The sequence below is a fragment of the Enterococcus sp. C74 genome (assembly GCF_040887125.1).
GTDB lineage: Bacteria > Bacillota > Bacilli > Lactobacillales > Enterococcaceae > Enterococcus_B > Enterococcus_B hirae.
On the sequence record NZ_JBFOFA010000001.1, the window covers coordinates 519,043 to 576,713 of the forward strand.

Annotated in this window: 47 protein-coding genes and 1 pseudogene (1 of these 48 running past the window's edge); 39 read left to right on the forward strand and 9 right to left on the reverse strand. The window is 36.5% G+C overall.

Annotated features, from left to right (window positions below; genetic code table 11):
- The 11 genes from AB3H93_RS02560 to AB3H93_RS02610 all read left to right on the forward strand — a co-directional run.
- On the forward strand, positions 1–454 hold the final stretch of the coding sequence (locus AB3H93_RS02560; RefSeq protein ID WP_368020071.1) for a glycosyltransferase family 2 protein. It extends 587 nt beyond the left edge of the window; only the last 454 of its 1,041 coding nucleotides appear in the window; the start codon falls outside the window, past its left edge; its stop codon occupies positions 452–454.
- 252 nt (positions 455–706) lie between these two features.
- Entirely contained in the window at positions 707–1,552 is an 846-nt protein-coding gene (locus AB3H93_RS02565; RefSeq protein ID WP_010719733.1) for a phosphorylcholine transferase LicD, read from the forward strand.
- Positions 1,553–1,564: 12 nt separating this feature from the next.
- Positions 1,565–4,282 carry a DUF5776 domain-containing protein gene (locus AB3H93_RS02570; protein WP_368020072.1) on the forward strand — a complete coding sequence of 906 codons (2,718 nt, stop codon included), beginning with the start codon at positions 1,565–1,567 and terminating at the stop codon, positions 4,280–4,282.
- A 234-nt stretch (positions 4,283–4,516) separates the two neighbouring features.
- Positions 4,517–5,218 (forward strand): 2-C-methyl-D-erythritol 4-phosphate cytidylyltransferase, encoded by a 702-nt coding sequence (locus AB3H93_RS02575; protein WP_010719731.1) that lies wholly within the window; start codon positions 4,517–4,519, stop codon positions 5,216–5,218.
- 9 nt (positions 5,219–5,227) lie between these two features.
- Positions 5,228–6,289 (forward strand): NAD-dependent epimerase/dehydratase family protein, encoded by a 1,062-nt coding sequence (locus AB3H93_RS02580; protein ID WP_368020073.1) that lies wholly within the window; start codon positions 5,228–5,230, stop codon positions 6,287–6,289.
- Entirely contained in the window at positions 6,282–7,256 is a 975-nt protein-coding gene (locus tag AB3H93_RS02585) for a glycosyltransferase family 2 protein (protein WP_010719729.1), read from the forward strand. The genes AB3H93_RS02580 and AB3H93_RS02585 overlap by 8 nt, the downstream gene beginning before the upstream one ends.
- Positions 7,257–7,296: 40 nt before the next feature.
- A complete protein-coding gene (locus AB3H93_RS02590) occupies positions 7,297–8,733 on the forward strand; it encodes an O-antigen ligase (RefSeq protein ID WP_010738170.1) in 1,437 nt (478 codons plus the stop codon).
- A 138-nt stretch (positions 8,734–8,871) separates the two neighbouring features.
- Complete coding sequence (locus AB3H93_RS02595; RefSeq protein WP_034698873.1) at positions 8,872–9,696, forward strand: phosphorylcholine transferase LicD; 825 nt, start codon at positions 8,872–8,874, stop codon at positions 9,694–9,696.
- A gap of 80 nt (positions 9,697–9,776) precedes the next feature.
- Positions 9,777–10,748, forward strand: a complete 972-nt coding sequence (locus AB3H93_RS02600; RefSeq protein ID WP_010738168.1) for a glycosyltransferase — start codon at positions 9,777–9,779, stop codon at positions 10,746–10,748.
- Between the two features lie 9 nt (positions 10,749–10,757).
- Complete coding sequence (locus tag AB3H93_RS02605; protein WP_010719725.1) at positions 10,758–12,182, forward strand: lipopolysaccharide biosynthesis protein; 1,425 nt, start codon at positions 10,758–10,760, stop codon at positions 12,180–12,182.
- A 323-nt stretch (positions 12,183–12,505) separates the two neighbouring features.
- A complete protein-coding gene (locus tag AB3H93_RS02610; protein ID WP_126344425.1) occupies positions 12,506–13,450 on the forward strand; it encodes an NAD-dependent epimerase/dehydratase family protein in 945 nt (314 codons plus the stop codon).
- A 219-nt stretch (positions 13,451–13,669) separates the two neighbouring features.
- Here AB3H93_RS02610 and AB3H93_RS02615 read toward each other — a convergent pair whose 3' ends face one another.
- On the reverse strand, positions 13,670–14,842 hold the full coding sequence (locus AB3H93_RS02615; RefSeq protein ID WP_368020074.1) for a serine hydrolase domain-containing protein: 1,173 nt from the start codon (positions 14,840–14,842) through the stop codon (positions 13,670–13,672).
- Positions 14,843–15,035: 193 nt separating this feature from the next.
- On the opposite strand from AB3H93_RS02615, the gene mltG reads away from it, so the two are divergent.
- The 8 genes from mltG (at position 15,036) to AB3H93_RS02655 (ending at position 21,634) form a co-directional block, all read left to right on the forward strand.
- Entirely contained in the window at positions 15,036–16,214 is a 1,179-nt protein-coding gene (mltG, locus tag AB3H93_RS02620; protein ID WP_368020075.1) for an endolytic transglycosylase MltG, read from the forward strand.
- A gap of 142 nt (positions 16,215–16,356) precedes the next feature.
- A complete protein-coding gene (gene greA, locus AB3H93_RS02625; protein ID WP_010719721.1) occupies positions 16,357–16,836 on the forward strand; it encodes a transcription elongation factor GreA in 480 nt (159 codons plus the stop codon).
- A 230-nt stretch (positions 16,837–17,066) separates the two neighbouring features.
- A complete protein-coding gene (gene liaF, locus AB3H93_RS02630; RefSeq protein ID WP_010719720.1) occupies positions 17,067–17,798 on the forward strand; it encodes a cell wall-active antibiotics response protein LiaF in 732 nt (243 codons plus the stop codon).
- Positions 17,795–18,862: a two-component system sensor histidine kinase LiaS gene (gene liaS, locus AB3H93_RS02635; RefSeq protein WP_368020076.1), complete on the forward strand. Its 1,068-nt coding sequence runs from the start codon at positions 17,795–17,797 to the stop codon at positions 18,860–18,862. The genes liaF and liaS overlap by 4 nt, the downstream gene beginning before the upstream one ends.
- Before the next feature lie 6 nt (positions 18,863–18,868).
- Positions 18,869–19,501, forward strand: coding sequence for a response regulator transcription factor (locus AB3H93_RS02640; RefSeq protein ID WP_010719718.1), 633 nt, complete (start codon positions 18,869–18,871; stop codon positions 19,499–19,501).
- 85 nt (positions 19,502–19,586) lie between these two features.
- Positions 19,587–20,252 carry a TrkA family potassium uptake protein gene (locus AB3H93_RS02645; RefSeq protein WP_010719717.1) on the forward strand — a complete coding sequence of 222 codons (666 nt, stop codon included), beginning with the start codon at positions 19,587–19,589 and terminating at the stop codon, positions 20,250–20,252.
- A 12-nt stretch (positions 20,253–20,264) separates the two neighbouring features.
- The gene (locus tag AB3H93_RS02650; RefSeq protein WP_010719716.1) at positions 20,265–20,558 is read left to right on the forward strand and encodes a HesB/YadR/YfhF family protein; all 294 of its coding nucleotides are present in this window, start codon (positions 20,265–20,267) and stop codon (positions 20,556–20,558) included.
- Between the two features lie 128 nt (positions 20,559–20,686).
- Entirely contained in the window at positions 20,687–21,634 is a 948-nt protein-coding gene (locus AB3H93_RS02655; protein ID WP_053766087.1) for a phosphoglycerate dehydrogenase, read from the forward strand.
- A gap of 100 nt (positions 21,635–21,734) precedes the next feature.
- Here AB3H93_RS02655 and AB3H93_RS02660 read toward each other — a convergent pair whose 3' ends face one another.
- Entirely contained in the window at positions 21,735–22,532 is a 798-nt protein-coding gene (locus AB3H93_RS02660) for a DUF1189 domain-containing protein (RefSeq protein WP_025480226.1), read from the reverse strand.
- A 240-nt stretch (positions 22,533–22,772) separates the two neighbouring features.
- Between AB3H93_RS02660 and AB3H93_RS02665 the strand changes: the two genes are divergently transcribed.
- From AB3H93_RS02665 to AB3H93_RS02675, 3 genes are all read left to right on the forward strand, one after another.
- Positions 22,773–23,237: a GtrA family protein gene (locus AB3H93_RS02665; protein WP_010719713.1), complete on the forward strand. Its 465-nt coding sequence runs from the start codon at positions 22,773–22,775 to the stop codon at positions 23,235–23,237.
- 97 nt (positions 23,238–23,334) lie between these two features.
- Positions 23,335–23,943, forward strand: coding sequence for a superoxide dismutase (locus AB3H93_RS02670; protein WP_081128616.1), 609 nt, complete (start codon positions 23,335–23,337; stop codon positions 23,941–23,943).
- A 123-nt stretch (positions 23,944–24,066) separates the two neighbouring features.
- Positions 24,067–24,267 carry a cold-shock protein gene (locus AB3H93_RS02675; protein WP_010719711.1) on the forward strand — a complete coding sequence of 67 codons (201 nt, stop codon included), beginning with the start codon at positions 24,067–24,069 and terminating at the stop codon, positions 24,265–24,267.
- 98 nt (positions 24,268–24,365) lie between these two features.
- Here AB3H93_RS02675 and AB3H93_RS02680 read toward each other — a convergent pair whose 3' ends face one another.
- Positions 24,366–24,668 (reverse strand): hypothetical protein, encoded by a 303-nt coding sequence (locus AB3H93_RS02680; RefSeq protein WP_368020077.1) that lies wholly within the window; start codon positions 24,666–24,668, stop codon positions 24,366–24,368.
- 30 nt (positions 24,669–24,698) lie between these two features.
- On the reverse strand, positions 24,699–25,814 hold the full coding sequence (locus AB3H93_RS02685; RefSeq protein ID WP_368020078.1) for a helix-turn-helix domain-containing protein: 1,116 nt from the start codon (positions 25,812–25,814) through the stop codon (positions 24,699–24,701).
- A 511-nt stretch (positions 25,815–26,325) separates the two neighbouring features.
- On the opposite strand from AB3H93_RS02685, the gene AB3H93_RS02690 reads away from it, so the two are divergent.
- The 5 genes and pseudogenes from AB3H93_RS02690 to AB3H93_RS02710 all read left to right on the forward strand — a co-directional run bounded on the left by AB3H93_RS02690 (position 26,326) and on the right by AB3H93_RS02710 (position 34,397).
- Positions 26,326–29,298, forward strand: a complete 2,973-nt coding sequence (locus AB3H93_RS02690; RefSeq protein ID WP_368020079.1) for an adhesive domain-containing protein — start codon at positions 26,326–26,328, stop codon at positions 29,296–29,298.
- A 91-nt stretch (positions 29,299–29,389) separates the two neighbouring features.
- Positions 29,390–31,055 (forward strand): annotated as a pseudogene (locus AB3H93_RS02695) (hypothetical protein).
- A 22-nt stretch (positions 31,056–31,077) separates the two neighbouring features.
- On the forward strand, positions 31,078–31,317 hold the full coding sequence (locus tag AB3H93_RS02700) for a hypothetical protein (protein ID WP_034698894.1): 240 nt from the start codon (positions 31,078–31,080) through the stop codon (positions 31,315–31,317).
- A gap of 31 nt (positions 31,318–31,348) precedes the next feature.
- Positions 31,349–32,833 carry a Mur ligase family protein gene (locus tag AB3H93_RS02705; RefSeq protein ID WP_342081552.1) on the forward strand — a complete coding sequence of 495 codons (1,485 nt, stop codon included), beginning with the start codon at positions 31,349–31,351 and terminating at the stop codon, positions 32,831–32,833.
- Between the two features lie 346 nt (positions 32,834–33,179).
- Positions 33,180–34,397, forward strand: coding sequence for an LCP family protein (locus AB3H93_RS02710; RefSeq protein WP_010738153.1), 1,218 nt, complete (start codon positions 33,180–33,182; stop codon positions 34,395–34,397).
- 54 nt (positions 34,398–34,451) lie between these two features.
- Here the strand turns inward: AB3H93_RS02710 and AB3H93_RS02715 are convergent, their stop codons facing one another.
- On the reverse strand, positions 34,452–34,922 hold the full coding sequence (locus tag AB3H93_RS02715) for a TspO/MBR family protein (RefSeq protein WP_010719703.1): 471 nt from the start codon (positions 34,920–34,922) through the stop codon (positions 34,452–34,454).
- A gap of 329 nt (positions 34,923–35,251) precedes the next feature.
- Between AB3H93_RS02715 and AB3H93_RS02720 the strand changes: the two genes are divergently transcribed.
- The 3 genes from AB3H93_RS02720 to AB3H93_RS02730 all read left to right on the forward strand — a co-directional run bounded on the left by AB3H93_RS02720 (position 35,252) and on the right by AB3H93_RS02730 (position 38,771).
- Complete coding sequence (locus tag AB3H93_RS02720) at positions 35,252–36,805, forward strand: carbohydrate-binding protein (RefSeq protein ID WP_368020080.1); 1,554 nt, start codon at positions 35,252–35,254, stop codon at positions 36,803–36,805.
- A gap of 77 nt (positions 36,806–36,882) precedes the next feature.
- On the forward strand, positions 36,883–37,461 hold the full coding sequence (locus tag AB3H93_RS02725; protein WP_368020081.1) for a lytic polysaccharide monooxygenase: 579 nt from the start codon (positions 36,883–36,885) through the stop codon (positions 37,459–37,461).
- Between the two features lie 629 nt (positions 37,462–38,090).
- Positions 38,091–38,771: a YcjF family protein gene (locus tag AB3H93_RS02730; protein ID WP_034698910.1), complete on the forward strand. Its 681-nt coding sequence runs from the start codon at positions 38,091–38,093 to the stop codon at positions 38,769–38,771.
- A gap of 163 nt (positions 38,772–38,934) precedes the next feature.
- Here AB3H93_RS02730 and rlmD read toward each other — a convergent pair whose 3' ends face one another.
- Positions 38,935–40,332 carry a 23S rRNA (uracil(1939)-C(5))-methyltransferase RlmD gene (gene rlmD / locus AB3H93_RS02735; protein WP_207428529.1) on the reverse strand — a complete coding sequence of 466 codons (1,398 nt, stop codon included), beginning with the start codon at positions 40,330–40,332 and terminating at the stop codon, positions 38,935–38,937.
- Positions 40,333–40,439: 107 nt separating this feature from the next.
- On the opposite strand from rlmD, the gene recX reads away from it, so the two are divergent.
- From recX to AB3H93_RS02750, 3 genes are all read left to right on the forward strand, one after another.
- A complete protein-coding gene (gene recX / locus AB3H93_RS02740; protein WP_368020082.1) occupies positions 40,440–41,237 on the forward strand; it encodes a recombination regulator RecX in 798 nt (265 codons plus the stop codon).
- A complete protein-coding gene (mutY, locus tag AB3H93_RS02745) occupies positions 41,230–42,411 on the forward strand; it encodes an A/G-specific adenine glycosylase (RefSeq protein ID WP_081128626.1) in 1,182 nt (393 codons plus the stop codon). Before recX ends, mutY begins: the two co-directional genes overlap by 8 nt.
- 93 nt (positions 42,412–42,504) lie before the next feature.
- Complete coding sequence (locus AB3H93_RS02750) at positions 42,505–43,038, forward strand: DUF402 domain-containing protein (protein ID WP_010719696.1); 534 nt, start codon at positions 42,505–42,507, stop codon at positions 43,036–43,038.
- Positions 43,039–43,166: 128 nt separating this feature from the next.
- Here AB3H93_RS02750 and AB3H93_RS02755 read toward each other — a convergent pair whose 3' ends face one another.
- Entirely contained in the window at positions 43,167–43,601 is a 435-nt protein-coding gene (locus AB3H93_RS02755) for a GNAT family N-acetyltransferase (RefSeq protein ID WP_010719695.1), read from the reverse strand.
- A 172-nt stretch (positions 43,602–43,773) separates the two neighbouring features.
- Between AB3H93_RS02755 and AB3H93_RS02760 the strand changes: the two genes are divergently transcribed.
- The 6 genes from AB3H93_RS02760 to AB3H93_RS02785 all read left to right on the forward strand — a co-directional run bounded on the left by AB3H93_RS02760 (position 43,774) and on the right by AB3H93_RS02785 (position 54,784).
- Positions 43,774–44,865: an AI-2E family transporter gene (locus AB3H93_RS02760; RefSeq protein ID WP_223603381.1), complete on the forward strand. Its 1,092-nt coding sequence runs from the start codon at positions 43,774–43,776 to the stop codon at positions 44,863–44,865.
- A gap of 151 nt (positions 44,866–45,016) precedes the next feature.
- Positions 45,017–46,393 (forward strand): hemolysin family protein, encoded by a 1,377-nt coding sequence (locus tag AB3H93_RS02765; RefSeq protein WP_368020083.1) that lies wholly within the window; start codon positions 45,017–45,019, stop codon positions 46,391–46,393.
- Between the two features lie 633 nt (positions 46,394–47,026).
- The gene (locus tag AB3H93_RS02770; protein ID WP_368020084.1) at positions 47,027–51,370 is read left to right on the forward strand and encodes a polysaccharide lyase family 8 super-sandwich domain-containing protein; all 4,344 of its coding nucleotides are present in this window, start codon (positions 47,027–47,029) and stop codon (positions 51,368–51,370) included.
- 330 nt (positions 51,371–51,700) lie between these two features.
- Positions 51,701–53,281 carry a peptide chain release factor 3 gene (locus AB3H93_RS02775; protein WP_368020085.1) on the forward strand — a complete coding sequence of 527 codons (1,581 nt, stop codon included), beginning with the start codon at positions 51,701–51,703 and terminating at the stop codon, positions 53,279–53,281.
- 80 nt (positions 53,282–53,361) lie between these two features.
- Positions 53,362–54,462, forward strand: coding sequence for a non-hydrolyzing UDP-N-acetylglucosamine 2-epimerase (wecB, locus tag AB3H93_RS02780; RefSeq protein WP_368020086.1), 1,101 nt, complete (start codon positions 53,362–53,364; stop codon positions 54,460–54,462).
- 148 nt (positions 54,463–54,610) lie between these two features.
- Positions 54,611–54,784 carry a hypothetical protein gene (locus tag AB3H93_RS02785; RefSeq protein WP_010719688.1) on the forward strand — a complete coding sequence of 58 codons (174 nt, stop codon included), beginning with the start codon at positions 54,611–54,613 and terminating at the stop codon, positions 54,782–54,784.
- A gap of 99 nt (positions 54,785–54,883) precedes the next feature.
- Here the strand turns inward: AB3H93_RS02785 and AB3H93_RS02790 are convergent, their stop codons facing one another.
- Both AB3H93_RS02790 and AB3H93_RS02795 read right to left on the reverse strand, forming a co-directional pair.
- Positions 54,884–55,204, reverse strand: a complete 321-nt coding sequence (locus AB3H93_RS02790; protein ID WP_010719687.1) for a DUF1827 family protein — start codon at positions 55,202–55,204, stop codon at positions 54,884–54,886.
- Between the two features lie 203 nt (positions 55,205–55,407).
- Positions 55,408–57,645 carry an ATP-dependent Clp protease ATP-binding subunit gene (locus tag AB3H93_RS02795; protein ID WP_034867873.1) on the reverse strand — a complete coding sequence of 746 codons (2,238 nt, stop codon included), beginning with the start codon at positions 57,643–57,645 and terminating at the stop codon, positions 55,408–55,410.
- Positions 57,646–57,671: the final 26 nt, after the last annotated feature.

Below are 57,671 nucleotides of genomic sequence, written 5' to 3' on the forward strand. Positions count from 1 at the left end.
GCATTATTATAAATATTGTCAAAATGTCCTGATGAACCCGAAAATTTCTTATATCTATGAATTTGAAGGTGGCAAAGGAATCACGAATCAGTACCGTCCCAATAAATTTAGTACCTTCAAAGAGTTCTACCAATTAGCAAATGAAGTGACGAATGAAGTCGATAAGCCAGGAATGGCAGCTCTCCATTTAAAAGGAACGACGTCGGTCATCTTTTCTATCTATGGCACTTCGACACGGACAGCAAAAGAAAAAAAAGCTGAAGCAAAGCAAATATTAACGGATCCAACTATTGTTGAGGCGAAAAAAATTGCTTGCACCGACTCTACAGTAAAAAAAGTAACGAAGCAATTGTATAACCTGCCTTGTTCATTCTTTTTAACTGCTGTACGCATCGGAAGTTTTGTTGAAATAAAGATGCCAGGATTGATGGCAACACTAAAACGAGTGTATTAAATAAGCGACCGGAATAGCAGGGTGATATCATTTGCTTTTCAATCGAAATAAAAAAGCAGTGACAGCTGTCATGGCTTTATTCTCACATTTATAAAAGTGTTAGGATAAAAGTTTATCCTAACACACTATTTATTCGAGTTTGGGTCTTTAGGTTTTCCTTTTGACCCACACTCTTTTTTTGCAAATTTAGACAGATTCTATTTCGGATAAAAAAATAGTTATGATAAAATAAAAATAGAGGGAGCTGTAAGTATGTATAGTAATGATCCTGAATTAAGAAATGTCCAGCAGGTAGTGTTAGAAATCGCTCAATATTTTGTCGATTTTTGTAATAAACACGACCTACTTTGTTATTTTTGTGGCGGTGGCTGTATTGGCTCTATCCGTCATCAAGGTTTTATTCCTTGGGATGATGACTTGGATTTTTTTATGCCTAGACAAGATTATGAAAAAATAAAAGAACTATGGCCAAAATATGCTGATGTTGAACGCTATCCGCTATTGGTTGCTTCTGAGAATTACAATGATCATAATTCATTTATGACCATTCGAGATGCAAATACCACATTTGTCAAAACGTATCAAGAAGGAATGGCTATTCCTCATGGTATACCGATTGATATTTTTCCTTTGGACGGTGCGCCTGAAAAAAGTGCGCAACGGAAAATCCAAAAAATGTGGGCGCTCGTTTATGCATTGTTTTGTTCTCAGGTTGTGCCCGAAAAACATGGGGGAATGATGGCAACAGGTAGCAAGGTGCTTTTAAGTACGTTCTCTTCGCCCAAAATCCGCTATAAGATTTGGCGTTTTGCAGAAAAACAAATGAGTAAGTACTCATTCGGATCGACACCTTATGTCACAGAATTATGTGTCGGACCTAAATATATGGGAAATATTTACCATTTGGAAGATTTTAAATCAGCGATTGTTGTTCCCTTTGAAGAGACAAAAATGCCAATTCCTGTTGGGTATGACCGCTATTTGAAACAGGTCTTTGGTGACTACATGCAATTGCCCCCTGAAGAAGAACAACAGCCTCATCATGAAGCTGTTCTTGTTGATACTAAAAAAGCTTACAAAGTAAACGATACAGTATGAAGGAGAAAAGAGATGAAACGGATTTTTTCTGGTGTACTTTTATGTACATTAATATTAAATAGCTCTATTTCCAATACTTATGCAATTGAAAATATAGCTAAAACTTCTCAATCTAGTCAAGAACAGAAGGCTATGAATGAAGTGGGAACTGAAGAAAAGCAAATGAACGACTCGTCTGATTCAGCAACACTTACCACAACTAACGATACAAAACAATCGGATAGTTCGACAACTACGGAAACATCTACGGCTGAGACTTCTTCGACAGAATCCAGTATGACCAGCAGCTCGACAATCCCCACTCAAGAAAGTACCAGCACTTCGGGTTCCGAGACCGCCAATTCTACGAGTGATTCTACCCAGGACCAGACAGATGCCAATCAAGTTGATCCAAGAGAAGATGCTGAACTCGGGAAAAGAGGGACAAATCATAAAAAAGGTACTTATGCCATGCAACCGTCTGGAAATCAGTATGGGATTATGTCGAGAATGATGTATCCTGATAATGTATATGCAGATAATCCCAATTTACCAAGAAAAGACTTCATTGATGTCGCTAGTTGGAATGGGACAATCTCTGTTGCTGAGTATCAAAAAATCAAAAGTTACGGGGTAACGGGAGTAACCGTCAAGCTCACCGAAGGAACATCATATACTAACCCGTATGCGCAAAGCCAAATCAACAATGCTAAAGCTGCGGGGCTCAGTGTGTCTGCTTATCATTACAGCGTGTATACATCTGTTCAAACAGCTCAGGCAGAGGCAAAATATTTTGCACAAGCAGCGTCAAAATTAGGTTTGCCCAAAAATACGATCATGTTTGATGATGCAGAAGATCCGCACTTGATTTCCGAAGGACGTGATACACAAAAAAATGCTTTGGCTTTCAATCAACAACTAAAAAATCTTGGATATTCTAATGCTGCACTATATCTTAGTAGAGGTTGGCTAGATAGTGGGTACATCAATCCAACTCCCTTTAATAAAGAACGTATATGGGTCGCACAATATCCTTATACACCAACACAATCGATGCAGTGGAACAATGATTATGGTGCTTGGCAGTGGTCGTCTCAAATGTTTTTCCCAGGTTTGGCAAATTATCAATCTCGTCCTTTTGACATGTCGATGATTTACAGTTCCTTTTTTGGAAGACCAAATACAGGAACCGGACCTGATCTAAATAATTACTATACGACCAATCCTGGAAGAGTCATCGTCAAGAAGGATGATTGTTTTTACAATGATGTGAATTTTACCAGTCCTGGAATGACTGTTAAGGAAAATACTTTAGTTACTGTGAAAAGTATTCAAACAACCGCTAGTGGGATTCCGCGCTTATTTACAGATCACGGCTATTTAACAGCAAATAAATCATATGTTGTAGCGGCTCAAAGCAATATTGATTCTTATTTTACAACGAATCCTAAAAAAGTTCGTTTGAAGACCGATGATTATTTTTATGCAGATACAGCTTTTACCCAACGTTTGAATAAAGTCACGAAAGGTACAGTGGTGGAAGTAGAAAGCTTAGCTTACACGGACTCTGGTATTTTCCGTTTAAAAACAAAAAATGGCTATTTGACTGCGAATAAAAATTTGGTCGAACAGTATCGTGATATCTCTGATATGTACTATATGACAAATCCAGGACAAGTCATTGCTCAGACAAATGATCGTTTTTACCAAGATGTCGAGTTTACAAAACCAGGAGAATCAGTCTCAGCTGGTACGGTCATCAAAGTAACGGGAATTGAAAAAACAAAGAGTGGAATACCTCGATTAAAAACAAATAAAGGCTTTTATACAGCAAATAGAGACTACGTGATCGCAACTGTAGCACCAATTGATAATTACTATACGAAAAACCCTGTTCGAATCGTCATGAAAGCCAATGATACTTACTATCGAGACACAGACTTTCTCCATAAAGGAAAAGCAGTGACGAAAGGGTCGCTTGTCTCTGTTACAGGTGTCGTATATCGTGAAGGTCAAGTACCGCGATTGCTTACGCCCGATGGCTATTTGACGGCTAATAAAGAGTATGTGCAAGAAGTGCCAGATAATATCTCAAACTATTATTATAGTAATCCAGGATATGTGGTCATGAAGACAAATGATACGTATTATCATGATGTCAATTTCAGTCAAAAAGGGGAGGCAGTCTCTAAAAATGAATTGATTGAAGTGCAAAATGTGGTATTTACAAGTGGTGGAATCCCACGGTTAAAAACGGCAAAAGGCTATTTGACAGCAAATAGAGGTTATGTAACACAATTAGTGAGTGACAGTGATAATTACTTTATCGAAAATCCAAGAAAAATTGTTATGTTGAGGGATGATCGCTATTATTCTGACATAGACTTTAAACAACCAAGTACCGCAATTGCGAAAGGTACGGTGATCGATGTCTTAGGTATCGAGTATACAGCTGGCGGAATCCCACGATTAAAAACCAATAAGGGATATGTTACAGCTAATAAAGGGTATGTTACAGCTGCTGCGAATGCAAATGATAATTATTTTGTGACGAATCCTAAAAGAGTTCAACTGTTGATGAATGATTACTACTATAAAGATCTCAGTTTTACGCAAAAAGGAGCAGCAATTAGCAAAGGAACGATCGTAGAGATCCAATCAATCGAATATACCCCATCAGGACTTCCACGATTAAAAACAGCTGATGGTTATGTGACTGCAAATAAAAAGTATGTTCAAAAAGTAAACTAAAAATAAATAAATCAACACATCAATCGAATGTTCTATCATTCTTTTGATGTGTTGTTTTTTTGTATAATACTTATATTTCACCGAGGCTCAGTGGAAAACATTGAAAGTTATTGGCAGTTGTGAGAAAATGTAAAAGGTTAAATATGGTTTTTATTGAACGGATAGTGAAATAATAGGCAAGTTTTCAATACCTATTTAGTATAAATACACATAAAAGAAAGGAATTTATCTCATATGATTACAGCTATAATTATTGCCGGTGGCGTTGGCAAACGAATGGGGCAGGATATACCAAAACAATTTATTAATATCGAGGGGAAGCCCATCATTATTTATACATTGGAGTCATTCCAACACCATCCACAGATTGATCGAATTCTTGTTGTATGTAAATCAGGTTGGGAAGAAACCATGTGGGCTTATATCAAAGAGTTCAATATCAGTAAAGTCCAATGGGTGATTACTGGCGGATCTAAAGGACAAGAATCAATCAATAACGGTGTACAATTTTTAAAAGATTATTCAGAAGATGATGACACAATTATCATTCATGACGGTATCCGTCCATTGGTGGATGAACTCGTCCTATCAGATGTGATTGTGAAATGTAAGGAATATGGAAATGGTGTGACTTCATTACCGTATAATGAACAGATTTTTATTAAGAAAACCGAAGAAACGACACAACAATATGTGGATCGTAATACGTTACGACGTGTTTCAACACCACAAGCATATCAATATGGTAAATTACTATCTGCTTATAATCGGGCGGTCAAAGAAAATATTGGGATGACAGACTCATCTTATACCAATACGATGATGGTGGACTTAGGTGAAACCTTGTATTTTGCGGCTGGTTCTGATAAAAATATCAAATTGACCACAACCGATGATTTAGAGCTTTTCAAAGCATATTTAAAAATGAAAGATTAGGTGAAGAGGATGTCTTTAATAAATAATCCACTATATAAAGATGATTTGCTGAAGGTAGTCGAACATACTCCTGATTTAAAAAATTTGGATGGTCAATCTTTACTCATGATTGGTGCCTCAGGTATGATTGGTTCTTTTTTAGTCGATACGTTAATGTTAGCAAACCAGTATTTAGGGGTTAATATTAAAGTATATGCAATGGGAAGAAATCGTCAAAGATTGGAAGAACGATTCTCTCCGTATATCTCTGATCAAAATTTTGAGATCATCGAAGGAGACGTGACAGATCCGTTGCCTTTTTCTATTAAGGCTGACTATATCATCCACGGTGCAAGCAATACCCATCCAAAAGCTTATGCAACCGATCCAATTGGCACGATTATGACGAATCTTGCTGGTACAGAACAAGTATTGAAACATGCTGTAGCAACAGAACCGAAAAGAGTGCTTTTCCTTTCAACTGTAGAGATCTATGGCGAAAATCGTGGAGACGTTGAAAAGTTTTCGGAAGATTATTGTGGTTATATTGATTGCAATACTTTACGTGCCGGCTATCCGGAAGGTAAGAGAGTCAGTGAGTCCCTTTGTCAGGCATATATTGCGAAGCATCAATTAGATATTGTGATCCCAAGATTATGCCGTACATTTGGCCCAACGATGTTGTTATCTGACTCTAAGGCTTCTTCTCAATTTATCTTGAATGCAGTGCATGAAGAAGATATTGTATTAAAGAGTGAAGGAAACCAGTATTTTTCCTATATTTATGTAGGTGATGCTGTTTCAGCGATGCTTCATCTCCTTATTCACGGTCAGAATGGAGAAGCTTATAACATCTCTAATGACAGTTTTGATTTGCATCTAAAAGAGCTTGCTCAAAAACTTGCTGAAATTAGTGGGAAGCAAGTCATTTTTGAATTACCTGATGCAATTGAACAACAAGGCTTTTCTAAAGCAAATACGGCTATTTTAAATAATGAAAAAATTAAAGATACTGGCTGGTTCCCGATCTTTAGTCTAGAAGAATCACTGAAGCATACAGTACAGTTAGTTAAGGATGAAATACATGTGTGAAATTAGTATCATCGTACCTGTTTATAAAGTTGAAAAATATTTAAAAAAATGTGTAGATTCCATTCTTGCTCAGACTTTTTCCGATTTTGAACTGATTTTAGTGGATGACGGTTCACCTGATAATAGTGGACGTATTTGTGATGACTATGCAAAGAAGGATGCTCGTGTACGGGTCGTCCACAAACAAAATGGTGGATTGAGTAGCGCAAGAAACGCGGGAATCGAAGTAGCCAAAGGAAAATATTTGGGCTTTGTTGACAGTGACGACTATATCGCAGAAGATATGTATGAACTTTTATATAAAGCAATCATCAAGGAAGAGGCAGACTTATCGATCTGTGGTATTTATGATGTCTACGAGGGAAAAGATCCGATAATCAAACCCACAATCAAAAAAACAGTAACCGCTGAAGAAGCGTTATTATTAATTTTACAAGGAAATATCATCTCTGTTCATGCAGTGAACAAACTCTATAAGCGAGAACTGTTTTCAACTATCCGCTATCCAGAGGGGAAATATCATGAAGATTCTTTTATTATTGTAGATTTATTGAATCAATGCCACAAAGTAGCCATTGATTCTGAACAAAAGTACTATTATTATCATCGTCTTGGAAGTATCAATACAGAAAGTTTTTCAGAAAAACAATTTGAATTTATTGAAGCTTGGGAAAACAATGAAATAAAGCTCAAAGACCGAAGTCAAGAAATCAAAAAAGCAGCACATCAACGTGTTTGTTTTGCTAACTTTTTAGTTCTCGATAAGATTATAGTAGCAAACGTAACGGATCGTCCGGAAACAAAAGAAATCGTAAGTTATTTAAGACATAACTTTCGATTCATTATGGAGAATGAGATATTTACCAAGAGTCGTAAGTTTTCTACATTACTCTTAATGATTAGCTTACATTTATATAAGTTTCCAGTAGAATTTAGAAGGAAACATATAACTAAAACTAAAGATTAACCGTTACGGTGATTGATCTTTTATACTAATGGAGGATAAAATGTTTACTAAATTTTCAAAGCAATTCCATAGTATAGGACAAAAAATAGCATTGCCCTATATTGTTTTTTTTGAGCTTGTCTTAATCTGTCGGATGGTTAGTGTTTATTCCACACTACCACCAAAAATCGATTCCATCTTTTCGATGATTATCATGTTATTATCAGGAGTCATTTTCCTTAGCCACTTTTTACCAATGATTCTTGAAAAAAAGAAAATAAAAATTGAATATTGGTTAATTGTTTTTATAGTGATTCTAGCAATCAGTACATTGTTGAATCGAGAATATGCTTTCACGGAAAACATCAAACTGATTATTTGGCAATGTATCTTTTTCTTTTGTGTATTTGAAGTGGGAAGAGAAAATAACAAAAAACTATTTACTGTGTTTGAAACGATTCTTTTAGTTGTTTGGTCTGCACTTGTCCTATTTTCTCTTTATTTGTTTTTTGCTCGTGTAAGTTTTTCTACGCCAGTTAAATCATTGTATTATGGCATGCGAATCGGTTTTTTTGAAAATCGTCTTTATGGGATTTTTGTTGATCCAAACTATGCGACAACTATTTCATTGGTTTGTATTATTTTTGCCCTTAGAAAAGCTATTTTTAATCAAAAGCTATGGGTGAAAGTTCTTTCTATTTTTGTTATGTTTGTTCAATTTAGCTATATTTCTCTCTCAGGTTCAAGATCTGGTATGATCCAATTGGTAGTTGCGGCCTTTTTTGGTGTTTTCTTCTTTTACTTATTTTATCAGTCGAAAAAAAATCAATCGTTAGTATTGAAAGTAGTAGGAGCAACAGTCCTAGCTGCGATTAGTTCAGCCGTTGTTTTTGGTGGCGTATCATTGATGAAAACAGGTTACGTCAATGTAGCAAACCGTGTGGAAATCACAAGTCCTAAGGTCGTTGACTTTTTTGAAAAAGATTCAGAGAAAAAAATTCCTGACGAAAAATTGGTCACTACCGAAAGACCGGATGTTGTTGAAAATAAAGATATTTCTAACAGTCGTTTTGCTTTATGGAAAAGTGCAACTGAATTGATGCGACTTGAACCCATTTTCGGAACAACACCAAAAGGTTTTGTGGCAATTGCCAAAGCTAAAATCCCAGAGACTCATATTGCTAAAACGGGGCAAACACCTCACAGTGCCTTTTTCTATCTATTAGCAGCAACTGGTATCTCTGGAACAATTGTTTTTGTCCTGTTTTTACTATCAAAAATGTGGCAGTCTTTGCGGATTCTATTTGCTACAAAGCAAAAAAATTATCTAGAATTTCTGATAGATAATCAAATTGTGTTGATCATCTTAGTCTCTAGTTTATTGATTACTGAAATTATACTAACTAGACGTTCTGCAACATTTATTTTCTGGTTGTATTTAGGAAAACTGCAATATGATTTCGATCAACAAAAACAATTGAACAGACTGGAAAAATAATTAAGGTAATAGGAAAAATCCTTGCAGAGAAACAAAGGATGCAAGGATATTTTCTATTATTGGTCAATTTGATGATCAAAGGCAAATAAATATTCCCGTTCTTTAGTAAAAAATTTAATTGGATATAGGAGACTTCTTATGAGAGAATTAACAATGGCAGAGGTACAAAAAAAAGCAGTTGATATTTTAGTTTATATTGATAAAATCTGTCGTGAAAACAACCTAAAATATACCATATTTTATGGAAGTCTGATTGGTGTTGAACGCCATCAAGGTTTTATCCCTTGGGATGATGATATTGATATCGTGATGCCCCGACCAGATTATGAAGAATTGCTTTTGATCTTAAAAAATGATACAAATTACAAGTTGTTGTCCTTTGAAACAAGAGAAAATTTTAGATATCCATTTGCAAAAGTGATTGACCCAAAAACTGTAGCTAAAACAAAGCAGTTTTTTAGTGGGGAAGAACCTGATTTAGGCGTTTTTGTTGATATTTTTCCTATTGACGGCATTCCAGATTCTGCTACAGAACGTCAAGCTCTAAGAGAGACAACAGAGAATTATCGTCTAAACTTAATGGACACTTTGGGATTAGCTTATGCTCGAAGCTTTGATTTTTTGAAAGCAGTCGTAAAATTAGTAGTGCGTTATCCTCATCATAAAAAATTATTGAAAATCGGCGATAATGTCTATTGGCAAAAAAAATACCAAGAAGCTGCTAAAAAAATCCGATTTGGAGATACGGACACATGTGGTTATTTAGAATGGATTCATATTGATTGGGGTGTTTTTCCAACGCAATGGTTTACTGAATATGAAGACGTCGAATTTGAAGGACACAAAGTAATGGCTATCAAAAATAGAGGAGATTTTCTTACATTGCGTTACGGAGATTACATGACAATGCCACCGGAAAATGAACGCGTGACACACCATCCGTATAACTTTTACGAAAAATAGCCTCTCGAAATGGTTACAAAAAGTAAGACGAAACAACAAAGTAGCATCTTTAATACTATATCTTAGAAGGAGTGAAGTAAATGCGTGAAAAACTGCAAACAACTGTTGTAATGGCTACATATAATGGCGAAAAAAATATTATAGAACAGCTCAATTCTTTGAAAAATCAATCTCAAAAAATTGATGAAGTTATCATAAAAGATGATTGTTCAACTGATCAGACAGTCAATATTGTACGAAGATTCATTGAAGAAAATCAGTTACAGGCTACCTGGCAATTGATTGTTAATGAAGAAAACGTTGGATGGCGAAAAAACTTTTTTAAACTGCTGGATTTAGCAAGTAAAGATGTTGTGTTTACTTGTGACCAAGATGATATTTGGCACGAAAAAAAGATTGAAGAAATGAGTCGTACTTTTGCGAATCAACAAGTTCAAGTTTTAGTATCAGATTATCATGAATTAGTAGAGCCAGGTGGTTTAGCAGAAGAGTTAAAACGGGTTGATACAGAAAAAATAGAGGGACAATCAGAAGAACGAGTGGTTTTTAATGAAAACAACTTATTCCTAAGACGTCCAGGCTGTGTCTATGCTATTCGCCAAAGCTTTATTGCGAATGTGATGCTTTATGCTTCAAGAATGGAGAATGCAGTCCATGATATGTCCATGTGGGGAAGTGCTGTTTTAAGCAATGGGTTATTTCTCTTAAGAAAACCGTTGATTGAATGGCGTAAACATGGTCAAAGCTCTTTTAAAAAAGAAATTGACCAAGCAAACAAAGTAACAGCCTACCAAAAAAGACTAAATACGTTACGGCGAAGATTGCAACGTGTACATGCAGCCAATAACTATTTAGCTAATTTAACTGATATAGATGATTTTGAGAAGAAACAAAAAATGCTCTTGTCAATGATTGATGAACTAGAAATGCGTATTGCTATATTAGAAAAGGAACAGTTATCAACAATTCTTGCTTCTTTCTTCCGCTATAAGCGTAAATTTTATTTTGGTACTGATATCTATCATCTTATAAAATATAAGTCAGGAAAGTGAGGTATCAGCATGAACCATAAAGCAAAAGCTGTCGCAAAAAATCTATATTATACCGTAGCAGCTAACTTTGCTACATTAGGTATTTCTGTCCTTTTAAATTTATTTGTTCCAAAATTATTAGGAGTGACTGAATATAGTTATTGGCAACTCTATGTCTTTTATTCTTCTTATGTAGGATTCTTACATTTTGGTTGGATTGATGGTATTTACTTGAAAATCGGTGGAGAAGACTACAAAGACATTGATAAACGTTCTTTAGGATCGCAGTTTTGGTATTTAGCGATATTTGAATTTTTTGTTTCGATTTTCGTTATTTTATGGGCTTACTTCTTTATGCCTGGAGAATACCAAGCACTGATCTTGATTTTGACAGCTGTTGTTTCTGTAGTGACTATCGTTAAAACATTTATTCTCTATATTTTCCAATCAACAAATAGGATTAAAGAGTATGCCCAGTTATCAAGAAATGATCGCTATTTATATGTTGTCTTAATCGGTATATATTTTGCCACAGGTGGGCGGGAATTTTACTGGTTGATCATTATGGATATCATTTCAAAATTAGTGATTACAATTTGGGGAATGACCCGAATAAAAGATATGCTACAAGTTAAAATGATTGGTCTAAAAGAACTAGTACCTGAAATCTTAGATAACATTAATATTGGTAGCAAATTAATGTTGAGTAGTATTGCCAGTATGTTAATTATGGGTACGATCCGTTTCTTTGTTCAACAACAATGGTCAATCCAGACTTTTGGTAAATTATCTTTTACTTTAAGTATCTCTAATATGTTTTTGACCTTTATCAATGCGGTGGGGATCGTCATGTTCCCGCTTTTAAGAAGAACAAATCGAGATCGTCTCTCTTCTTTGTTTCAAACACTAAGAGGTGTATTTGTTCCTTTGACGTATGCTATTTTGATTTTTTATATTCCAGCAAAAATCGTTTTAGGCATGTGGCTACCTGAATATGAAGTTAGTTTAAGATTCATGGGGATCTTATTTCCAATCGTTATCTATGAAGGAAGAATGTCCTTATTAATCAATACCTATTTGAAGACATTGCGTAAAGAAAAAACGATTCTAATGGTAAACGTCTTGACGTTGACCTTATCCTTACTTCTTTCTTTATTCGTCATTTTCATCATAGGGAATTTAAACTTAACTGTCGGATTAATACTTGCTAGTTTAGCATTCCGTTGTAATTTAGCTGAATTTTTCTTGTGTAGAGATATGAATATTAAAATTGGTGCTAAAATGTTTTTAGAAACCTGTCTAACTTTATTATTCATTTTTAGTAATCTTTGGTTTGATGGCACTTATATGAGTATGGTTGCCTATATTGTGATATATATCATTTATTTAGTGATTGTCCATCGTGGTTTTTTGAGCGACTTAAAAGATTTGCGATACTTAGTCAAAGATCATTAATATAAAGAAGACAGTGAGGGACTGTGACAAAAGACTTGTCACAGTCCCTTATTCTTGCAAAAGGTGATAGAGAAATACATCCTTGACCAACTTCTGCCAAGGCAATAACAAAGAAGCAGCGTTTAAATAAGAAAAATATTATCTACTATTAGAATATTTTATGCATGGCATGGTTTTCTTGTTAGACAGGAGATAACTATTGGAAAGGAAACATTTAGTCTATGATCGCTCTATTTAGGGCATATATATAAGATAGTATTCTCAGAATAAACGTGTTACACTAAACTTATCTTTTATGTAAATCAATAATTGGAGTGAAAATAGTGGAAAAAATATTGATTACCGGTGGGGCTGGTTTTATCGGTTCTACCTTAGCCAATCACTTAGGTAAAGAAAATGTAGTGATTGTTGTTGATGATTTATCAATGGGAAAAGTAGAAAATCTTGAGATGGATAGAAACATCACGTTCATCGAAGGTGATGTAGCGGATTCAGTATTGATGGAAGAAATCATCCGTGCCAATCAATTTGACTACATTTTCCATTTAGCGGCAGTTGCTAGTGTGGCAGATTCGGTTGCCCGGCCAGTAGAAACACATCGAGTTAATTTTGAAAGTGTGCTGATGCTGTTAGAATTGATCCGGAAATATCAACCAAACTTAAAACGAATCGTATTTAGTTCTTCAGCAGCAGTTTATGGGGATGAACCAACTTTACCAAAAAAAGAGGAATCCATTATTCGTCCATTAACCCCTTATGCAATCGATAAGTTTGCAGCTGAACAATATGTTTTGGATTACTGTCATTTATATGATGTTCCAGGAAGTGCAGTTCGTTTCTTCAATGTTTACGGACCAAACCAAAACCCAAATTCACCTTACAGTGGTGTGATTTCAATCTTAGTTGATCGTTATAAAAAACAATTAGCGGGAGAAAAAACGTCATTTACTTTATATGGAGACGGTAGCCAATCAAGAGACTTTGTCTATATCGATGATGTGATCCAAGCTTTACTTCTGGTAGCTAACAAAGAATCGGCTTTAGGCCAACAATTTAATGTCGGAACGGGAAAAGCAACTACATTATTAACATTGATCCAGACGATTGATCAAATTTTAGAGACGGAATTAGCTTTAGAATATCAGCCAGAACGTTCAGGAGATATTCACGATTCATTAGCAGATATTTCTAAGATTCAGTCTATTGGTTATCTACCAAATTATGATGTATTAAGTGGTATGAAAAGCTATTTAAAAACTGAAATATAGTGAATAATAAGAGTCGACAGTTCTTATTCGTACACTTGAAAAGTGGATGGAACGAAATCTTAAACTTTGAGAAATAGAACTATGATAGTCGGCTAAATACAGTCGCCATGCAAAAGTCAGATAACATTCTAACTTTTACATGGCGATTTTTTTAATAAAAAAATTTTTGAACTATGACGTACTTAATTTTTGGGACGATAATCTTTTTCGTTTTCAGGATTAATTTTCTTCTAATATCTTGGACCCTTCAATTAAATTATAAATTCGATTTCGCAAGTCTAGAGCAGTTAATTTTATTTTTTTATCTGATTGGTCGTTGCTTTCCATGACAACCGCATCTTTCAAATCACGTTTGAAAACAGCGACTGAATGGAAACGATTGATGTTTCCTTGTGCCAAAACATAATCATTACCACAATAGACACCACCACGATATGGGTGGCCAGTAGGACTGGGTTTCCATAATGTAAAAAGTAATTTCTGTGGGATCATTTTACCTGATAAAACTTTAGTGAAAAACGTATTTAAATCAAGCACCGACATACTGATATTTCCAGTCCCTAATTCATTATGGATCGCTGTTTGCGATTCAGTTAATGGCTTCCAGTAATCATCACTAGCAGACATCTGATAGGAAAGGGCATGATGCGGAGAGTTTTTGACTTGATCATAAAAAGCGGTCTGTTTCAAATCCAAAGGTTTGATAATCTCATTCTCTACTAATTTTTCATAAGGTTGGTGAGTTAAGTTGATTAAAATACCCGCTAAAATTGTAAAGTTTAATGGTTCATAACGATAAGTATGGTAGTCAACTAATTTTAGATGTTGAACCGCAAATTGAACGACTTCTGTATCTGATAATGGGGTAGTAGGTTTAGCTGTAGGTTTCAACCCAGATCTCATATAAAGTAGATCTTCAATGGAAATCTTTTGACTATTCGGAATTTGAGGATAAAACTTAGCCAATTTCGTATTCAAAGAAAGGTGTCCTAATTCTACTTGTTTGAGAATTAACAGAGCTGTCATCGCTTTTTGAATCGAGCCAATTTGATAGTAAAGATAAGGGCGGTTTAACTGATCATTTTCTTTGTTTGCATAACCATAGCCACGCTCAAAAATCACATGATTATTTTTCTTTACATAAATTGAGCCAATGTAATCATGTTTAATTAACAGGTGGTTGATTTTTTCTGATAATTTTTTTTCTTCAGGTGTAAGCGATAATGTCTGTTTAGGTTTTAGTGAATCGGAATCATTTTTAGCTTGTTCTTTCGTATAAATACTCCATCCTATAATCATACCGGTGGAAAGTACGCTGATACTGAGCAATACTAGAATGATAGAGAAAAAAGGAAATGACCCTTTTTTTGCATGTTTGCCTTTTTTTATCATTGTGTCATAAGGTCCTTTCATTTTCGCTAATAGTTAAAATAACTATTGTATTTATTGATATTAATTTTAATCTGTTTTTATTTGATTTACTACTTACAATTTTGATAGAATATTTAAATAAATTAATTCACGTCAATCAAAATATCATGTATAATAGATGAAGTTACGAAGTTGATAGTAAGGAGGAGTTGTTTTGTCAGAAAACAAACAACGTCCAGAAGAGAAAACAAACAGATCAGACCAATCTGCTGAAAAGAATGCAGTCATTAATCAGAGAAAAAATTTGCGAAAAAAAGAAGAAAAAATCGTTGGTAAAATCATTTTAGTGATCGTTTTGACGTTGCTAATCATTGGAGGCGTCCTTGGATTTACCATTTACCGCTATGTGGATAGCGGGTTGAAACCATTGGATCCTAAAAATGATCAACTTGTTCAAATTGAAATACCTAGCGGTTCATCAAATAAACAAATAGGTGAGATACTCGAACAAGATCAAGTGATTAAAAGCGGCATCGTGTTCAATTACTATACTAAATTTAAAAATATGACTGGCTTTCAAGCTGGATATTATCAAATGGCACCAAATATGACTTTGGATGAGATCGGAAAACAATTGCAAGAAGGTGGCACCTCAGAGCCAACTAAAGTAGCAGATGGCAAAGTCGTGATACCGGAAGGATACGACATTGAACAAATCGCTGCTAGAGTAGCGAAAGTCACTGGAAAAGATAAACAAGAATTTTTAGATTTGATGAAAGATGAAACGTTTTTCAATGAGCTTTATAAAAAATTCCCAGATTTATTGGACAGTGCGAGCAAAGCTCAAAATGTCAAATATCGCTTAGAAGGTTATTTGTTCCCGGCCACTTATGATTACTACAAAAAAATGTCGTTGAAAGATTTAGTCGTTCAGATGGTAAACAAAACAAATAGCGTGTTACAGCCTTATTTTACAACCATCAAACAAAAAAATATGACGGTTCAAGAAGTCTTGACGTTGGCTTCATTAGTTGAAAAAGAAGGGATTAAAGAAAACGATCGTAAAAACATCGCCCAAGTATTTTTCAACCGTATCAAGGCAGATATGCCTTTACAATCAGATATCTCTGTTTTATATGCCTTGGGAGAACACAAAGAAACGGTATCTTATAAAGATACGGCTGTTGACTCTCCATATAATCTATATACGAACACAGGTTATGGTCCTGGACCATTTGATAACCCTAGTGAAGCAGCTATCGAAGCCGTATTAGAGCCGACTCAAAATGATTACTACTATTTTGTGGCAGATATCAAAAAAGGCGATGTTTATTTTGCAAAAACTTACGAAGAACATTTGGAATTAGTTGATAAATATGTCAATAATTCGTAGAATAGTATTTGTATCATCGACTATTTATTTAAAATAGAAAAACATTTACATTTTAGGAAAAGCGTGGTAATCTTTTTTGGATTATATTCCTCAAAAGATTACTTTTTGCGGTATTCCATAGATCAAGAAGGAGACGTTATACATGGTTGAGAAAGTTTACCCGATGACTCTAGAAGGCAAAGCCAAACTAGAAGAAGAATTAGAACAATTAAAAACAGTTAAACGCGGAGAAATCATTGAACGCATTAAAATCGCTCGTGGATTTGGTGATCTATCTGAAAACTCAGAGTATGAATCTGCTAAAGATGAACAAGCGTTTGTTGAAGGTCGAATCACAACAATCGAAAATATGATTCGTTTTGCTCAAATCATTGACAATGACGGTGTTGATGCAGATGAAGTATCAATTGGTAAGACAGTGACATTTATTGAATTACCGGATGGTGAAGAAGAAGAATACACAATCGTAGGAAGTGCAGAAGCTGATCCATTTTCTGGTAAAATTTCTAATGATTCACCAATTGCTCAAGCTTTGATTGGTAAATTAGTCAATGATGAAGTAACGATTGCTACCCCTGGTGGCGATATGTTAGTTAAAATCGTTAAAGTAGAGCAAGCATAAGAAATACTTGAACAAAAATGAAGTTGTGACATCTACAACTTTGAGCAATAAGCCGAAGAATCAGAAAATCGTTTCTCCGATTTTTGGGATTCTTCGGCTTATTTATTTTTCTAAGGAATGAGTGTCCAGAACCATTTGACTTAGGACAAACTTTACATCTCAAGTCCTATAGTATATTTCTAAAAAAATAGCTATGATAGAATGAGAATGTGCATGAAAGGAGAATAAAGATGAATAGTTCTTGGCGTTTTTTTATCGTAGTCGAGGCTTTATTATTACTATTTGCAGTTTGGCAAATTGTGAACAACGTAGAATTACTTCTTCTCGTATTGTTTGGTGCATTGAACATATATTTAGCATTAAGAAAATATCCACGATCTGGATTTCGAAATTTTCAATTGATTATAGGGAGTTTGATCGTTTTCTTTAGTTTAGTCAATAGCCCTGCACTATGGTTGATGGCAGTATTTGCGATCTTGTTTATCGGACTAAAAGGGGTTGAAATTTCTGGGATTGATCTAACAAAAAATACCTTTTGGCGAAAGAAACAGATGATCATGGTACAAACCGATCAATTAAAAACACATAATAATGAACGAAAAAAACAACAATTATTTGGAAATCAACGTATTGGTAATGATGTTTATGAATGGGATGACATCAATATTGCTTTAATTTCAGGGGATACGATCATTGATCTTGGCAATACATTGTTACCAAAGGATGATAATATCGTTATTGTGCGAAAAGGAATTGGCAGAACGAGAATTTTGGTACCTTTAGGGATTGCCATCAGTTTAGAGCATGCAACACTTGTTGGAAATGTTTTATTTGAAGAGGAACAATTTTCATTAAAAAATGAATCCATCAAAATTTATAGTAACGATTATGATGAAAACCCAAGACGGTTAAAAATCATCACGAATACATTACTTGGTGACGTTGAGGTGATACGTGTATGATGAGCAGATTATCAAAATTAATGATGGCAATCTATGCCTCAGCGGCTTCTTTTTTAATCATCTTGTTTTCGTTGTTCACTTATTTTTATGCAAGTAACCAAACAAATTGGTGGCGTGCCATTTTAAGTGCAAGACTATTGTATGTGCCGCTGATTTTTCATTTGTTTGCTATTGCCTTAGGTGTCGGATTAGTGTTTTTTTTGATAGTATCACTTATCCAAAAAGCAAAGTATGGTAAAATTGAAGAAAAATTAAGAGCATTATCTTCTGGTAATTATGAGTCTAGTCATTTGAATGAACCCATTCCCAGTGCAAATGATGATATTTATGTACAAGATATTGATAAAGAAATAACCAAAATAAAAGAAAAAATGATTGAAGTTTCTAGTGAACTACAAATTATCACTAGCAGACCCCAGTATGTGGATGGACAGACAAGAGAGGAAATCTTAGAACTAGAAAGGCATCGTTTAGCCCGGGAACTCCATGATTCTGTCTCACAACAATTATTTGCAGCGATGATGATGATGTCTGCTTTAACAGAACAAGCCGAAAAAACAGATAGTTCAGAAATATTTCGCAAACAATTACGTATGGTTGCTGATATCATCAATGCTTCTCAATCTGAAATGCGTGCGCTCCTACTTCATCTTCGCCCAGTGAATCTGGAGGAGAAGAGTTTGAAACAAGGAATTGAGCAATTATTAAAAGAACTACAAAATAAAATTCAAATTTCATTGAAATGGGAGATCGAAGACGTAAAATTGTCCAATTCGATTGAAGATCATCTTTTTCGTATCGTGCAAGAATTATTATCGAATACCTTACGTCACGCTAAAGCAAATGAATTAGAAGTTTATTTACACAAAATCAATAATAACTTATTGTTACGAGTGATTGATGATGGTACCGGGTTTAATATGAACGAAACGAAAACAGGTAGTTATGGATTAAATAATATTAGGGAACGAGTAGCAGGTATTGGTGGAACAGTTAAAATTATTAGTTTTAAAGGACAAGGCACCAGTATTGAGATCAAAGTTCCTTTGATCAAGGAGGCATAATTGAAAATGATACAAGTATTACTCGTAGATGATCATGAAATGGTTCGCTTAGGAGTATCCTCTTATTTATCGATTCAAGAAGACATTCAAGTGATCGGTGAAGCAGAAAATGGTCGAGAAGGCTATGAAAAAGCAATGGAATTACGACCTGATGTGATTTTGATGGATCTTGTTATGGAAGAAATGGATGGGATTGAATCAACTAAAGCTATTTTAAAAGACTGGCCTGAAGCAAAAATAATTATTGTAACCAGTTTTATCGATGATGAAAAAGTTTATCCAGCCATTGAAGCTGGTGCAGCTGGGTATCTATTAAAAACTTCTACCGCTCATGAAATTGCAGATGCGATCAGAGCAACTCAAAGAGGGGAACGAGTGCTAGAACCTGAAGTAACAACAAAAATGATGGAAAAAATAAGTAAGAGAAACGAGCCAATTCTTCATGAAGAATTGACAAAACGCGAAAATGAAATCCTGATGCTGATAGCAGAAGGAAAAAGCAACCAAGAGATCGCAGATGAATTATTTATTACTTTAAAAACAGTCAAAACCCATGTCTCAAATATATTAGCAAAATTAGAAGTAGAAGATCGAACGCAAGCAGCTATTTATGCTTTCAAACATGGATTAGTTAAATAAATTGTTTATTCTAAAAAAGAAAGCTTACTTTCGTTTTTAGAAAGCCTTTGCTATACTTAAATAAAATAGGTAAGGGAGGAAGCAAGTGAAACAAAATTTTGCAATTGTCGGGCTTGGACGATTTGGTGGCAGTATTTGCCGAACCTTAGTTGAAGCAGGACAAGAAGTATTAGCTATTGATAGCAATGAAGATCGTGTCAATGAATATATGAATATCGCTACTCATGCAGTTGTAGCAAATGCACAAGATGAAATGACATTGCGTTCACTAGGAATCAGAAATTTTGATCATGTGATCATTGCAATCGGTGAAGATATCCAAGCAAGTATCCTCGTTACATTAATGGTCAAAGAGATGGGAGTTCCCAACATCTTAGCTAAAGCTCAAAATGAATATCATGCAAGAGTGTTAGAAAAAATCGGAGCAGATCGTGTGGTTCACCCGGAAAGAGATATGGGGATTCGTATTGCTCATAATCTTGTTTCAAAAAATATATTGGATTACTTAGAACTATCGGATCAATTTTCTCTTGCAGAAATTCGAGTTTCTAATCCCAAATTTTTTAATAAAACATTAGCGGAGCTGAATTTTAGGCAACGTTATGATCTAACAGTTGTAGCAATTCGACGCTTTGATCGTTCGGTCGTTGTTTCACCTTCAGCAGATGAATATGTCAGAGAAAATGATAATTTATTAGTAATTGGGGAAACCGAAGATGTAGATATATTAGACGATAAAATGAATCAATAAGGAGATGCAGGAATGAAATTATCAGTAACAGATAATGCACGTAAATGGTTCGAAGAGGAAGTAACCATCCCTGAAAATTATGGGATTCGTTTTTTTGGGAAAGTCTACGGCAAGACAGAAGTACATGATGGTTTTTCTATCGGAATGTCTGTCGAACAGCCTGAACGACCAATCAAAGAAGAAACCATTGACGGGATGCTGTTTTTTATTGAAGAAGCAGATGACTGGTTTTTCAAGGGGTATGATCTTGTTGTTGATTATGATGCATCTTTAAATGAGCCAACTTATCATTTCAAAGAACAATAAAACAAAGGAGCGTTTCTTTAGCTACCATTAGCTTGGAAAACTCCTTTTTTATATTTACCTCTGTTTTCATAAGACTGAGTCACGAAACACTTGATTATAATTAGTAATAGAAGGGATGCGTAACTAAGATGGCAGAAAAAATTATTTATTTAGATCGAGGATTTAGACAAGAATTTATTGATAAAATGACTGAATTAGCGCCTAATTACGTCATAAAAACTGAGCTTGAACCTACAGATTTGATGAATGTTGAAATTAGTTTAGGGTGGAATCGCCAATACGAAAAAGAGCTATTAGCATCTCCAGGGTTAAAATGGGTACATTCGATCTCGGCAGGGGTAGACACTTTACCACTAACGGCATTTTCTGAAAAAGGGATCTTACTTTCAAATGGTAGTGGTATTCATAGTGAATCAATAGCTGAACACATCATGGGAGTGATTTTAGGCTATTCTCGAGGGCTGTTCCAAGCACAAAAAGCACAAGCAAAGAAAGAATGGTTAGGAACTCATGTCCATTATCAGCCATTAGAAAAACAAAAATTATTGATCATCGGAACGGGGCAAATCGGCAAGATGGTTGCTGAGAAAGCAGACAGCTTTTCTATGGTCAGTTATGGGATAAATACTACCGGGCATCCAGTAGAAGGATTCAGTCAAACGTATTCCTTAAACGAAGTGGAAAAAGTAGTAGCTGATATGGATATCATTGTAAATATTTTGCCTCTGACAGAGCAGACTAAGGGCTTCTTTAATTATGAATTATTCAAAAAATTCGCTTCCCATGCGTTATTCATCAACGTTGGACGTGGGGCTTCTTTAAAAACAGCTGATTTAGTTCAGGCATTAAATGAAGAACAACTCGCTTTTGCAGCATTGGATGTTTTTGAAGAAGAACCATTACCTGAAAAAAGCCCATTGTGGGAAATGGATCAAGTATTGATTACGCCGCATATCGCTGGCTTAACCTCAGATTTTCAAAATAAGTTAATGACAATCTTTCTAGCCAATCTTAAAAGCTATGTCACAAATCAAGAGCTTAAGATAAATGAAGTGGCATTAAAAAAAGGATATTGATCCTTACTTAGAAAAATAGTTGACATTAAAAAACGACTTTCTTTGACTAGCGTTGCCGCCTAATCGAAGAAAGTCGTTTCTTATGTTTGACATTCGTGAACTACATCATTTGGCTTTTTGGCCAGCCTTTTACCGCCTGTGCAAAAATAAAAAGTCCTGCTATTGCGATAAAAGCACTTGTGTCAAAAGCCGGTAAGAAAATCATTAAGATCGTGGCTAAGACTGTTGGTAGGGTGATTGAATAGATCATCGTTTTTAAACAATCAAGAAAAGAAGCGCCAGTCAAACGTAAACGCGCATAAATATAAGCTGCAAAATTAGCTAAAAGTAAAGTAACGATCAAATTCAAAAAGCTTGGATAAATAGAAATTAAGAAAGTCACTATCTTGATCCAAAATGGAATTGTTGCTTCACTTAAGGTTGTACGCAATTGTTTTCCTGTTAGATTTTTTAAGGCATCATTTTTATAGTCAAGTTCAAGTGAGTTATTGTTTAGAAAAGTAGTACCGGTATTAGGTAAAGCTACGACGAGTTTATTTTTTAGTAGTCCAACACTAAGAAAATTTCCGACTAAGTCAGAAGTAATATCTTTTTCAGACCGTTTGCCTTCCGGATCAAAAGTAAAGATGATAGAATTTGTTTGATAGATGAAACCTTCATGATCTGCTGCATCAATTTTCCCGTTTTTTATGGAAAAATCTGGAATCTTGGTGGCAATTTTCTGACCATCTTGTTTGATGTTTTCTAGCACTTGAAACACTTGATAGGAAATAGGCAAAGCCATGATGATGCTAAGGACCAAAAGATAAAGAACCGATTTAGCAAACGGGGTTTTTCTAGCATTTTTGAGCTCTTTAAATTGCGTGAATGAGCTGATAATTAATTGTTTTGTTGTCATAGTTACTCCTTCTATGCATAATGTCATCATTAGCAATTCTAGCGAAGTCTTAGAAGAAATACAAGGGGAAATACCAATTGGCAATCTTCCTTTAAGGTTCATGTGAGAACCTGCTTTTATAAAAAATAACGAGAATGTTAAAATTTGCTAGTTACAAAGATGAATTTAAGGAATAAAGATGAAAACCAGAGACAAATAAGGTATGATGAATAAGAATTGATTAGTAAGGTAGGATGAACGATGAATTTTTATTATCGAGTGAGACAATTTTTAGAAGAAAAAGGTTACTGGGAAATATTTATTTACCTATTTTTTGGTGGTTTAGCAACAGTCGTGAATATCGTTACTTTTGCAATTGCATTACAGATGCTCCATCTAAGTATGCCGATAGCAAATACTATTTCTTGGATTTGTTCTGTTTTATTTGCTTTTGTAACGAACAAATTATGGGTATTTCATTCCAAGTCACCTAATTTTTTCCATTTAGTTATTGAATTTAGTAAATTTTTGTTCTATCGGATTCTTTCTTATGGTATGGATATGGGTTCCATGTTGCTGCTGATTCAGGTGATGCACACAAATGATTATGTGGCTAAGATTATTACCCAAGTCATCGTGGTAGTCGCCAATTATGTCTTTAGTAAATTGTTTATTTTTAAAGGGACAACCATTATTGAGGAAGAACTTCCTGAAAAAGAGAAGTAAAATCCACAGTAGGCATAATTTTTGAAGAATTCCTTGCTCTTTGTTACTCTTTGTAGTGTAGACACTATGAACAAACACATTGAGGAGGAATTTTTTTATGACTTACACATTACCAGATTTACCATATGCATTCGATGCGTTAGAACCTTATATCGATGAAGAAACGATGCACTTGCATCATGACAAACACCATAATACTTATGTAACAAATTTAAATGCAGCGATTGAAAAACACCCAGAACTAGGTGAAAAAACAATCGAAGAACTACTTTCTGATATGGATGCTGTCCCTACAGATATCAAGACTGCTGTACGTAATAATGGTGGCGGACATGCAAACCATTCTTTCTTCTGGAAAATCATGGCACCAAATGCTGGTGGCGAACCAACTGGTGCAATTAAAGAAGCGATTGATGAAGCCTTTGGTGATTTTGCAACATTTAAGGAAGAATTTAAAAAAGCTGCAGCTGGCCGTTTTGGTTCAGGTTGGGCTTGGTTAGTGATGGAAAATGGTAAATTAGCGATCACTTCAACAGCCAATCAAGATTCACCGTTAATGGAAGGCAAAACACCTATTTTAGGTTTAGATGTTTGGGAACATGCGTATTATTTGAAATATAAGAATGTACGACCTGATTACATTGAAGCTTTCTGGAACGTTGTGAACTGGGAAGAAGTAAACAATCAATTATCAACTGCCAAATAATCATTTTCAAGCCTAAAAAAAAGAATGAAAAATAAATTAAGCAAGTCTTGCGAGCGTTTTCTAAATTCGGTATAATATTTATGCAAGGTTTCTTGCAAGAACTTTTTTGGAGGCTATACATTTATGGAACATGGAACAGTTAAATGGTTCAACAATGAAAAAGGATTTGGGTTTATTACAGTAGACGGCGGAGACGATGTGTTCGTACATTTTTCAGCAATTCAAGGAGACGGCTTCAAGAGCTTAGAAGAAGGTCAAGAAGTTGAATTTGCAATTGTTGAAGGCGCACGTGGCCCTCAAGCTGCTGAAGTGACTAAATTATAATAACTTGTTGAAGAAAAGCCCGCTTAGCGGTCTATTCAAATAATAAAAAGAAGATGGCGTCTGCCATCTTTTTTTTATTTTATAAAAACCCAAGTTAGTTATTCGTTGACTAGTTTCTTGATTTTTTGGCTTAATAGATAAATCTGCTCACTAGACATATCAGTCGGAGCGACTAAACACGGGATTGTTTCTTCATATGTCAGGATCTTTAACGGCATATCGGTTGTTCGAATGATTAAGTCTGGCTCAAACAAAAGATCATTTGTAAAAACCACATTTAAGTAAACTCGTAATTGTTCTTGCAACATACTCATATAACTCAGTTCAATACTTAGTGGCAAGTCACTTTCGTACTTTATCTTTATTTCTTTATCAAAGTATGTTGGAGAAGTAATGATCATAAAAGCTTCGATCAAATGACAGGATTGTACCTAATACAGCTCTTGTTGCTGTTTTTGGAATTGGGAAGCTAATTGATTGATTTCTCGATTGAATGCTGGGTAATTTTCTTCTACAAAGACTGATAAGTCATATTTAATGGTGGAAAATCGGTGGAACAGCAGCCCACTCATCCCATTGGCAAAGATCGTACTATTTAGTAATTTTTTCTTTAGGTTGATTTGTGTAGATTTAAACCCAATTTCATAAATATAGCTATAGAAACTATTTTGAAATTGTTTGATCGCTGTGGCTTTTTTTAGATGGAATTTCATGGCTCGTTCTAAGTGATCGTCTTTTAAATAAAAAGCTGGGCGTGCTTGTAACCAAAGAAATAAAAATTGGACTTCCAAAAGATCGAGCTTGGCTTTCACGCTCATTCGTTTAAGGAAATGGGTAATCTCTTCAAAGCTATCCCAAATCTCTTCTGTAAAATCAGGAAGTTCTCTCTGATTCATCTTATTTCCTTGTGCTGATCGGACGAAAGTGATAGCAATAATAAAGCACCATTCAATCATTTTCAGTTTATTTGGTTTTTGTTTTGTCAGCTGAAAAGCATACTCAATCCCTGCAAAGGTTTCATGAAAATCAACGGTTGGAAAGGGCCAAACGACCCCTTGATAGTATTGCCACAAAAATAAATAAATAAGATAACGGACTTGTGGTTCGCTACCTTTGAGATACACGAAGCCTTTTGAAGTCTTTAATTGTAATTGATAGGTACTAAGCAACTGATTGATTCGAGTAAGATGTCTTCTTAAGGAGGGAATACTAATCTTTTGCTCTGTGGCAAAGGAAACCAGATCAACTCTAGGTTGAAGACAAAGGTCTTTTAACAATTGAAAGATGGCGGAATTTTCCAAGATTTTTAGTAGTAATAGTTGATACTCACTGATCGTTCCAGAAAAAGTGAAGCCTTTTGTACTTTTTGTGATGTGATCGTCAGATAAAACCTTAAGATAGTCACATTGATGAAGCACAGAACGTTTGTCACAATGAGCTGTTTTCGATAATTCCTCTAACGTACAAGTAACTTGTGAGCGATATAAGTTGTCCAAGATCGTTAATTGGACTTGGATATTCCTTTCTAACATGACAGAGAAATTCATTTATTTTTCCCTCCTATATTTTTATACTCGAAATTTTCCGAATGACAAATTATTAAATTTTGTCATTTTTTTTTACGAAAAATGAGAAAAAAATTTATTATAATCATTTTTTATAAAAATTAGCCAAAAAAATAAGTGAAAAATACGTTATTTTAATTTGGGCTGTTAGTTTTTTTCATGAATGGATATATAGAGAAATTCCTTAATGACATTATAATTTATCCAAGCATAAAAACGAAATGTTATGCAATATTTTTACATAATTGCTACAGTTCCTTTTTATTTTTAAAATAATAAAGTTATTTTAAAAAGATTAAAACTTAATAATAGATTTTTAATTTAACGATTGCTAAAATCTTTGTAACTTAAGTTAACTGAAGTTTTTTCAGAAAGATATCTTTTTGACAAAAAGAAAGGAGGCCAGTTCCTAGCGGAAATAATTGTTGTTAGTGATTGATTAAGTGGGGGATAAAGCATAAGTAAATAATGGAAGCATCTAAGGGGGAAAAAAATGAAAAAGGATTATAAAAAAAGTATGGATCAAAAAGCTAGAGCTAAACGTCGATCCAAAAAATACTTATTAGTAGGAACGTCTATTGCTGCAGGGATGCTGTTGGGGACAGCACCTATTTCAATTGCTACACCGTTGTTTACTGTGGGTTCACAACAAGTATATGCTGACTTGATTAGTGGCCAGTTGTTCAATAATCTAACGACGTCTAATACCAGTGGAACAACAGCAAGTGCACCTTTTCCATTGGCTGGAACGACTCGTAATGTTGATTTTGTTATTTCAGCTAATAATGGGATTGATCTAAGTGTTCTAAATGGCTCGAGACGAGCAGTTTTAGCAATCCCAACTGAAATGCAAGGTTTAGTTAATCCAAATGGGACGGGTACTTTCCAAACAGATATTTTGTTACCAGGAGAAGAACTACAACCACTATTGTCGATTGTAGATGGGGCGGTAACTACCCTAGTGTCTGCTGTTGAAAACATTGTTAACCTTAACCCGTTGGCATCAGTCAATTTAGATGAAGTGTATGCTCAACTAGCATTATTAGAGAACCTTAGTACATTGACGTCAGCTGAAGTAGCATTGAATCTTCAAATGCAAGGGGACGAATATATCTATGGTGAATTAGATGGCTCATTAGAAACAGTTATTCGAGAAGGGCTGACTGAAATTTTAGATGGAATCAATGATGCTGTCCAAGCAATCCAAGCGACACCGAATGCAGGAAGCGGTGCTCTTGGTACGATAGCAGCAGGTACGATCAATACAGCGTTGTCCGCAACGATTAAACCAGCATTTAATCTTACTTTTGCTACTGCAACAGGTTTAGTTGGTGTGGGGTCATCATTGATTGGAACATTAGCTGATGCGAGCGTATTAGGTGAAACGACGGTTACGATTCCGACATTGATTCAAGATCATAATTATAGTGATTTAGCGGCAGCCGGAGTAGATATGTCTGTTCCTTATGAAGCTGGCTTCGTTGGAAATATTGTAAAAGCAGATGTTTTATCTATCGATATCGCCTCTAGCTCTGATGGCTATTCGCCAGTTTTTTATCAAGCTGCTGAAGTAACACCACCATATAATGTTGTTGTTACAGGGAACTCAACTGATGGTTATGAAGTAACTGGGATGGCAGATCCTAATGCAACAGTTCGTATTTATGATCAAGAGAATAATTTGATTGCAGAAGGACAGGCTGATGAAAATGGAAACTTTACGATTCCAATTGCAGCCACAGATGTGTCACCTTTAGAAGACATCCAATTAATCGCGTATGATGAAAATGACAATCCAAGTTTACCAGCTGCTGCTGTGATCCCAGACGATGAAGAAGCCGACGCCGATGCTGATGCGGATGCTGACGCCGATGCTGATGCTGATGCTGATGCCGATGCCGATGCCGACGCTGATGCCGACGCTGATGCCGACGCTGATGCCGACGCCGACGCTGATGCTGATGCTGATGCTGATGCCGATGCTGACGCCGATGCCGATGCAGATGCAGATGCCGATGCTGACGCCGATGCCGATGCTGATGCTGACGCCGATGCCTATGCTGATGCCGATGCTGATGCCGACGCTGATGCAGATGCTGATGCCGATGCCGATGCAGATGCAGATGCCGATGCTGACGCCGATGCCGATGCTGATGCTGACGCCGATGCCGATGCTGATGCCGATGCTGATGCCGACGCTGATGCAGATGCTGATGCTGATGCTGATGCCGACGCTGATGCTGATGCTGATGCTGACGCCGATGCCGATGCCGACGCTGATGCTGACGCCGACGCCGACGCTGATGCTGATGCCGATGCTGATGCTGATGCTGATGCGGATGCCGATGCAGATGCCGATGCGGATGCCGACGCTGATGCCGACGCCGATGCGGATGCCGATGCCGACGCCGATGCCGACGCCGATGCGGATGCCGACGCCGATGCTGATGCCGATGCCGACGCCGATGCCGATGCCGATGCCGACGCTGATGCTGATGCGGATGCCGATGCTGATGCCGATGCGGATGCCGATGCCGACGCCGATGCCGATGCCGATGCCGATGCCGACGCTGATGCTGATGCCGATGCCGACGCTGATGCTGATGCTGATGCTGACGCCGATGCTGACGCCGATGCTGACGCCGATGCTGACGCTGATGCCGATGCCGACGCTGATGCTGATGCCGACGCTGATGCTGATGCGGATGCGGATGCCGACGCTGATGCAGATGCAGATGCCGATGCCGATGCTGACGCCGATGCTGATGCTGACGCCGATGCTGATGCCGACGCTGATGCTGACGCTGATGCAGATGCCGATGCTGATGCTGATGCTGATGCTGATGCGGATGCCGACGCCGATGCCGACGCGGATGCCGATGCTGATGCAGATGCAGATGCCGATGCTGATGCTGACGCTGATGCTGATGCTGATGCCGATGCTGATGCCGACGCCGATGCTGATGCCGACGCTGATGCCGATGCTGATGCCGATGCCGATGCTGATGCAGATGCCGACGCTGATGCTGATGCTGACGCCGACGCGGATGCCGATGCCGATGCAGATGCCGATGCCGATGCCGATGCCGATGCTGATGCTGATGCCGATGCCGATGCTGATGCTGACGCTGATGCCGATGCCGACGCCGACGCCGACGCTGATGCTGATGCTGATGCTGACATGGGAAGTGCAGGAAATGGTACAGATACGGATCAGAACGGCGACCCAGGAATGGTGCCGATCAACACTTCTGGTGGATCAGGTTCAAATCCACCACAATTACCTTTGCACTATGGTGGGACAAGTCATACAAAACCATTGAATTACCATGACGGCTCAACACTAAAAATGTATCCTAAAACCTCTGATACGGTAAGTTCATCTGTTTCTTGGCTAGGTGGCTTAGTATCGTTGATTTCGGGAATGGGTATTTGGAAAATGAAAAGAAATAAAAAGAATAACTAATAATTAACGGAGAGGTTATAACTATAGAAATAGATTTAAAAATCATAATGGATGTAGTTATAACCTCTTTATTCTTGATAGGGGTGAGTCTATGCCAGTTCAAACAGATAAAAATGATTTAGCAACCATCCAAGAAGTACTTGAAAAAGTAGTCATTCATACGGAGAAAAAATTATTAATCGTATCCGTAGGAGATTTTAGTAAGCGTGGTAAGACTTATGAATTTTACGGAAACAATCTAAAAACAATTTGGAATAATTTTCTAACAGCTTATCGAACCTATCATTTTGAGACAGAAACGTATCTGAGGTTGGATGTAGTGACGAAAGAAGAGCAAGTTGATTTTCAACAAGTCAAAGAACGGTTAAACAAAATAAAAAGGAATAATTACATCGATTTTAATTTGCGAATAGATGGAATCAGAAAAAGAAGTTTTTTAAAAGAAGAATTAGTAGCAAATGCAATCATTAAACCAAGTAAAGCACATATAGTTGGAAAAAATCATCCTGAGTTACACATTGATTCCCAAAATTACCGTGGCTATGTCAAGCGTAAATATGGACGTGAAGAAAGTGATTTAAGCTACTTAGAGCGTTCAAAGTGTTATTTTTTTGAAACAGCCTCCTTCTATTTTGAAAATGGTGAAGTATTCCCTTTGAAAGATTATGGCAATGGCAATCAAGTCAGAGAAGTGACTACAGAAAATCTTGATGATATTACGGAACTAGTGATTGAACAAGGAACGAATTATTTAACCAAACAGTTGACTCCTACTGGTAAATTCATTTATGGCTATTATCCTTGCTATGATCAGTTACTAAAAGGGTATAATTCGGTTCGCCATTTTTCATCTTTGTACGCATTAGCTGAATCGGCAGAATATTTATCCGACCAGGAATTGATGCAACGAGTCAAAGAAGGATTACTATGGGGATTGGAAAATCTTACTTCTGAAGTCAATGGTCAGCTGTTGATTAAAGATTACTTGAATAAAGAAGTAGAGTATAAGTTAGGAGCCCAGGCGACAGCAATCTTGGCTTTAGCAAAATATTCAGAAGTGACTAAAGAGACCATCTTTCATAGTTCCCTTAGTCGTTTAATCACGACTGTTTCAGAAAAATTTATCACTCCAGATGATCAGACGATCCATGTGTTGAATGCCGAATTAATGACAAAAGAGCGTTTTAGAATTATTTATTATGATGGTGAAATTCTGTTTTCCCTCTTAAGAGCACATGCGATTTTAAAACAAATTGAGATTTTTGAGATTTGTGAAGGATTGATGGAACAATTTGTCGCAAATAATTATCAAAAAGTACCATGACCACTGGTTAAGTTATGCAACGAATGAGATGCTTAAATATCAAGAAAAAGATACTTACTATGAATTTGGTATTAAGAATGCAATGGTCAACATCAACTTTATCGATCAACGAGATACAGCTTATCCAACCATGCTTGAGTTACTAGTAGCAGCCTCAAAAATGATCAGCAAATTAGAAAGAAGTCCTTTAAAAGATAAGCTTTTTCCGATAGAGAAAGAATTTTTTGAAACGAAAGCACGAATCAATACGGTAATGAAAAAAAGAGTGTTACATGAAATCACAACAGGAGTCATGTTTCCAGAGTTTGCACAGTTTTTCAAACAACCGCAAGTGATCAAATATGGTTTTTTTGCGCGTCATGATCGTTTCCGTATGAGAATAGATGATGCAGAGCATTTTCTATCTGGTTTGATCAATTACTTATGCCTTTAAAAAGAGAAGAGGAGTGAAGATAATGGTTGGTTATATTCGATTTGCTGCTTTAGCATTGATTGGTCTTTCCTATTTAGGGTTTCGGCTGAAAAAGAAAAAAGACCATCAATCAGAAACTTTAGAAAATGATTGGAGTCAGTATCAAAAAAATGAAGAGGGGTTGTATCCTTGGGAAGAAGACCAAGATGACTCGCCACAGAGAATTGAAAAAACAGCAACAAGGTATGTGAATCAAGCAAGACCAAGACGAGGAAAATGGTAGAGAGAATCTAGAACAAAGTAGGTGTAAAAGAATGTGGAAGATCCAAGAATTATTGGCTGATATCGATGGTGCGTATTTACAAAAGTACGACCATCTTGATCAAATAATTGACAACTTTGAGTACTTTTCTGGACATTTAAACAAAAGAACCAATTATAATACCACAGCATTTGTTTGTTTGACACCAGAAAGAAGAAGTTACATCAATCGAAAGACAGTGGCTTGGCGAGATGGGAACGAGCAAATCAAAGGAAGGGAAAATGAGTTTGGTTTAATCATTACTGAAATCCCCATTGATGACCCAGCTGTTAGAACGCCTCAATTTATTGTTAAAAATAGTTGGGAATTTTTACTACAAATTTCAGAGAAAATCCGAAGCAATTATGTACAACCAATTGTAGCAATCACTGGTTCGGCAGGAAAAACATCCACACGAATGATGATCTCACATTTATTCCAAAATGAAAAAGTGTTAGAAAATCGTGGGAACCACAATGTTCGTTTTGCGATTCCTCTATATCTAAGCAAGCTAGTAAGTGAGCCAGATATGTTGAACTTAGAAGTCTCTGTCAATGCGCTGAACTCTTATGACACTGGATCAATGTCTAATTTAGTGCAACCAGAGATTGCGATTGTAACCTCAATTGGAGAAGCACACCTTAGTTCATTAAAAGATACTATCGGAGTGGCACGACATAAGGCAAAAATTTTTGAAGGACTGAAGCAAGATGGCACTGCAATCATCAATACAGATATTGGTGAGGAAGAACTAGCGATTCTAATGACAGCAGCCAAAAAAAGAACAGCAGAGATTCTCACGTACTCTTTGTATGATCAAACAAAGGATGTCTTCTTAATTGAAACGAGACAAGAAAGAGAGTATTGTGAAATTTTATTTTCTTTTTTAGGACAAGAATTTTCGATGAACTTGTCAGTTGCTTCTGCCGGTATGATTTCTAATGCTTTTGCTGCTTTATTGACAGTCTGGAAAATAAAAGGCGACATTCGATCGTATCTGCCAGCATTTACTACATTTAAGCCATTGTCTAAGATTCTCGATAAAACGAATTATGCTTCCTTGAATGGAACGAATTTCACATTTATTGACGACACCCATAATGCTTCTTTGCCTGCGATGGAAAATGCTATCGATTATTTTGATGAAGTTCGAACCTTTTATCAAGGAAAAAGTATTTTGGTACTTGGACAGATTGCTGACTTAGGAAGTACTGCACAAGTGATCCATGAATCACTGAAAGATTCGATGGAACATTGTGGAGCAGATCATATCTTAGGTTATGGTGAGCATTTTAAAAAGATTTTTGAGGAAGAACAAATACAAGATCAACGATTCAAATGGTTCGCTACTTTACAAGAGTTAAGTGATTATCTAGAGGAATTACTAATCGAAGACAGTCTAATTTTAGCGAAGGGGTCTGTAACAGGGAGTGATTTTCATGATATAGATCGTTACATCCGTAAAATCGCTAATAAAAAACAGTTAAAAGCTGTATAAAATAGGTGGTATCAATTTGTAAAAAAGAGACAATGTCTGCTGAATGGCATCGTTTCTTTTTTTGCAAATAAAACGACAGATCCAAGATGACCATTGTAATTAAGAAAGAGAACGAGTAAGAGGCATTTCAGTGCTTCAAAATAAAAGCGTTTTGAAATACTGAGATTCAAGCTTTTCTCTGTAATGATGCTATGGTATGATAATTAAGAATTCAAAAAATTACATATTAATTAGTTTTTTATTCACGACTATTTTTTTAAAGTTTTATTATGATTAAATAGGTAGTTTGCTGATTTATTAGTTGTATGAGAAAATATTTTAAGAAAATGTGAGATAGAGGTGCATTATGAAGCGGTGGCAAAAAGTCGTAATAGCTTTACTGGGAATTCTCGTTGTTTTTATTGGCGGAGTCTCAGCTTATGGAATTAAACTCATGGGTGAAGCAAACCAAACAGTCAATCAAATATCCAAGGGATCGAATCGTCAGTCAACAAAGCGTAAAGATAAAGTGAGTATTGACGACAAAGAACCTTTTTCTGTCCTTTTGTTAGGACTGGATACTGGCGGATTAGGTAGAACCGAACAAGGAAGATCGGATACAATGATGGTGGTAACGGTGAATCCCCAACAAAAAAAATCAACGATCGTCAGCTTAGACCGTGATATTTATACCAATATCGTTGGTCATGGTACTGTTGATAAGTTGAATCACGCCTATGCTTTTGGAGGCGTTGAAATGGCCATGGACTCAATCGAACAGTTACTCGATATCCCCATTGACCATTATGTAACCATTAATTTAGATGGAATGGAAGATCTGATCAATGCTGTCGGAGGTGTGGAAGTCAATAATAAAATTGATTTTACATTAGATGGTGTTCATGTTCCTGTAGGTAAACAAGTATTAGATGGTAAGAAAGGCCTTGCTTATTCACGGATGCGTCACGAAGATCCTAAAGGGGATATCGGACGTCAAGCACGACAGCGTGAAGTCGTTACTAAAATTGTTAATAAAGTATTGAGTTTAGATGGTGTCAGCAATTATCGGAAAATTTTAAAAGCGGTCGAAAAAAATGTCACAACTGACCTAGATTGGGATGATATGCTAGATGTAGCAACCAATTACACACCAGCATTTGAAACGATCAAACAAGATCAATTGCAAGGTAAAGATGCAACCATTGATAGTATTTACTATCAAATTTTAGGTGAAAATGATTTATTAAGTATCCAAAACGAATTGAAAAAACAATTAAACATCAAACCAAGTAAGACATTACCTAATTTAAAAAATGACAATGCTTCTATCATGTTCTACAATGACTCGCAATCCGCTGAAGATTCGAACGAGACTGCGACAAGTGAGAATAATTCAACTTATTCAGGAAATTCGCAAACAACAAATCAGTACAACGAGTATAATCAAGAATACAATCAAAGCGCCGATCAAAATTATGATCAGTACGGCAATCAGAACTACAATCAGAATTACAACCAAAACAATGAACAAACTTACCAACAAGAAAATAATGAACAAGGATATAATTATGGAAATGGGTATTAAGTAAAAAAAGCATTCGCAACAGTCATAACCGACTGTGCGGATGCTTTTTTTTTACTAGTTTAAAAATAAAATAGAATAGTTGAGAAGCGTAGCAAATAATACCCAGAGATAATATGGTACCAGTAACCACATCACTAAGCGATAGTGGTTCCATAGTTGATAAAGCAGTATGGAGAGAAGGATCACTAATAAAGTAATATCTAGTGCAGCAATTAAGGTGTTTTGCAAGTTGAAAAACAAAGCAGACCAGATAAAATTACATACAAATTGAATAACAAATAATGTAATTAATTTTTGTTTGACCCTTTTGTTTTTCATTACCAATAGTAAATATAACGAAATTCCCATTAAAATATATAGCACTGTCCACATAGGACCAAAGATCCAACTAGGTGGTGCAAAAGGAGGTAGCTCAAGTGAATAATAATAACTACCTGGATTACCACTTAGTATCCCCGATAAGAAACCTAAAATCACTATGCCAACAGTACAAACCCAAAAACGATAATCTTTCAGTATAGCCATATTGTTTTAACTCCTTTCTATAATTCTAGTTTACCATGAACGTTTTAAACATACTTGAATTTGATTTGGAAGGTTATACTTTTGGTTTAGTTATTTTAAACCAGTTATTATATTAGAATATTAACCCCTATCTCTTATTGGATAATGAAAATCATTGCCATTGTAATGTTGTAACTCCGAACATTATTAAAGAAAATAGTCAATTAGATTAAATAACGTTAATTGTCAAATTTATTGTTATTTTTGATGTTATTTATCTGATAAGATAATATATGTAATCGATTACAAAACAGATGATAATAGCACTGATCACGAGAGGAGAAGAAGATATGGGAAATAAAAGATTCAAAAAAATGTTAGCGGGAGCAGCTCTTTGTAGTCTGATGATTGCGCCATTATTATTGAATATGGAAGAGGCGTTTGCGACAGAACAAAGTACGAACAAGCAAGCTGGTTTTGGCGTTGGTCAAGGAATCAAATGGGCGGATCAAGTAGTAGCACCATTTGTCGATATGACGGCATATGTTTCAGGCAGCAATCTATCAAATAACGGAGCGCTTAATTTAGCTGCAGTGGCAAAAAGCACTGGACAAAAATTCTTCAATTTAGGATTCATGCAATCAAGAGGTATTAAAAATGGTAAGATCGACTGGGCCTGGGGTGGATTTGGAGGCTTAAGCGAAAGTGATAGCGATCAATGGCAATATGAAGGAATCAAAAAATCCATTCGTGAATTAAGAGAAGTTGGTGGCGATGTTGCTGTATCATTTGGTGGTCTAAATTCTGGCGCATTTTGGGAAACAACACAAGATTCAACCATTTTAGCAAATGCTTATAAAGAAATTATTGATGGTTATGGATTAACTCGTGTTGATTTCGACGTAGAAGCTGGGGCAATGAATTATGCGCATAATTTAGCTAATGCTAAAGCGATTAAAAAAGTCCAAGATGAAACAGGTGTTAGTGTGACCCTTACATTACCAGTGATGGACTTTGGATTGGTATCTACAGGTTTATCTGTCTTGCAAGCCTATCTTGAGGCAGGTGTTGATCTAACTACTGTTAATATCATGACGATGTGTTACGGTAGCGTTGTTCCCGATTATGCGCAAGGTTCACTAGATGCAGTGGACAATACGAAAAAACAATTACAAGATTACTACAAACGTTATGCGAACAAAACGTTAACTGATGCTCAAGCTTATGCTAAATTAGGAACAACCCCTTCCGTTGGATTTGAAGGAGACACACATCCATACTTTACAACTGATATGTTCAATAAAATCGTCCAACATGCAAAATCAAGAAAACTCGGGATGGTTTCTTATTGGTCAATGAACCGTGATGCCATGGTCGATGGTGGTCAAGGTCAAGTCAAAAATCAATATGAGTTCTTAACTGTTGCCCAACAATTCACTGATGGAACGACTGGTGGAGAAAATGACCCAGTAGAAACGCTAACTAAACCATCAATTCCGGTAAATTTAACTAGTAGTAATGTTACGCAAAATTCAGTGACTTTAAACTGGACTAATAATGCTTCAAAAGAAAAAGTCACTCATTATGAAGTTTATCGAAACAATATTCGCATCGCTACAAGTGCAACGAATACATTTAAAGATCAAAATTTACAAGCAAATACAACCTACAGCTATAAAGTTAAAGCAGTTAACGCTGCAGGAACCTCTGACTTTAGCCAAGCAATCTCAGTGAAAACCACAAGTGAAAGTACGCAAGGTGATACTTGGGTTATCGGAAAATCATATAAAATAGGCGATATCGTTACCTATAAGGGACATCGTTATCGTTGTATTCAACCACATCCAGCTACTGAGGGATGGGAACCAGATATTACAGAAGCTTTATGGGTAAGAATCTATTAAAAGTTATAAAAGCATAATGTTTGATTCTTTTATTAAAAGCGCTTACAATGAACCTATCAATGAATGGGAGGTTCATCATGAAAAAGGTTAATATCTTAATGTTTGTTGGCGTTGTTATGTTAGGTTTGTTTGGATTTGGTGCATCTGGCTATGCTCATGGCTATATTACCTCACCTGGAAGTCGTGCTTATTTCGGAACTGCAGCAGCTGGTAATTTGAACCAAAATGTTGGACGAGCAGAGTGGGAGCCACAAAGTATTGAAGCACCAAAAAATACCTTTATCGATGGGAAAATAGCAAGTGCTGGGGTTACTGGATTTGAGCCACTAGATGAGCAAACAGCAACTAGATGGCATAAAAATATCATCAATACTGGCAACTTGAATATTACTTGGTTTTTAACTGCGCAGCATAGTACAAGTACTTGGGATTACTATATCACTAAAACTGGTTGGAATCCTAATGCAGCATTGAAAATCAGTGATTTTGAATTGATATCAAAAATTGATGACAAAGGTGCAAGACCGCCACAAACTGTCAAACAAACAATCAATATTCCAAAAGATCGCAAAGGCTATCACGTGATCTTGGCTGTATGGAATATTAGTGATACAACCAATGCTTTTTATCAAGTAATTGATGCGAATATTCAATAATAAAGCATAAGAATCTTTTGGGTTCAATTTCAGCGAATCTGTGCTAGAAATACCAATTATTCAAAGACAAGTGTAGAAGACTGAGGCAAAACTTGCTTCAGTCTCTTTATTTCTCAAAATGTGTAAATGGTGTTCAATCATCAGATCCTCGAAATAAGCCTGAATTTTTCAAAACGTGAGAAGCTGTTTCAAAAAATTCTTTCTTATTGTCATCAGAGCTACCCGATGTTTTCACGACCTCTGATTCACGGTGTTCAATCATCAGCTCCTCGAAATAAGCCTGAATTTTTCAAAACATGAGAAGCTGTTTCAAAAAATTCTTTCTTATTGTTATCAGAGCTACCCGATGTTTTCACGACCTCTGATTCACGGTGTTCAAAGAGCTGACCTTCGGCGATAAGTCAAAAAATCTCAAAACATGGGGGGCTGTTTCGAGATTTTCATCTTTAAATTTGAGAAGCAGTTTTCGGAAATTCGTTCTAAATTATTGATGCTAAACATTGTTGTTTCAACCTTCTTTTGTTCATGAGTGAATGATTTTGGTTAAGGAAAGGTTTAATGTATGATAGAGCTACAACAATGCTTCATTAAATGGAGTATTGGTAGTTTTTAGTAGGGGGAAAAGTATGATGAGATTTTTTAAGAAGAATACGCAAGATACAAGCGATGAAACTAATCATGTTGCACCACTTGCTAAAGAAACACTTGACCAGCAAGAGTTCGACTCTTTCTTTGCTGAAGTGTTAAAAAAAATGCCACAAAAATCAGCTAGAGTGATCCTTAATGCTTATGACCAATCGAAAATCGTAGCAGAAAAAATCCTTGCAAAAAATCAAGCAAAATTTGATCATGTATTTAAAGATTTTTTAAAAGGAGTCGATGAAACGACACGCAAAAAAAGTCATAGGATCATTCACGCGGCTTCGTTAACAGCTGCAATCATCGGTTGCTCTCCGATCCCTTTTTCAGATGCGTTTTTATTAGTTCCAGTTCAATTGACTATGATGGCTCGGCTACATAAACTTTTTGGACAACCTTGGTCAGAAAGTTTAGGGAAAAGTGTTTCTAAAGAACTTGTAGTAGTCAGTTTAGGAAGAAGTACTGTCGGAAATATTGTCAAATTTGTACCAGCAGTTGGAACTGTTACAGGGGCAGCGATCAATGCCACTGTTGCAAGTGCCATCACCGAATCACTAGGGTGGACCACCGTAAAGATGCTGAATGATGGGGAAGATATATTTGAACAAGTCATGTCATTCAAAGGACAATCCCAGACATTGTTTCGTGCATTAAAAAGTATCAAAAAGTAAATATTTAGTGGATAAATTGAATTAGTAAGAGTTAAAAAAATGAACAATCATGAACTATTGCATAACAAAAACATCCAAAACACAGAGCTGTGTTTTGGATGTTTTTTATTTACTTAGGTTGGGTTAAGTCAGACGAGCAGAAAAAGTACCGAAAAAAGTTCAGCTAGTTTTTGCTGGTAACACTTGATCTTCTAGTCAATTTTACAACGACTTCACATCGAGCCGTTTGGGGAAACATATCCACTGACTGCAAATACTCCACTTTGAATTTCTTACTTAATTGTCCCAGATCTCGTGCTAAGGTTGAGACGTTGCAGGAAATATACACTAATTTCGTTGGCGGATAGTTGAGGATCGATTGAATCAACTGGGGATCAAGCCCTGTACGAGGGGGATCGACAATGATCCCATCTGGTTCAAATCCTTCTTCAAGCCATTTTGGTAATAAATCTTCAGCAGTTCCAACTTCATAATGGGTATTAGTATACCCTAAACGTTGAGCGTTTTTACGTGCATCATCAATAGCCTGAGGAATCACATCCATTCCACGGATTTCTTTCGCTTGTTTTGCTACACTTAAACCAATCGTTCCCACACCACAGTAAGCATCTACGATCGTTTCATTTGGTTGGATCGCGAGTGCTTTGATTCCTTCATTATAAAGGACTTCTGTTTGTTGCGGATTCAACTGGAAAAAAGCTCGTGGCGAGAGATCAAAAGTAACTTCATTGAGATGTTCTTCAATAGCATCTTTTCCCCAAAGGTGGATTGTTTCATCGCCCATTACGAGAGAAGTTTTAGCAGGTTGAACATTTTGCATGATTGAAACAACCTCTGGCAATTGTTGGTTAATATCACGGATGATTGCATTTTTTTGTGGAAATTTTTGACTGCGAGTAATAAAGACAACTTGTAATTCACCCGTTTTTATTCCAACACGTACCATGATCGTCCGAAAAATGCCGCTGTTGCTCCGTTCATCATAGATAGGAAGGTCATACTTATTCAATAACTCGACGACCGTATTCATCACTTTTTGTGTCTGTGGTTCTTGAACTAAGCAATCGATTAATGGCACAAGTTCATGGGAATTTGCTTGATATAGCCCAGCTTCGATTTGTTGTGTTTTCTTATTTTTTCTTAATTGGAATTGTGCTTTGTTTCGGTAATGCCATGGTTCTTCCATGCCAATCGTTGGACGTAATTCGTAAGAACGAAAGCCAGCCGGTTTGAATTTTTCTAGCGCTTGCATAAGCAAATCTTTTTTGAAATCAAGTTGTGCCTGATATGCTAAATGTTGAAGCTGACAGCCACCACATTCATAATACACTGGACAAGGCGCCACCACTCGATCCTTGCTTTGCTTTTTGACTTTGATTAACTGAGCTTCCGCATAGCGAGGTGTTGCTTTCGTGATCTTGACAAGGACTTCTTCTTTGGGCAGTGCATAAGGGACAAAGATGATCAAACGTTTGAAATAACCGATCCCTTCACCGTTGATACCCAGTCGTTTGATTTTTAAAGGGATGGTTTGGCCGTTTTTGACAATGGTTTCTGTCATAAGTATCTTCCTTTTTTCTAATAGTGTGGTTTTATTCTAACATATTATTAATAGCGATGGGGATTTTCTATGTTATGATAAGAATATACGTTCGAGGAGGTAACTCAATGATAACAGTTACTAGGATCAGTAAAGGCAAAGGTCCATTTTATCAAGTCGAATTATCTGAAGGAGATTCTTTGAAGGTTTCAGAAGATATCTTGGTGCGTTACCGCTTGTTAAAGGGACAAGAATTAACAGAAGAAACAATTGAGGAAATCAAGAAAAGTAGTGGGTTTGACTTTGGTCTCCAACAAGCGCTCAATTATCTAAGTTATCAATTGCGTTCGGAAAAAGAAATTAGAACTTATTTGAAAGAAAAAGAGATTGAACTAGCTGACCGTAATAAGATCGTGGATCGTTTAAAGAAATTAGATTTGATCAATGACCTCGTCTATGGTGAAAGCTACGTGCGGACAAATGTACGACTAAGTGACAAAGGACCAAAAAAAATAGCTCAGCAATTACAACAAAAAGGTTTGAAACCGGAAATCATAGAGCAAGCGCTGTTGCAATATCCAGAAGAAGAACAAATAGCGATAGCATCGCAAACGGCAGAAAAATTATTCAATAAAAATCATGGGAAAAGTCATAAAGAACTTTTTAGAAAAATTCAACAAAACTTGATGACAAAGGGATTCACCCAAGACGCGATCCAACAAGCCATCGCCCATTTACCACAAGAAACGGATGAAGACGCTGAATATGAAGCATTAGTTTCACAAGGGGACAAGTTATGGCGTAAAAACGAGAGATTTGAACCGAAAAAACGTAATTTAAAAATCAAACAAAGCTTATATCAAAAAGGATTTGATTTAGAAATGATCCAACGATTTATCGTAGAAAAGGAAGAAGCAAGTGAATAAAGAATGGGAAAAATGGACGGAAGAGGAAATCGCACAGTTTCAAACGCAATTTGTTGGCTGGTACGAAAAAGAAAAACGCAATCTACCTTGGCGCTATGATCGTGATCCTTATCGTATCTGGATTTCTGAAATCATGCTTCAACAAACCCGTGTAGATACGGTAATTGCTTATTTTTATCGCTTTATGGAATGGTTTCCGACGATTGAAGCGTTAGCTGCGGCACCAGAAGAAAAACTTTTAAAGGCTTGGGAAGGATTGGGGTATTATTCTCGCGTTCGAAATATCCAAGCTGCTGCCCAACAGATCATGACAGAATTTGATGGACGTATGCCGCAAACACCAGAAGAAATCAGTTCATTGAAAGGGATTGGTCCTTATACTACAGGCGCTATTTCAAGTATTGCTTTTGGCTTGCCAGAACCAGCAATCGATGGGAATGTCATGAGAGTCGTGAGTCGCTTATTTTGTATTGAAGCTGACATCGCCAAAGCTTCTAGTCGGAAAATTTTTGATGAGGCGATGCGTAGGATCATTGATGAGAAGCATCCTGGTGAGTTTAACCAAGCAATGATGGACCTAGGATCGGCCATTTGTACACCTACTTCACCTAATTGTGAATCATGTCCGATCCAATCATTTTGCTTAGCTTACAAAAAAAATGAGCAAACCTCGTTTCCAGTAAAAACAAAGAAAGCCAAACCGAAAGATGTCTATTATGTGTGTGCAGCGATTCAAAATGAGGCGGGAGCCTATTATTTTGAGGAACGACATACGCAAAGGTTATTAGCAAACATGTGGACGTTCCCGATGGTCGAAGTCACAAAAGAGAAATACGAATGGTTGCAAGCTGAATGGGCTCAATCTCATGAACCAAGCTTATTCGATCAAGACAAAGTTGCAGAAGAAGAGACGGAGCTACCCTTTCATTTTAAAGAACAATTGATTTGGCAAAAGCGGCATTTGGGAGAGGTAACGCATATCTTTAGCCATTTGAAATGGCACGTATTACTATTTTACGGCCGAATACCTTCTCAATCAAATGACAAATTTCCTAAAACTGAAATAACACAATGGTTATTACCAGAAGACTTCGATAACGTGGCTTTTCCAAAAGTACAGGTAAAATTAAACGAACAATTAGAGAAAAATCGAAACAATAGTAATCCTTTCTAGGCAAAGCTCTTTTTTATTGATATAATAATTACGATGTCGGTGTAATGAACACCCAAACACAAAGCATGAGATGCTGCGTAAGGAAGGGTTGCTATGGGAGTCCCAAAAGAAGGTGAGTTTGTAACGATTCAAAGTTACAAACATGACGGCAAATTGCATCGAACGTGGCGTGATACCATGGTATTAAAAACAAGTGAGCATTCGATGATCGGTGTCAATGATCATACTCTAGTTACAGAGTCTGATGGACGTCGTTGGGTGACTCGAGAACCAGCAATTGTGTATTTTCACAAAAAGTACTGGTTCAATGTAATAGCAATGATTCGAGAAAAGGGGGTTTCCTATTATTGTAATCTAGCTTCACCTTTTTTGCTGGACGATGAGGCATTGAAGTATATTGATTATGATTTAGATATCAAAGTTTTTCCTGATGGAGAGAAACGATTACTAGATGTCGATGAATATGAGATGCATAGCCAAATGATGAATTATCCGAATGATATCGACTTCATCCTAAAAGAAAACGTGAAGATCTTGGTTGACTGGATCAATAATGGTGAGGGCCCTTTCTCCGAAGGCTATATTGATATTTGGTATAACCGTTACAAGCAATTGTCGCGCAAGTAAACAAAAAAAAGCAGTAAGCGCAAAAGTTTTGCGCTTACTGCTTTTTTGCTATGGGTTCTTCAACATAGACACTGATGATGGAAGAAAAAGGACAAGGGATGATCCTTGCTTTGATAGCCTGTCAATAATTAAAAGACTTTTTTCATTGCGATATGAGCAATACCAGCATCTTCAAATGGTTCTCCATAAGCAGTGAATCCTAATTTTTTATAGAAATTCTCAGCTGTTGCTTGGGCGCCTAGCAAAATCGTATTATATCCTTGACTTTTGGCGAAAGCTTCAGCTTCAGCTACTAAAATTTGACCTAATCCTTGATGACGATAATCTGCAAGAATCGCCATTCGTTGTAACTTCATTTTTCCATTTTCTAATGGTAATAGCCGAACAGTCCCACAAGGTAGATTTTGGTCTGAATAAAGAACAAAGTGGATGCAATGTGCTTCATTTTGATCAATTTCTCTAGTTATAGGAACGCCTTGTTCTTTGACAAAAACTTGGTTTCTAATACGAACGGCATCAAGGTAAATATCACTTAATGTATCTTTTGTTTGAACGACTTTCATCCGAAACCCACCTTTCATTCGTTTAGTATACTGTAAAGAAAATAAAATGAAAAGTGGATAAAAAAACAAATAGCAGTAAGAATAAAAGAAATTTTCACACAAATAATATATACTAGTAAAAAAGACGAAAGGAGGAAGTATATTGTTTGAAAAATTGAAACAATCAAAATTGATGTTTTGGTCTTGCGAATTACTCATTATCGCCACGTTGATCTTGGTTTCTTCAAAAATCAATTTTATCTTTCAACCAATTGGAACGTTTTTCTCAACATTATTCGCGCCAGTCTTGATTGCTGGATTTTTGTATTATTTGTTGAATCCTATTGTCAAACTATTGATGAAGATCAAAATCAAACGCATTTGGGCGGTAGCAATCGTATTACTTTTGCTTGTCGCAGCGATTATCTGGATTTTGCTCAGCGTGATTCCTAGCTTGATCCAACAAATTTCATCCATCGCATCGAATATTCCTGACTTTATTAGTCGTGTAGAGACTTGGTTAAATAATATGGCCCAACTACCGATCTTCAAAGAAGTAGATATCAATCATTATTTGAATCAATTAGATATTTCTTATGCTAAGATTATCCAACAGTTCCTCAGCGGGATTTCAAACAGCTTAGGATCGCTTGTCGGTACGATCGCTTCTGCTACAATCGTGATCATCACAGCTCCATTTATTTTGTTTTATATGTTGAAAGATGGAGAAAAAATGGTTCCGACAGTCAAGAAATTCTTTCCTGAAAAGAGAAGAGATCAAATTGTTGAATTACTTGGTCAATTGAACAAAACATTAGCTAACTACATTAGTGGTCAAGCGATTGAATGTCTTTTTGTCGGAACATTTACTTTTTTGGGGTATCTGATTCTAGGGGTCAATTATGCCTTTTTATTTGGCGTCATCGCTGGTTTGACTAATTTGATTCCTTATCTAGGTCCTTACCTAGGCTTAGCTCCAGCATTTTTAGTGACAGTATTCAATGATCCTGTTAAAGCACTGCTTTGTTGTGTCGTTGTCTTGATCGTTCAACAATTGGATGGAAATGTGATTTATCCAAATGTCATCGGAAAATCATTAAAAATCCATCCGCTAACGATCATCATTGTGTTATTAGTAGCAGGAAACATTGCTGGTTTGATCGGGATTTTCTTAGGTGTACCGTTTTATGCCATTTGTAAGACGATTATTTCTTATGTCATCAAAATTGTTAAAGAAGACCAGCAAAATGAAAAAAAGAAAAAAATTGCAACGACATTGGAATAACGTATCAGCAATTCCGACTAATTGCTTCATAGTTGTTTTTATTGCAAAGAAAAATTCTTTGTGATAACATTTTAGCGTGGCTATCTTTATAGTCACGCTTTTTTTCTATCGTAAACAAAAAAATTAAAAAATATAAGGAGAGAATGCGATTATGAATGCTGACCCTGAGAGTCAGTCGCTGTTAGCGCAAATTTTATTACTGATCATTTTAACTTTGATCAATGCTTTTTTAGCTGCTTCCGAGATTGCTGTTGTTTCGATCAACAAAAATCGAGTCGAGCAAAAAGCGGAAGAAGGAGATGTTAAATCTCAAAAGCTTTTAAAAATATTGCAGAACCCAAATAACTTTCTGTCAACGATCCAGGTAGGAATCACATTAGTCAATATCCTATCCGGTGCTTCGTTAGCCAATACATTATCAGAAAAATTAGCACCATTATTAGGTGGTAGTGTAGCAGCAAGAAATATTGCCAATATTATTGTTTTAGCTATTTTGACCTACGTATCGATTGTTTTTGGTGAATTGTATCCTAAACGAATCGCCTTGAACAAATCAGAAGAAGTAGCCAACTTTACTTCAGGAATCATCCGTCTGATCGGTGTGGTTGCCAAACCTTTCGTCTGGTTATTATCTGCATCGACTAGTTTACTAGCTCGTGTCACACCAATGACTTTTGATGATGAAGATTCAAAAATGACGAGAGATGAAATGCGGTATATGTTGGAAACTGAAGGTGTACTTGATAATGAAGAGTTAGAAATGCTGCAAGGTGTTTTTTCTTTAGATACCAAAGTAGCTAGGGAAGTAATGGTTCCTCGAACAGATGCTTTTATGATCGATATCAATGACTCCGTTGAAGAGAATGTCAATGAAGTTTTATCAGAAAATTATTCAAGGATTCCGGTCTATAATGAAGACAAAGACAAAGTTGTTGGGATTCTTCATACGAAAAACTTATTGAAAGCTGCTCATAAATTTGGCTTTGAAAATTTAAATATTCAAAAAATCATGCAAGAACCTTTATTTGTACCAGAGACAATATTCATTGATGATCTCTTGTACGAAATGAAAAAAACTCAAAACCAGATGGCTATTTTACTGGATGAATATGGTGGAGTCGTTGGTTTAGCGACTTTAGAAGATTTACTAGAAGAAATCGTCGGTGAAATTGATGATGAATCAGATGAAGTCGAAAAATTATATGAAAAGGTTGCTGAACATGAATACGTGATCCAAGGACGAATGTTGATCGATGAGTTCAACGAAGTATTTGACAGTAACTTGCACATGAGCGATGTCGATACGATGGCAGGCTATTTAATCACTGCTTTGGGCATGATCCCTGATGAGGGAGAAAAATTATCGTTTGATGTAGACAACATTACCTTGACTTCTGAAGAAATGGAAGGTTCTAGAATTTTAAAAATTCGCGTGGTGTTCCATGATCCTAAAGAAGAAATTGTGGAACCAGATGAGGAACGTCGTTTATTTTATAAAGATTTTGATGAAAATGAGCCGAGAAGATAAGATATGTTTCATCCTTGCACAGAAGAGATTTTGTGCAAGGATGTTTTTTTCTTTTTTTCAAAGTTGATACGTAAATCAGTGTGGTTCCCTAGGTTGAGGGGTAGTCAGAAGCAAGAGAGGCAGAGCTTTACCCTTTTGTAAAGATTACTAAAACATACAATAAGATCCTATCTCCCAGTTAACTTATACATAATATAACCAGTATATTTAAATGTTTTGTTGGTTGACAATAAATTTTTGCTAGAGTATTATGAAAACGCAAACACAAGTTTCATGTGACTAGGTTATACTAGGCATGGAAAACACGTACGGAGTCTTCCGTCGTTTTTTCATGCCTATTTTTTTATATGTTTAAGTGAATCAGTGAGGAGGTGGGGAAAATGTAAAGTAGTGTTTTTAGTAGAAAGACAGATTTTAAATATTTTACGAATAAGCAGATATGAGCGATTCTTCCAATGATTTATCTCAATTGAAACTAAAAAACTAAGAACGAATATTAGGTAGTTTTCTCAAGTAAAAGTAGTATGTACAAAAGTTGCAAAGAATGGATAAAAAATTGATGATCATTCATTTTGCCTCACGACTTAAAATTTTTTATCGACTATTCTATTTAACTAAAGGAGGAATTTTTTAATGAAGAAGGCAATCATTTTTGCTTTAACAGGATTGGCGCTTGTTGTTACATCTTTTTACAATCCAATCGTTTGTGCTGAAGATACTGAAGATTTTTTGTTTCAAAAGAATGTTACCTATTCAGGAGTAGAAGGTGGGAAACAAGGAGATAATTGGAAATATCCGCAATTTGTAGGTGAAAAAGCGGTTGATGGGGATGTATCGACGAGATGGTCAGCGGATAAAACAGATAATCAGTGGCTGACTGTTGATATTGGAGAAGAAAAAACAATTGGTCAGGTGGTTTTACACTTTCATGCGGAGAGTCCAGAATATGAGGTATTAGTTTCTAACGACAATCAAAATTATCAATCCATCTATAAGGAGGAGCGTGGAAGTGGCGGGAAAGAAGCAAAAAAATATATTGAAGTAGCGAATGTAACAGCTCGATATATTAAATACCAACAACTAAAAATGTGGAAGCACACGAATGGTCAATATTATGGTTCGAGCATTATTTCAATGGAAGCTTATCGTCAAGCACGTTTACCTGATGGGATAAAGTTTTCGATTGATTCAGCCGAAATCAGCGAGAAAAGATCCAAACAATTAACTTACATATTAACACCAACAGGCGTCCAAGTTCCTGAAAAACAAATTGAGTGGAGCAGTAGTGATCCTAGTATTGTCAATGTAGACAGTCAAGGAAGAATGAAAGCACTCAAAACCGGAGAAGCAAAGGTGACTGTGAGAATCAAAAATACGGATTTAAGTGATACGATTCCAGTTACGGTTATTCAAGAAAAAGCAGAGTATCGTGAAATGCGTGAGAAATGGAAAGCACGCTTGCTAGGATCTAAAGAAGATCATGAAGAATTTGATCAGGATTCGGACGTAAAAAAATATCGAGCGAGAATAGCCAAAGATAGTTTAGAATTATGGCAAACACTTAATAAGTCAGAAAATAGAACTTATTTGTGGGAGAAAAAAAGTTCAGACACACTATCAGCAGACTACACCACTCAATTTACCAACATCAAAAAATTGACATTAGGTTATTATGATCCTTCGAGTTCATTACATAAGAATCAAGAGGTTTTTACGCAAATTTTGAAAGCAATTGATTTTATGATTGAAACCAAAAACTACAATGGAACTTACTGGAGTGGAAATTGGTGGGATTGGCAAATTGGATCAGCACAGCCATTAACAGATACACTGATTTTATTACATGATGATTTAATCGAAAAAGATGATGCAATCTTAACTAAATTTGTTGAACCTTTAAACCACTATGCGCAAGATCCTAAAGTTCAATGGCCTAGCTATACGGCTACAGGAGCGAACTTAACAGATATATCTATTACCGTCTTAGGAACAGCCATTTTATTAGAAAATGATTCCCGAGTAGAGGCAGTTCAAAGCGCTGTTCCATCCGTTTTAAAAATGGTGACAGGAGGAGATGGCTTATATTCAGACGGCTCATTAATCCAACATAGTCATTTCCCATATAACGGAAGTTATGGAAATGAATTGCTGAAAGGCTTTGGACGGGTTCAAACGATTTTGCAAGGGACACATTGGGAAATCAAAGATGACAATATAAATAACTTGTTTCAAGTAACCGATAAAGGTTATTTACAATTGATGGTAAATGGAAAAATGCCCTCAATGGTATCAGGACGAAGTATTTCTAGAGCTCCTGGGACTAATCCCTTTACCTCTGAATTTGAATCTGGAAAGGAAACAATCGCCAATCTTACATTAGTAGCGAAATTTTCGCCAGAAATTTTACGCAAGAAAATTGATTCGTCTATTAAAGCATGGCTTGAGCATAGTAGTTATTTTTATGATTTTTTTGAAAACCCAAGAGACTTTGAAGCGTTGATTGATCTTAAGAAAATCATGAATGAGCCTTCGATAACTAGTAAAGAAGAGCAAAATCTCGTGAATATTTATGGTTCAATGGATCGGGTGTTTCAAAAAAACGAGAGTTATAGTCTCGGAATAAGTATGTACTCTAGTCGTATTGGAAATTATGAATATGGAAATACTGAAAATAAAAAAGGATGGCATACGGCTGATGGGATGGTTTATCTTTATAACGGTGACCTCGCTCAATTTGATGAAGGTTATTGGGTCACTATTGATTCTTATCGCTTACCAGGTACCACTATAGACACAAAAGTGTTAGCAGAAGGTGCTTCTACTGGTAAAAAGAGTCCTCAGTCTTGGGTGGGAGGATCGAATAATGGCAAAGTAGCTGCAGTCGGAATGTTTTTAGATAAGAAAAATGAAAATATGGATTTGGTAGCAAAGAAATCATGGTTTTTGTTAGAAGATAAATTGATTAATTTAGGCAGTGGAATCAGCGGAACAACGAATGCGACAATTGAGACGATCCTTGATAATCGAATGATGGATTCAAGTAACATGCAAATTATCCAAAAGAAAACAGCTGATTCTACTTGGATCAATCTTACTTCGACAAATCCACTCAATAATTTAGGTTACATTTTTCCAAATACCATGTCGAACGTTGACGTTCAAAAAGAAATTCGATCTGGCAAATATTTGGATATCAACGAATATTTTGTCAATGATCAATCATATACAAAAGAATTTGTAAAAATCATCAAAAATCATGGAAGTAACGCTCAAAATGATACTTATGAGTATTTGACTGTTGCTGGAAAGACAGCAGAAGAAATGGCAGAAATGGCGCAACATAAAAGCTATAATGTGTTAGCAAACACACCAGAAATCCAAGCGATTGAGACAAAAGACTATCTCATGTTGAATGCTTGGAGTGGAAATCAACAGGCAGCTTTTGTTCACGTATCTGAACCTGCATCCATTATTGCAGAAAAATTGAGTAATGATACTTATCGACTGTCAATTGCGAATCCTGTTCAAAATAATAAGGTGATTGAATTTTCGATTGAGAAAGAGATCATTGAGGTTATCGAAAAAGAGTCCGAAATTACCATGGATTCAGGAGCATTTCAATTTGATAGCAAAGGGTTAAAAGGAAGTTCGAGATCAATTACTATCAAAGTTCCTTCAGAAGTAGATAAAACGGCATTAGAAAAAATAGTCGAAGAAAATCAAAACCGAAACGAAAGCGACTATACAAAAGAAAGTTGGAAAGTCTTCACTAAGGCAATGGAATTAGCCCAAGCGGTGTTAACAGATCCAAAAGCAACGCAAGCCGAAGTAGACGATGCAGTTCAAGCAGTGAGAAAAGCCATCGAGCAACTGCAAGAAGTAACTAAGGTAGACAAAACAGCATTAGAAAAATTGGTCGAAGAAAACCAAAACCGAAACGAAAGCGACTATACAAAAGAAAGTTGGAAAGTCTTCACTAAGGCAATGGAATTAGCCCAAGCGGTGTTAACAGATCCAAGAGCAACGCAAGCCGAAGTAGATGAAGCAGTTCAAGCAGTGAGAAAAGCCATCGAGCAACTGCAAGAAGTAACTAAGGTAGACAAAACAGCATTAGAAAAAATAGTCGAAGAAAACCAAAACCGAAACGAAAGCGACTATACAAAAGAAAGTTGGAAAGTCTTCACTAAGGCAATGGAATTAGCCCAAGCGGTGTTAACAGATCCAAAAGCAACGCAAGCCGAAGTAGACGATGCAGTTCAAGCAGTGAGAAAAGCCATCGAGCAACTGCAAGAAGTAACTAAAGTAGACAAAACAGCATTAAAAAAATTGGTCGAAGAAAACCAAAGCCGAGTTGCAAGTAGTTATACAGCGGAAAGTTGGCAAGTGTTCCGTAAAGCGCTGGAAGCAGCGCAAGCAGTGTTAGCTGATTCAAATACTACGCAAGCTGAAGTAGACGAAGCAATCCAAGCAGTGAATAAAGCCATCGAGCAACTGCAAGAAGTAACTAAAGTAGACAAAACAGCATTAAAAAAATTGGTTGAAGAAAACCAAAACCGAGTTGCAAGTGGTTATACGGCAGAAAGTTGGCAAGTGTTCCGCAAAGCGCTAGAAGCAGCGCAAGCAGTGTTAGCTGATCCAAATACTACGCAAGCTGAAGTCGAACTAGTGATGAACGATTTGGTGCAGGCCATCGAACAATTAGAGAATAAAGAAACTGCATCATCCTCTGAGGAAGATAAAAACATCAATAATAAAGCAGAGCAAGGTAAAAATACACAAGAGGGCAACAATGAAATAGGTAAATCTTCTATTAGTGAGGAGACTGGTAAGGAAGGTTTATTACCAAAAACAGGTGAAAAAAATAACCAAGTTATTCAAAAATTAGGATATACAATTTTATTAGTGGTATTCGTTAGCTTGTTCCTATTGAAAGGTCGAAAGGAATCTAAGAGGAGTCAAAATAAATTAGGCAAGTAATCTGATGAAAAACACAAGGTAAAATAAATAATCATTTGTCTGTAGATGATTGAAATAGACAGTTGAACTTGGAACAAAAGCCTGTTCCAAGTTCAACTTTTTTCGTTTAATCTGTTTTCAGTTGTTATAGTAGCAGGAAAAGCTTTATTTTCTCTTATTGAAAAAGTCGTTTATATGATATTCAACAGAGAAAGAGAGAAGACTCATAACAAGTGTTTATTTTTTGATAGTTTCCATGATATACTTGGTAAGTTGAGATAGCTAGTTCGATCATTCCTCGAACAGGATGACGAATAAGATGATAATGATGTAACAGAAATGGAGTAAAACATGAATAACCCTAACTTAAAACAACAAGTAGATAACCGACGCACGTTTGCGATTATTTCCCATCCGGATGCTGGTAAAACAACGATTACTGAACAATTACTTTTATTTGGTGGCGCAATACGTCAGGCAGGAACTGTCAAAGGGAAAAAGACTGGTAACTTTGCAAAATCTGACTGGATGGAAATTGAGAAGCAACGTGGAATCTCAGTTACCAGTTCTGTGATGCAGTTTGATTATCATGGTAAAAGAGTCAATATCTTAGATACCCCAGGGCATGAAGATTTTTCTGAAGATACGTATCGGACATTGATGGCTGTCGATAGTGCGGTTATGGTCATCGATAGTGCCAAAGGGATTGAAGCTCAAACAAAAAAATTATTCCAAGTCGTTAAAAAAAGAGGAATCCCTATTTTTACCTTTATCAATAAGTTAGATCGAGATGGTCGCGAACCATTAGAACTTTTAGAAGAATTGGAAGAGTTGCTCGATATCGAGTCTTATCCAATGAATTGGCCGATTGGTATGGGGAAAGGCTTAGAAGGACTCTATGATATCCACCATAATCGTATTGAGTTTTATCGTCCAGAAAACTATAATGATGAGCGCCTTGTTGCCTTGGATGAAGAAGGATTGCTGCCAGAAGGCCATCCTTTGACGGAAAATTCATTGTATGAACAAGTTCTTGAAGAAGTAGAATTGTTGAAAGAAGCAGGAGATTCTTTTAATGAAGAAAAAATTGCTCGGGGAGATCAGACACCGGTCTTCTTTGGTTCAGCGTTAACAAATTTTGGTGTGCAAACATTTTTAGAAACCTTCGTGGAATTAGCCCCTTCACCTTACGGACATCAAACACAATCAGGACAAGAAGTTAGCCCTTATGAAGAAGAATTTTCAGGTTTTGTCTTTAAGATCCAAGCCAATATGAATCCAGCTCACCGAGATCGGATTGCTTTTGTGCGAATCTGTTCTGGAACTTTTGAACGTGGGATGGATGTTCAATTAGAACGAACAGGTAAAAAATTGAAGTTAAGTAATGTGACGCAGTTTATGGCTGACTCAAGAGAGAATGTCGAGAATGCTGTAGCAGGGGATATTATCGGGGTCTATGATACAGGAAATTATCAAATTGGCGATACTCTTTATGAAGGAAAATTGAAGGTGGCGTATGAAGAGTTACCATCCTTTACTCCGGAATTATTTATGAAAGTCACTGCTAAAAATGTGATGAAACAAAAATCATTCCATAAAGGTATCTATCAGTTAGTCCAAGAAGGTGCGATCCAACTCTATAAAACTTATTTGACGGAAGAATACGTCATTGGCGCAGTTGGACAACTTCAATTTGAAGTATTCCAATACCGGATGCTAAATGAATACAATGCAGAAGTGATCATGTCGCCTATGGGTCATAAGATTGCCCGTTGGATCGAGCCCGAAGATTTAGATGAGAAGATGAGTTCTAGTCGTAATATCTTGGCACGTGACCGTTTTGATCAGCCATTATTCTTGTTCGAAAACCAATTTGCTGAACGTTGGTTTGCTGACAAGTACCCAAATGTCAAATTAAAAAGTTTAATGTAAAGCGCTCATCACATGGTGGTGCTTTGGGAGTACTATGAAAATAGCCGGGAGAGAATAACTAAATAATCCGGAGGAATTTAATGATGATTAAAGTAATGTCGATCTTTGGAACACGTCCAGAAGCAATAAAAATGGCACCTTTGATCAAAGCGCTGGAAAAAGATGAGCGCTTTGAATCAATCGTGACGGTTACAGGCCAGCACCGTGAAATGTTAGACCAAGTGTTAGAAGTGTTTGAAATTACTCCTGATCACGATCTAGATGTGATGAGTGTCAATCAAACACTCACCGCTATTACAACGAAAGTTCTTTTATCATTAGAACCAATCTTACAAGCAGAACAGCCTGATATCGTCTTAGTTCATGGAGATACGACCACAACATTTGCTGCAGCGACCGCAGCATTTTATCAACAAATTAAAGTCGGACATGTCGAAGCAGGATTACGAACTTGGAACAAATGGTCACCGTTTCCTGAAGAAATCAATCGGCAAGCCACAGATGTTTTAGCGGATCTCTACTTTGCGCCAACCAATGAAAGTGCTGATAATCTTAGAAGAGAGCACCACGATGAAGCAAACATCTTCGTTACTGGCAATACGGCGATCGATGCGATGAGGTACACGATCGTGGCGGATCAAAAAAGCGATCATCTTTCGAGCAGCTCCACTAAACAATTATTAGTAACAATGCATCGACGTGAGAACCTAGGCGAGCCAATGGCGAACGTTTTTCAAGCATTAGGAAGGATTGCTGAAGAATTTTCTGATGTATCCATTATTTTTCCGATGCATAAAAATCCTAAAGTACGAGAATTAGCTGATACTATTTTAGGACAATATGAGAATGTTCAGCTGATCGAACCATTAGATGTCATTGATTTTCACAATTGTGCAGCCAAAAGTTATCTTATATTAACTGATTCAGGCGGAGTTCAAGAAGAGGCACCTTCTTTAGGTATTCCGGTTCTTGTCTTACGTGATACCACTGAACGACCGGAAGGTGTAAAAGCCGGAACTTTAAAACTCGTTGGTACAGACGAAGAGACAGTTTATGACGAGACAAAACAATTGTTAACTGATGTAAAGGCTTATGAAAAGATGGCGCAAGCAAAAAATCCTTATGGAGATGGTTACGCAAGTCAACGAATCTTAGAGGCTATCGCAGCCTCATTTCATTGATTACAGGTTACCAAAAAAGCAAAAAAAACTTTCCAACAATTTTGGTGGAAAGTTTTTTTTATTTTAAAGAAAAAATTGGTAAATTCTTTGAAATAAAATGAATTAAAATAAAGATGTGTACATATAAAAAGAAAAAAGGGGGAGTTGGATGGAAACACTGGAGCAACGAAAACAACGTAAAGCAAGAAAAAAGTTAGAAATGCAGCGTTTATGCAGGCTGTTAGATGTTGAAGGTTGGGAGCATAATGAATCGATCGTTAACGAAGTAAGAGCAATCGTTCGGCTAGGAAAAACACCAAAAAAAGAAACCAATCAATCTTAGAAGATCCAGCTCTATAAATGAGCTGGATCAAGGATAAAATCAAACATTATCCTTCGATCCTTCTAAAAAAGGTTTCTTTTTTTTGTTTATTTGTAATCATCACATTGCAACCTCAGTGTGGGGATGATGTTTCGGAATCGAGATTTCAACTAAGTCATCTAATTCAATTACTTGGATTTCGTTTTCTTGATATAGGGCGTCATGGATTTTATTGAGGAAGTACGTTTTGACTTCTTCAATTTCTTTGGGTTGTATTTTTCGTTTTTCATTAATCAGTAAAATCTCGTTATGTTCCGGTGCTTCAGTGTAAACAATCATTGTATTGCCTGCAGTGTAAACCTTCACCATATGAGCATCTGTATTTTCCAATTGGTTTAAAACCAAACGTGAATGACTATTCGTTACATTGACAAATTTCATGGCGCTCACCTCTTTTATGTAGATTTTAGATACAACTTAATTTCATTATAGTTTTTTTCTAATGAAAAGAACAGTATTTTGCTTTTTGTCAAAAAACAATCAAAAATCCGCTTTGAGCAATGAAGCACCCGTGAGAAAAGCTGTCGCTTTTTCATGGGTGCTTCATTTTTTATCAGTCGCAAAGCGAAGTTTTTGTCAGATGTTTAGTTTGTTGGCTCGTTTGTCGTTTCTTTGACTAAACGTTCTGGTTTAGAAGTGATCACAATTTTTTCTTCTTTATCCAATTTTGCTTTTAGTTCATGGATTGAAGGATGGTCTAAATAAAATTCAGCAATTCCATCTTCGATTTGTTCTTGGATCGTTCGACGAAGAGGGCGTGCGCCCATTGCTGGGTCATAGCCTAAGTCAACAAGTTTTTCTTTGACATTTGTCGGCACTTCGATATGCAGTTGTTGTGCTGCTAACATTTCATTGACTTCATCTAGCATCAAGGTAACGATGGTCATTAAGTTTTCTTTTGATAGCGCACTAAATTCGATGATTCCATCGAAACGGTTCAAGAATTCAGGTGTGAAGTAATTGTTTAGTTGGTTTAAAACAGAACGAGTAACCCCTTCACGAGCTGCTCCAAAACCGACATTTGCTTCGACTTTACCTGTACCAGCATTACTTGTCATAATGATGATCGTATCTTTAAAGCTTACTGTCCGACCTTGTGCGTCAGTCAAACGGCCATCATCCAAAATTTGGAGGAACATGTGTAACACATCAGGATGTGCTTTTTCCACTTCATCCAATAAAATCAAGCTATAAGGATTACGACGTACTTTTTCAGTAAGTTGACCTGCCTCTTCATAGCCCACATAGCCAGGAGGAGAACCAATCAATTTAGATACACTGTGTTTTTCCATGTATTCAGACATATCAAAACGAATCATTGAATCTTCGGAACCGAATAATTCAAATGCCAGTTGCTTGGCTAATTCAGTTTTGCCGACACCAGTTGGACCTACGAATAAAAATGATCCGATAGGGCGGTTTTTCTTGCTCAAGCCAACCCGATTACGACGAATAGCTTTTGCCACACGATCTACAGCATCGTCTTGTCCAATCACATGTGCTTTTAGATCAGTCGCAAGATTCTTCAATTGTGTTTGCTCTTTTTCTTTTAGATCGCCAACGGGGATGCCCGTACGTTCTTCCACAATTTTTTCCATATCTTTTTCTGTGATAACAGGCGTTTCTTCATCTGTTAATTGACGTTCTTTCATCTTTTCTAATTTACTGATTTGGTCACGATAATAAGCGGCTTTCTCAAAGTCTTCTTCTTTAGAAGCTTGGATTTTTTGTTCCTGTGCTTCTTCAAGTTTTTTATCGATGGTTTTAGGATCAACGATTTGAATCGTTAAGTTTTTCTTTGAGCCAGTTTCATCAAGCAAGTCAATCGCTTTATCTGGTAAGAAACGATCTTGAACATAACGATTTGAGAGAATAGCTGCAGCTTCGATTGCTTCATCGGTATATTTGACGTGATGGTAGTCTTCGTAGCGTTTTTGCAATCCTTTTAAGATACTGATTGTTTCCTCAACAGAAGGTTCAACGACCCGAACCGGTTGCATCCGTCTTTCTAAAGCTGCATCTTTCTCGATGATGCGGTATTCATTTAATGTAGTGGCACCAACCATTTGTAGTTCGCCACGAGCTAGAGCTGGTTTTAAAATATTTCCCGCATCCATGTTCCCATCACCGGCAGAACCAGCACCGACAATTTCATGGACTTCATCAATGAATAATATGACATTTTCAGCCTGCTTAATTTCTTCGATCAATTTTTGCATCCGTTCTTCAAATTGTCCACGGATACCAGTTCCTTGAACCAAAGAAACCACATCTAAACGAATCACTTCTTTATCCATTAATTTTTGCGGCACATCGCCATCTACGATTTTTTGTGCAAGTCCTTCAACTACGGCAGTTTTACCAACACCAGGCTCACCGATTAATACCGGATTGTTTTTTGTTCGACGGTTTAAAATCTCGATTACACGTTTGATTTCATCATCACGGCCGATCACAGGATCAATGTCACCTTGACGAGCTTGTTCGGTGATGTTGATTCCGTATTCTCCTAAAAGACCTTCGGAATTTCCTTGTTGCGGTGGTTGACCGCCGTTAAAGTTGTTGTTACCACCGAATTGGGTTGGAGGAGTTTGTTCATAGTTTCCTTGCTGTTGCATTTGGCGGGACATGGAGCGGAATAAGTCGTCCAAGCTGCCAAAACCAAAAGGATCATTTTGAGCCATACTAGTCAGACCTCCATTTTGTTGATTTTTAATTTTTTGATAGCAACTTTGGCAGTAATCAAGTTGCGTTCTCTGTCCGTTTACTGTTGCATATAAGTGGATCGTTGCTTCATTTTTCCCACAATTTTGACAAAGCATAAATGATTCACGTCCTTTCACATGAT

Excerpts from the sequence above, each read along its gene's own strand:
- AB3H93_RS02565 (WP_010719733.1), top strand. The coding sequence starts at position 707 with ATGTATAGTAATGATCCTGAATTAAGAAATGTCCAGCAGGTAGTGTTA.
- AB3H93_RS02570 (WP_368020072.1), top strand. The coding sequence starts at position 1,565 with ATGAAACGGATTTTTTCTGGTGTACTTTTATGTACATTAATATTAAAT.
- AB3H93_RS02575 (WP_010719731.1), top strand. The coding sequence starts at position 4,517 with ATGATTACAGCTATAATTATTGCCGGTGGCGTTGGCAAACGAATGGGG.
- AB3H93_RS02580 (WP_368020073.1), top strand. The coding sequence starts at position 5,228 with ATGTCTTTAATAAATAATCCACTATATAAAGATGATTTGCTGAAGGTA.
- AB3H93_RS02585 (WP_010719729.1), top strand. The coding sequence starts at position 6,282 with ATGTGTGAAATTAGTATCATCGTACCTGTTTATAAAGTTGAAAAATAT.
- AB3H93_RS02590 (WP_010738170.1), top strand. The coding sequence starts at position 7,297 with ATGTTTACTAAATTTTCAAAGCAATTCCATAGTATAGGACAAAAAATA.
- AB3H93_RS02595 (WP_034698873.1), top strand. The coding sequence starts at position 8,872 with ATGAGAGAATTAACAATGGCAGAGGTACAAAAAAAAGCAGTTGATATT.
- AB3H93_RS02600 (WP_010738168.1), top strand. The coding sequence starts at position 9,777 with ATGCGTGAAAAACTGCAAACAACTGTTGTAATGGCTACATATAATGGC.
- AB3H93_RS02605 (WP_010719725.1), top strand. The coding sequence starts at position 10,758 with ATGAACCATAAAGCAAAAGCTGTCGCAAAAAATCTATATTATACCGTA.
- AB3H93_RS02615 (WP_368020074.1), bottom strand. The coding sequence starts at position 14,842 with ATGATAAAAAAAGGCAAACATGCAAAAAAAGGGTCATTTCCTTTTTTC.
- greA (WP_010719721.1), top strand. The coding sequence starts at position 16,357 with ATGGTTGAGAAAGTTTACCCGATGACTCTAGAAGGCAAAGCCAAACTA.
- liaF (WP_010719720.1), top strand. The coding sequence starts at position 17,067 with ATGAATAGTTCTTGGCGTTTTTTTATCGTAGTCGAGGCTTTATTATTA.
- liaS (WP_368020076.1), top strand. The coding sequence starts at position 17,795 with ATGATGAGCAGATTATCAAAATTAATGATGGCAATCTATGCCTCAGCG.
- AB3H93_RS02640 (WP_010719718.1), top strand. The coding sequence starts at position 18,869 with ATGATACAAGTATTACTCGTAGATGATCATGAAATGGTTCGCTTAGGA.
- AB3H93_RS02650 (WP_010719716.1), top strand. The coding sequence starts at position 20,265 with ATGAAATTATCAGTAACAGATAATGCACGTAAATGGTTCGAAGAGGAA.
- AB3H93_RS02655 (WP_053766087.1), top strand. The coding sequence starts at position 20,687 with ATGGCAGAAAAAATTATTTATTTAGATCGAGGATTTAGACAAGAATTT.
- AB3H93_RS02660 (WP_025480226.1), bottom strand. The coding sequence starts at position 22,532 with ATGACAACAAAACAATTAATTATCAGCTCATTCACGCAATTTAAAGAG.
- AB3H93_RS02665 (WP_010719713.1), top strand. The coding sequence starts at position 22,773 with ATGAATTTTTATTATCGAGTGAGACAATTTTTAGAAGAAAAAGGTTAC.
- AB3H93_RS02670 (WP_081128616.1), top strand. The coding sequence starts at position 23,335 with ATGACTTACACATTACCAGATTTACCATATGCATTCGATGCGTTAGAA.
- AB3H93_RS02675 (WP_010719711.1), top strand. The coding sequence starts at position 24,067 with ATGGAACATGGAACAGTTAAATGGTTCAACAATGAAAAAGGATTTGGG.
- AB3H93_RS02680 (WP_368020077.1), bottom strand. The coding sequence starts at position 24,668 with ATGATCATTACTTCTCCAACATACTTTGATAAAGAAATAAAGATAAAG.
- AB3H93_RS02685 (WP_368020078.1), bottom strand. The coding sequence starts at position 25,814 with ATGAATTTCTCTGTCATGTTAGAAAGGAATATCCAAGTCCAATTAACG.
- AB3H93_RS02690 (WP_368020079.1), top strand. The coding sequence starts at position 26,326 with ATGAAAAAGGATTATAAAAAAAGTATGGATCAAAAAGCTAGAGCTAAA.
- AB3H93_RS02700 (WP_034698894.1), top strand. The coding sequence starts at position 31,078 with ATGGTTGGTTATATTCGATTTGCTGCTTTAGCATTGATTGGTCTTTCC.
- AB3H93_RS02705 (WP_342081552.1), top strand. The coding sequence starts at position 31,349 with ATGTGGAAGATCCAAGAATTATTGGCTGATATCGATGGTGCGTATTTA.
- AB3H93_RS02710 (WP_010738153.1), top strand. The coding sequence starts at position 33,180 with ATGAAGCGGTGGCAAAAAGTCGTAATAGCTTTACTGGGAATTCTCGTT.
- AB3H93_RS02715 (WP_010719703.1), bottom strand. The coding sequence starts at position 34,922 with ATGGCTATACTGAAAGATTATCGTTTTTGGGTTTGTACTGTTGGCATA.
- AB3H93_RS02720 (WP_368020080.1), top strand. The coding sequence starts at position 35,252 with ATGGGAAATAAAAGATTCAAAAAAATGTTAGCGGGAGCAGCTCTTTGT.
- AB3H93_RS02725 (WP_368020081.1), top strand. The coding sequence starts at position 36,883 with ATGAAAAAGGTTAATATCTTAATGTTTGTTGGCGTTGTTATGTTAGGT.
- AB3H93_RS02730 (WP_034698910.1), top strand. The coding sequence starts at position 38,091 with ATGAGATTTTTTAAGAAGAATACGCAAGATACAAGCGATGAAACTAAT.
- rlmD (WP_207428529.1), bottom strand. The coding sequence starts at position 40,332 with ATGACAGAAACCATTGTCAAAAACGGCCAAACCATCCCTTTAAAAATC.
- recX (WP_368020082.1), top strand. The coding sequence starts at position 40,440 with ATGATAACAGTTACTAGGATCAGTAAAGGCAAAGGTCCATTTTATCAA.
- AB3H93_RS02750 (WP_010719696.1), top strand. The coding sequence starts at position 42,505 with ATGGGAGTCCCAAAAGAAGGTGAGTTTGTAACGATTCAAAGTTACAAA.
- AB3H93_RS02755 (WP_010719695.1), bottom strand. The coding sequence starts at position 43,601 with ATGAAAGTCGTTCAAACAAAAGATACATTAAGTGATATTTACCTTGAT.
- AB3H93_RS02760 (WP_223603381.1), top strand. The coding sequence starts at position 43,774 with ATGTTTTGGTCTTGCGAATTACTCATTATCGCCACGTTGATCTTGGTT.
- AB3H93_RS02765 (WP_368020083.1), top strand. The coding sequence starts at position 45,017 with ATGAATGCTGACCCTGAGAGTCAGTCGCTGTTAGCGCAAATTTTATTA.
- AB3H93_RS02770 (WP_368020084.1), top strand. The coding sequence starts at position 47,027 with ATGAAGAAGGCAATCATTTTTGCTTTAACAGGATTGGCGCTTGTTGTT.
- AB3H93_RS02775 (WP_368020085.1), top strand. The coding sequence starts at position 51,701 with ATGAATAACCCTAACTTAAAACAACAAGTAGATAACCGACGCACGTTT.
- wecB (WP_368020086.1), top strand. The coding sequence starts at position 53,362 with ATGATGATTAAAGTAATGTCGATCTTTGGAACACGTCCAGAAGCAATA.
- AB3H93_RS02785 (WP_010719688.1), top strand. The coding sequence starts at position 54,611 with ATGGAAACACTGGAGCAACGAAAACAACGTAAAGCAAGAAAAAAGTTA.
- AB3H93_RS02790 (WP_010719687.1), bottom strand. The coding sequence starts at position 55,204 with ATGAAATTTGTCAATGTAACGAATAGTCATTCACGTTTGGTTTTAAAC.
- AB3H93_RS02795 (WP_034867873.1), bottom strand. The coding sequence starts at position 57,645 with ATGCTTTGTCAAAATTGTGGGAAAAATGAAGCAACGATCCACTTATAT.